Source organism: Clostridium sp. YIM B02506 (genome assembly GCF_022324845.1).
GTDB classification, from domain to species: Bacteria; Bacillota; Clostridia; order Clostridiales; family Clostridiaceae; genus Clostridium_T; species Clostridium_T intestinale.
On sequence record NZ_JAKGTG010000001.1, the window covers coordinates 346029 to 403699 of the forward strand.

The 57671-nt window shown below is 31.4% G+C and carries 55 protein-coding genes (1 of these 55 only partly in view); 5 read left to right on the top strand and 50 right to left on the bottom strand.

Features of this window, described 5'->3' with window-relative positions:
- The 3 genes from L1S49_RS01510 to L1S49_RS01515 form a co-directional block, all read right to left on the bottom strand.
- Positions 1-91 carry the 5' portion of a DUF3343 domain-containing protein gene (locus L1S49_RS01510; RefSeq protein ID WP_238902251.1) on the bottom strand. The gene continues 179 nt to the left of window position 1, outside the view, so 91 of the gene's 270 nt are visible here — the first part of the coding sequence; the start codon lies at positions 89-91; its stop codon lies beyond the left edge, outside the window.
- A gap of 31 nt (positions 92-122) precedes the next feature.
- The gene (locus tag L1S49_RS23355; RefSeq protein WP_343073965.1) at positions 123-338 is read right to left on the bottom strand and encodes a hypothetical protein; all 216 of its coding nucleotides are present in this window, start codon (positions 336-338) and stop codon (positions 123-125) included.
- Between the two features lie 80 nt (positions 339-418).
- Positions 419-1597, bottom strand: coding sequence for an AAA family ATPase (locus tag L1S49_RS01515; protein WP_343073966.1), 1179 nt, complete (start codon positions 1595-1597; stop codon positions 419-421).
- A 258-nt stretch (positions 1598-1855) separates the two neighbouring features.
- Between L1S49_RS01515 and L1S49_RS01520 the strand changes: the two genes are divergently transcribed.
- Entirely contained in the window at positions 1856-2992 is a 1137-nt protein-coding gene (locus L1S49_RS01520) for an aminotransferase class V-fold PLP-dependent enzyme (protein WP_238902252.1), read from the top strand.
- A gap of 68 nt (positions 2993-3060) precedes the next feature.
- Here the strand turns inward: L1S49_RS01520 and L1S49_RS01525 are convergent, their stop codons facing one another.
- The 12 genes from L1S49_RS01525 to L1S49_RS01580 form a co-directional block, all read right to left on the bottom strand.
- Positions 3061-4065 (bottom strand): ADP-ribosylglycohydrolase family protein, encoded by a 1005-nt coding sequence (locus tag L1S49_RS01525; RefSeq protein WP_238902253.1) that lies wholly within the window; start codon positions 4063-4065, stop codon positions 3061-3063.
- Between the two features lie 15 nt (positions 4066-4080).
- Positions 4081-5991, bottom strand: coding sequence for a beta-glucoside-specific PTS transporter subunit IIABC (locus L1S49_RS01530; protein ID WP_238902254.1), 1911 nt, complete (start codon positions 5989-5991; stop codon positions 4081-4083).
- A 115-nt stretch (positions 5992-6106) separates the two neighbouring features.
- Positions 6107-6943 (bottom strand): PRD domain-containing protein, encoded by an 837-nt coding sequence (locus L1S49_RS01535; RefSeq protein WP_238902255.1) that lies wholly within the window; start codon positions 6941-6943, stop codon positions 6107-6109.
- A 182-nt stretch (positions 6944-7125) separates the two neighbouring features.
- Complete coding sequence (locus L1S49_RS01540) at positions 7126-8211, bottom strand: ABC transporter permease (RefSeq protein WP_238902256.1); 1086 nt, start codon at positions 8209-8211, stop codon at positions 7126-7128.
- Position 8212: 1 nt separating this feature from the next.
- Complete coding sequence (locus tag L1S49_RS01545; protein ID WP_238902257.1) at positions 8213-8947, bottom strand: ABC transporter ATP-binding protein; 735 nt, start codon at positions 8945-8947, stop codon at positions 8213-8215.
- A 199-nt stretch (positions 8948-9146) separates the two neighbouring features.
- Positions 9147-9917, bottom strand: coding sequence for a YhfC family intramembrane metalloprotease (locus L1S49_RS01550; protein ID WP_238902258.1), 771 nt, complete (start codon positions 9915-9917; stop codon positions 9147-9149).
- 23 nt (positions 9918-9940) lie between these two features.
- Positions 9941-11071: a DUF5808 domain-containing protein gene (locus L1S49_RS01555; RefSeq protein WP_238902259.1), complete on the bottom strand. Its 1131-nt coding sequence runs from the start codon at positions 11069-11071 to the stop codon at positions 9941-9943.
- Between the two features lie 20 nt (positions 11072-11091).
- Positions 11092-11469: a GntR family transcriptional regulator gene (locus tag L1S49_RS01560; protein ID WP_238902260.1), complete on the bottom strand. Its 378-nt coding sequence runs from the start codon at positions 11467-11469 to the stop codon at positions 11092-11094.
- A 152-nt stretch (positions 11470-11621) separates the two neighbouring features.
- Positions 11622-12917, bottom strand: coding sequence for an acetyl-CoA hydrolase/transferase C-terminal domain-containing protein (locus L1S49_RS01565; protein ID WP_238902261.1), 1296 nt, complete (start codon positions 12915-12917; stop codon positions 11622-11624).
- Between the two features lie 297 nt (positions 12918-13214).
- Positions 13215-14105: a hypothetical protein gene (locus L1S49_RS01570; RefSeq protein ID WP_238902262.1), complete on the bottom strand. Its 891-nt coding sequence runs from the start codon at positions 14103-14105 to the stop codon at positions 13215-13217.
- Between the two features lie 12 nt (positions 14106-14117).
- Positions 14118-14336 carry a hypothetical protein gene (locus L1S49_RS01575; protein WP_238902263.1) on the bottom strand — a complete coding sequence of 73 codons (219 nt, stop codon included), beginning with the start codon at positions 14334-14336 and terminating at the stop codon, positions 14118-14120.
- A complete protein-coding gene (locus L1S49_RS01580; RefSeq protein WP_238902264.1) occupies positions 14333-14551 on the bottom strand; it encodes a hypothetical protein in 219 nt (72 codons plus the stop codon). Before L1S49_RS01580 ends, L1S49_RS01575 begins: the two co-directional genes overlap by 4 nt.
- Positions 14552-14787: 236 nt before the next feature.
- Here L1S49_RS01580 and L1S49_RS01585 point away from each other — a divergent pair, with 236 nt between their 5' ends.
- A complete protein-coding gene (locus L1S49_RS01585) occupies positions 14788-15426 on the top strand; it encodes an isochorismatase family protein (RefSeq protein ID WP_238902265.1) in 639 nt (212 codons plus the stop codon).
- Positions 15427-15524: 98 nt separating this feature from the next.
- Here L1S49_RS01585 and L1S49_RS01590 read toward each other — a convergent pair whose 3' ends face one another.
- The 33 genes from L1S49_RS01590 to L1S49_RS01750 all read right to left on the bottom strand — a co-directional run bounded on the left by L1S49_RS01590 (position 15525) and on the right by L1S49_RS01750 (position 51080).
- Positions 15525-15707, bottom strand: a complete 183-nt coding sequence (locus L1S49_RS01590; RefSeq protein ID WP_238902266.1) for a hypothetical protein — start codon at positions 15705-15707, stop codon at positions 15525-15527.
- Positions 15708-15849: 142 nt separating this feature from the next.
- Positions 15850-16230 carry a RidA family protein gene (locus L1S49_RS01595; RefSeq protein WP_238902267.1) on the bottom strand — a complete coding sequence of 127 codons (381 nt, stop codon included), beginning with the start codon at positions 16228-16230 and terminating at the stop codon, positions 15850-15852.
- A 19-nt stretch (positions 16231-16249) separates the two neighbouring features.
- A complete protein-coding gene (gene xdh / locus L1S49_RS01600) occupies positions 16250-18802 on the bottom strand; it encodes a selenium-dependent xanthine dehydrogenase (RefSeq protein ID WP_238902268.1) in 2553 nt (850 codons plus the stop codon).
- 12 nt (positions 18803-18814) lie between these two features.
- A complete protein-coding gene (gene hydA / locus L1S49_RS01605) occupies positions 18815-20203 on the bottom strand; it encodes a dihydropyrimidinase (protein ID WP_238902269.1) in 1389 nt (462 codons plus the stop codon).
- 23 nt (positions 20204-20226) lie between these two features.
- Positions 20227-21315 (bottom strand): 4Fe-4S binding protein, encoded by a 1089-nt coding sequence (locus tag L1S49_RS01610; RefSeq protein ID WP_238902270.1) that lies wholly within the window; start codon positions 21313-21315, stop codon positions 20227-20229.
- A 26-nt stretch (positions 21316-21341) separates the two neighbouring features.
- Positions 21342-22667, bottom strand: coding sequence for a putative aminohydrolase SsnA (ssnA, locus tag L1S49_RS01615; RefSeq protein ID WP_238902271.1), 1326 nt, complete (start codon positions 22665-22667; stop codon positions 21342-21344).
- Positions 22668-22688: 21 nt separating this feature from the next.
- Positions 22689-24278, bottom strand: a complete 1590-nt coding sequence (locus L1S49_RS01620; RefSeq protein ID WP_238902272.1) for a D-aminoacylase — start codon at positions 24276-24278, stop codon at positions 22689-22691.
- Positions 24279-24290: 12 nt separating this feature from the next.
- Positions 24291-25478 (bottom strand): YgeY family selenium metabolism-linked hydrolase, encoded by a 1188-nt coding sequence (locus L1S49_RS01625; RefSeq protein WP_238902273.1) that lies wholly within the window; start codon positions 25476-25478, stop codon positions 24291-24293.
- 18 nt (positions 25479-25496) lie between these two features.
- Positions 25497-26714, bottom strand: a complete 1218-nt coding sequence (gene dpaL / locus L1S49_RS01630; protein WP_238902274.1) for a diaminopropionate ammonia-lyase — start codon at positions 26712-26714, stop codon at positions 25497-25499.
- Between the two features lie 358 nt (positions 26715-27072).
- On the bottom strand, positions 27073-27501 hold the full coding sequence (locus L1S49_RS01635) for an MOSC domain-containing protein (RefSeq protein WP_238902275.1): 429 nt from the start codon (positions 27499-27501) through the stop codon (positions 27073-27075).
- 2 nt (positions 27502-27503) lie between these two features.
- Positions 27504-28472 carry a GTP 3',8-cyclase MoaA gene (gene moaA, locus L1S49_RS01640; protein WP_238902276.1) on the bottom strand — a complete coding sequence of 323 codons (969 nt, stop codon included), beginning with the start codon at positions 28470-28472 and terminating at the stop codon, positions 27504-27506.
- Positions 28473-28489: 17 nt separating this feature from the next.
- The gene (locus L1S49_RS01645) at positions 28490-29083 is read right to left on the bottom strand and encodes a nucleotidyltransferase family protein (protein ID WP_238902277.1); all 594 of its coding nucleotides are present in this window, start codon (positions 29081-29083) and stop codon (positions 28490-28492) included.
- An 18-nt stretch (positions 29084-29101) separates the two neighbouring features.
- Positions 29102-31657 (bottom strand): selenium-dependent xanthine dehydrogenase, encoded by a 2556-nt coding sequence (xdh, locus tag L1S49_RS01650; protein ID WP_238902278.1) that lies wholly within the window; start codon positions 31655-31657, stop codon positions 29102-29104.
- Between the two features lie 380 nt (positions 31658-32037).
- Entirely contained in the window at positions 32038-33783 is a 1746-nt protein-coding gene (locus tag L1S49_RS01655) for a sigma 54-interacting transcriptional regulator (protein WP_238902279.1), read from the bottom strand.
- 18 nt (positions 33784-33801) lie between these two features.
- On the bottom strand, positions 33802-34296 hold the full coding sequence (moaC, locus tag L1S49_RS01660; protein ID WP_238902280.1) for a cyclic pyranopterin monophosphate synthase MoaC: 495 nt from the start codon (positions 34294-34296) through the stop codon (positions 33802-33804).
- Positions 34297-34309: 13 nt separating this feature from the next.
- Positions 34310-35326: a molybdopterin-binding protein gene (locus tag L1S49_RS01665; RefSeq protein WP_238902281.1), complete on the bottom strand. Its 1017-nt coding sequence runs from the start codon at positions 35324-35326 to the stop codon at positions 34310-34312.
- Positions 35327-35338: 12 nt separating this feature from the next.
- Positions 35339-35827 (bottom strand): MogA/MoaB family molybdenum cofactor biosynthesis protein, encoded by a 489-nt coding sequence (locus L1S49_RS01670; protein ID WP_238902282.1) that lies wholly within the window; start codon positions 35825-35827, stop codon positions 35339-35341.
- A gap of 2 nt (positions 35828-35829) precedes the next feature.
- Positions 35830-36630 carry an XdhC/CoxI family protein gene (locus L1S49_RS01675; protein WP_238902283.1) on the bottom strand — a complete coding sequence of 267 codons (801 nt, stop codon included), beginning with the start codon at positions 36628-36630 and terminating at the stop codon, positions 35830-35832.
- Between the two features lie 127 nt (positions 36631-36757).
- On the bottom strand, positions 36758-37552 hold the full coding sequence (yqeB, locus tag L1S49_RS01680) for a selenium-dependent molybdenum cofactor biosynthesis protein YqeB (protein ID WP_238902284.1): 795 nt from the start codon (positions 37550-37552) through the stop codon (positions 36758-36760).
- Complete coding sequence (gene mocA, locus L1S49_RS01685; RefSeq protein ID WP_238902285.1) at positions 37552-38139, bottom strand: molybdenum cofactor cytidylyltransferase; 588 nt, start codon at positions 38137-38139, stop codon at positions 37552-37554. Before mocA ends, yqeB begins: the two co-directional genes overlap by 1 nt.
- Complete coding sequence (gene yqeC, locus L1S49_RS01690) at positions 38132-38851, bottom strand: selenium cofactor biosynthesis protein YqeC (RefSeq protein WP_238902286.1); 720 nt, start codon at positions 38849-38851, stop codon at positions 38132-38134. Before yqeC ends, mocA begins: the two co-directional genes overlap by 8 nt.
- Positions 38841-39107, bottom strand: a complete 267-nt coding sequence (locus L1S49_RS01695; protein ID WP_181602251.1) for a DUF3343 domain-containing protein — start codon at positions 39105-39107, stop codon at positions 38841-38843. The genes yqeC and L1S49_RS01695 overlap by 11 nt, the downstream gene beginning before the upstream one ends.
- A gap of 11 nt (positions 39108-39118) precedes the next feature.
- Positions 39119-39718, bottom strand: coding sequence for a sulfurtransferase-like selenium metabolism protein YedF (gene yedF, locus L1S49_RS01700; RefSeq protein ID WP_238902287.1), 600 nt, complete (start codon positions 39716-39718; stop codon positions 39119-39121).
- Positions 39719-39731: 13 nt separating this feature from the next.
- The gene (gene selD, locus L1S49_RS01705; protein ID WP_238902288.1) at positions 39732-40763 is read right to left on the bottom strand and encodes a selenide, water dikinase SelD; all 1032 of its coding nucleotides are present in this window, start codon (positions 40761-40763) and stop codon (positions 39732-39734) included.
- 6 nt (positions 40764-40769) lie between these two features.
- Positions 40770-41537, bottom strand: a complete 768-nt coding sequence (locus L1S49_RS01710) for an acyl-CoA dehydratase activase (RefSeq protein ID WP_238902289.1) — start codon at positions 41535-41537, stop codon at positions 40770-40772.
- 8 nt (positions 41538-41545) lie between these two features.
- Positions 41546-42697, bottom strand: coding sequence for a double-cubane-cluster-containing anaerobic reductase (locus L1S49_RS01715; RefSeq protein ID WP_238902290.1), 1152 nt, complete (start codon positions 42695-42697; stop codon positions 41546-41548).
- Positions 42698-42846: 149 nt separating this feature from the next.
- Positions 42847-43713 (bottom strand): FAD binding domain-containing protein, encoded by an 867-nt coding sequence (locus tag L1S49_RS01720; RefSeq protein WP_238902291.1) that lies wholly within the window; start codon positions 43711-43713, stop codon positions 42847-42849.
- Positions 43707-44180, bottom strand: coding sequence for a (2Fe-2S)-binding protein (locus L1S49_RS01725; protein WP_238902292.1), 474 nt, complete (start codon positions 44178-44180; stop codon positions 43707-43709). Before L1S49_RS01725 ends, L1S49_RS01720 begins: the two co-directional genes overlap by 7 nt.
- The gene (locus L1S49_RS01730; RefSeq protein ID WP_238902293.1) at positions 44167-46308 is read right to left on the bottom strand and encodes a xanthine dehydrogenase family protein molybdopterin-binding subunit; all 2142 of its coding nucleotides are present in this window, start codon (positions 46306-46308) and stop codon (positions 44167-44169) included. Before L1S49_RS01730 ends, L1S49_RS01725 begins: the two co-directional genes overlap by 14 nt.
- 110 nt (positions 46309-46418) lie before the next feature.
- Positions 46419-47348, bottom strand: coding sequence for an ABC transporter permease (locus tag L1S49_RS01735; protein WP_238902294.1), 930 nt, complete (start codon positions 47346-47348; stop codon positions 46419-46421).
- Positions 47349-48434, bottom strand: a complete 1086-nt coding sequence (locus tag L1S49_RS01740; protein ID WP_238902295.1) for an ABC transporter permease — start codon at positions 48432-48434, stop codon at positions 47349-47351.
- Positions 48415-49950: an ABC transporter ATP-binding protein gene (locus L1S49_RS01745; protein WP_238902296.1), complete on the bottom strand. Its 1536-nt coding sequence runs from the start codon at positions 49948-49950 to the stop codon at positions 48415-48417. Before L1S49_RS01745 ends, L1S49_RS01740 begins: the two co-directional genes overlap by 20 nt.
- A 20-nt stretch (positions 49951-49970) precedes the next feature.
- Positions 49971-51080 (bottom strand): BMP family ABC transporter substrate-binding protein, encoded by a 1110-nt coding sequence (locus L1S49_RS01750; RefSeq protein WP_238902297.1) that lies wholly within the window; start codon positions 51078-51080, stop codon positions 49971-49973.
- 727 nt (positions 51081-51807) lie between these two features.
- Between L1S49_RS01750 and L1S49_RS01755 the strand changes: the two genes are divergently transcribed.
- Genes L1S49_RS01755 through L1S49_RS01765 form a run of 3 tightly spaced genes read left to right on the top strand, consistent with a single transcriptional unit; the run spans position 51808 to position 55323 of the window.
- Positions 51808-52602, top strand: a complete 795-nt coding sequence (locus tag L1S49_RS01755) for an FAD binding domain-containing protein (RefSeq protein ID WP_238902298.1) — start codon at positions 51808-51810, stop codon at positions 52600-52602.
- The gene (locus L1S49_RS01760) at positions 52596-53045 is read left to right on the top strand and encodes a 2Fe-2S iron-sulfur cluster-binding protein (RefSeq protein WP_238902299.1); all 450 of its coding nucleotides are present in this window, start codon (positions 52596-52598) and stop codon (positions 53043-53045) included. The genes L1S49_RS01755 and L1S49_RS01760 overlap by 7 nt, the downstream gene beginning before the upstream one ends.
- A 1-nt stretch (position 53046) precedes the next feature.
- A complete protein-coding gene (locus tag L1S49_RS01765; RefSeq protein ID WP_238902300.1) occupies positions 53047-55323 on the top strand; it encodes a molybdopterin cofactor-binding domain-containing protein in 2277 nt (758 codons plus the stop codon).
- A gap of 129 nt (positions 55324-55452) precedes the next feature.
- Here the strand turns inward: L1S49_RS01765 and L1S49_RS01770 are convergent, their stop codons facing one another.
- Together L1S49_RS01770 and L1S49_RS01775 are read right to left on the bottom strand one after the other, a co-directional pair.
- Entirely contained in the window at positions 55453-56211 is a 759-nt protein-coding gene (locus L1S49_RS01770; protein ID WP_238902301.1) for a PBECR4 domain-containing protein, read from the bottom strand.
- A 215-nt stretch (positions 56212-56426) separates the two neighbouring features.
- Positions 56427-57464 carry a M42 family metallopeptidase gene (locus L1S49_RS01775; protein ID WP_238902302.1) on the bottom strand — a complete coding sequence of 346 codons (1038 nt, stop codon included), beginning with the start codon at positions 57462-57464 and terminating at the stop codon, positions 56427-56429.
- Positions 57465-57671 lie beyond the last annotated feature (207 nt).

Consider the following 57671-nt stretch of genomic DNA (forward strand, 5'->3'; position numbering starts at 1 on the left):
CCTCTATATCATTTAGTTTTAATTCCTTCTCTGCTCTTATAGCATTACTTGTTGAATTAAATGCAATTAAATTAAAAATTTCTTCATTCATCTTAATCACCTACTAGTAAATTATAAATATTTTAGACATAAACCTCAAAAATTTCCTTTTTATCTATAGTAAGAGTGCTTGTTTTATACTCTTTACTTTTATTGAAATTAAATATAAGAAGATATCCCTTATCTAATCCATGTATGTCTAAGTAATCACAAATTTGTTTTAACCCTTGTTTATGATACTCCGCTCCCCTCCATATTTTCATTTCAATTATATATTTGAAATTATTGTAGGTTATCACTAAATCTAATCTTTTTTCTTCTGATATTTGAACCTCTTTAAAATCGAATCCTGTTCCGTTGATTATAGGTTTTATGAACGCTAAGAATATAATCCTCCATCATTATTTGTGAAGCTTGATTTAATGTTGTACAAACTCATATTATTAGCTGAAGTTCGTACTTTTGATATCATATAGTTATAAATTATTTCTTCAAATATTTTATTACTTATTTCTACCCCATTTTCACCTTTTTTAAATATTCCATAGGTTAAACCTAATGCTATGGTTGGGTCCAACGGATTAAATATTATATGCTCTCCATCAACTAAAATTCTACTTACTAATTTATATAATTCTTTATTGTTTTCTAAGTTTTTGATTATGCTCTCAAACAAAGTATTTACTTCTTCATTAATCATTTTAATTGCTTTTCGAATTTCTTCTCTACTCCAAGGAAGCTTCTCTTCAAATAATATTTTTTCATCAATAATCTGACAAATCTTACTTACTAAATAAGGGTAGCCTCCTGTGAAGAAGTAAATTTCATCACTTAAAGCCTTAATATCCATATCATAGATATTATTAGCTTCCCTATACTCATTAAGCATAGTTGATATTTCTTCTGGGGAAAAACTCATATCTACATCAAAATCTACAGCTATATTCCAAGGTGAGTTATATTTAGCCTCTTCCTCTGCTCTTAACTTTAATTTCAAACTTTTAATATCATACATCCCAACTAATATAACAGATTTAAAAGTATAATCTTCTCCTACTTCTCTTGCTAAATATTTTTTTCTTAACATTCCTATAAAACTTAAGAACAACTGATTATTTGAACTTTGATCAACCTCATCAATTAATAAAATTACTTCTTTCTCTGATAGTTCTATAAATTTAGTTATAGAATCTGATAATTCATCTAGATCTTGAACCTTGGTATTAAATAATTCTATTAATTGATTATTTTTTTCTATTTCAACTTTTATAGATTGATATATCAATTTTAAAAATTTATTTGAAAAGGTCTCTTCATCCTCAAAGGCTTTATGGAGTCCCCCTTCAAAACTAATATTTATAACTAAATATTCTTCAGTCAATAATTTTTTTAATCTGCTTAATGTAGTAGTTTTTCCGTATTGTCTAGGTCTATTTATAGTAAAATAAAATTCATTATCTATAAGTTCTTTAATCTGAATAAGCTTTTTACTTATATCAACCATGTAGTGTTTTCTTGGAACACAAACTCCTGTACTATTAAATCTTTTTTTAATCAACTATAAATACACCTCACTTTTAGTTTTAAATTACTAGATTAATTATACCATAATTTTTAGTTTAGAAAGATTTAGCTTTGTTTAAATCCATAAGTCTATGTTGGAAAGAAAAGTTGGTGAATTAAGAGATACATTTGCTATAATATTATGTAGTTGATAATTGAGAGTTGATGGTTAATGGAACTATCTAGTCAAAAAAACGCAATAATTCTCAATTCTCCACTTTCAACTTTCAACTGAAAAAGAGGTGCAAATATAATGATTTATTTTGATAATGCAGCTACAAGCTTTCCAAAACCAGATACTGTAGCTCTAGCTGTTGCAAATGCTATAAATACTTTAGGAAATCCTTCTAGAGGCTCTTACTCTTTAGCTCTTGATGCTTCTAGACTTGTATATAAAACAAGAGAAAAAGTTTCAGAATTATTTAATGTAGGTAATCCTCTAAATGTTGCCTTCACTTCAAATTCTACAGAAGCTTTAAATATATCTTTAAATGGTTGTCTGAGCATAGGTGATCATGTAATAACTACGGAACTTGAACACAATTCTGTTTTAAGACCACTTTATGCCTTAAGAGAAAAAGGAATTGATTTATCTATAATTCCTTCTGATATAAATGGAATTTTAAATTACTCTCAAATAGAAAAAAAAATTAAATCAACCACTAAAGCCATAGTCTTCACCCATGGTTCAAATCTTACAGGAAATCTTATAGACATAAAACTTATAGGAGAAATCTGCAAAAGAAACAATCTATTATTTATATTAGATGCTTCTCAAACTGCTGGAGTTTTCCCTATAGATATGCACAAATTCAACATAGATATAGTTTGCTTTACAGGACATAAATCTTTAATGGGTCCCCAAGGTACAGGCGGAGTATGTATAAAAGATAATCTTTTAATACGTCCATTAAAAACAGGTGGCAGCGGAAGTCACTCTTATTCAAAGTCCCACCCCCTAGAAATGCCCGATGCTTTAGAAGCAGGAACAGTTAATAGCCACAGTATAGCTGGACTTTTAGCAGGGCTTGAATTTATAGAGGAAATAGGAATAAATAAAATAAGAGAAAAGGAACTCTCTCATATGTGGAAGTTTTATAATGGAATTAAAGATATACAAAATATACGTATCTATGGCGACTTCTCAAAGTTTTTAAGAGCTCCTATAGTTACTTTAAATCTTGGCGATTATGATTCAAACCTTGTATGCGATGAGCTTTGGAATAACTATGAAATAGCAACAAGAGCTGGTGCTCACTGTGCTCCACTTATGCATGAAGCTTTAGGCACTAAAGAACAAGGAGCAGTAAGATTTAGTTTTTCTTACTTTAATACTGATGAAGAAATTGAAATTGGGATTAAAGCTATAAAAGAATTATCAGATTTATAATTTTTAAGGTGAGGGGTTTATTTTATAAAATAAACCCACCTCACCTTAAAAATGCTAATTATATATTTCTATATCTGAAAAAACGGACTATATTCTAATATTTTTTTAGCTATCTCCTCGAAGTTATACTCATTAACCTTCTCTAATAATTCAATATCTCTGCTGTCAAAGTTTGGATTCATACCTCCACAAATTGCTGTACTTATAGCTCCGATTGTATCAGTATCTCCACCATAGTTTGCACTAATAATAGCTGCCTCTTTTGGATCTCCTTTTGATAATGTTATAATCGCTAGTACAATAGGTAAAAACTCAACACTTTCGAATCCTGGCCCTATTTCATTATATAATCTTTTCAATGCATGTTCTTTAGATGAATTCTCAATTATATCTTTAGCGTGACTAATTTTATATCCTAATGAAGAAGATGGCATATCGAATCCATAATTCTCACTTACTTTTAAAACTTGTATTGAAAGCTCCCAAATAAAGTCTAAGTTCTTTCCACCTTCACTTACATAGCTTATAATTGCTGCAATTGCACTTGCACATTGAATTGCTATTTTAGTATTATGTGTTGGTAAACAGATTTGATATACATTGTTTACTAGATCATTTAAATTATTATAATCCGAAATTATGCCTATTGGTGATATTTTCATTGAAGCCCCATTTGTTGTACCAAAGATTCCTGCTTTTTCTATAGGCGTTCCATTTTGGATACTGACTAAAGCTTTAGCTGTAGATGGTCCCATAACATTTTTCCAATTATCTGATGAATCCATCCATCTAAGTATTTTTTTCACAAAATCATCAGCATTTATCTTTCCTTTATTCTCAACCAAAGAATCTAAAACAAAAATAGTATTTATTGTATCATCTGTAACTGATCCAGCAGTCATTAACCTTCCTATAAAATTATTAGGTGGAGAATCTATAAATGTTTTTACCCCATCAGGATACATTTTTTTTACTTTTTCCTGTGTGAAAGCTTCTGTTGGCATGCCTAAAGCATCTCCAAAAGAACATCCTATAATTATTCCCTTAATTCTTTTTAGTAAATCTTCATTCATAATCTTCTCTCCCATCTATAAAACAACTTTATTATGCAATATCGTTAACAAAGTATCTAGAAAATCTACATTTTCTTTAGTAGACTCTAAAATATCTAAGTACATAGTGCTATTTGATATAATTATTGGCGTTTCAGTAATATATCCTGCTTTTTCTATTTCTTTTATATCAAATTCTAAAATTAAATCCCCTTCTTTAATACGACTGCCTTGCTCGATTTTTTTATAAAAATATTTGCCCTCTAGTTGAACGGTATCTCTTCCAATATGAATCAATATCTCTTCCCCACTATCACTTGTAATACCTATAGCGTGCCCAGTTGGAAATAAGGTTGTCACAATTCCATTACAAGGAGCTATAACTTTTCCCTCTTCAGGATAAATTAAAACACCTTTTCCTAAAGTGCCTTGTGAAAAAATAGGATCCTCAGCATTTTCAAGACTAGTAATTCTACCTTTCATAGGTGATTTAACAGCTATATTTTCTGTAACTTTGTTTGATACTTCTTTCTTTGAATAGCTATCTATCCCCTCTTCGCTAAAAGTAAAATAAGTTAAAAGGAATGCTATTATCATAGTTACCAATGTTCCAATGATTCCTATTACTAACCCAAAAGTATCTCCATTTGGGTTAAGAAATCCTACTATACCTAGAACCCCTACAGTCATTGCATACATTTTTATTGAGAATATAGAAATAATTATAGAACCAATTGCAGCACCAATCATTGAAAAAGCAAATCTCTTTTTCACAGGTAAAGTTATTCCATAAATTGCGGGTTCTATAATGCAGAAACAGCCTGAAATTATTGCTGGTACACAAATAGCTTTAGTTTTCTTGTTTTTCGTTCTTATATAAACAGCTAATACTACAGCCGTTTGCGCAAATGATGCAGTAAATAACATAGGTAATATATAATCACTAGAAGATGCCGCAAAATTTAATGCTGCTATAGTTATTAGTGGCCAATGTAGTCCTAGAATTACTAGTGGTTGATAAATTAGTGCAACTACTAAAGTTGTTATTATAGGTGAAAGTTCATATAACCACGTGATTGCAGCTGTAATTATTAAGCTTGCAAAGTTAGCAATTGGTCCAATAATTAATATTGCAGCTGGAGCGCTAATAAGTAAGGTCAGAAATGGAACTAAAGTAAATCCTACTATATCTGGAATCTTACCCTTGATAACTTTCTCTACTTTTGAAGCAAAATATACTGCAAAAATTATAGGAATTACTGTTGATCCGTAACCTGTAGCTGGAAACATTATCGGAATCCCAAAAAATGTTTTATACACTGCAGTTTCAAAAATAGTTCCTGTAAATAAATTGTATAACACATCTCCTGATGCAAGATTTGTTGTTATATTAGTAAATACCAATACACTACCTATTAACATACCTGTAAAAACATTAGACTTAAATGCTTTAGCACTTGTATATCCAAGAATAATAGGAAAAAATGCAAATATGGCATTTCCCATAGCATGTAAAATAATATATGCTCCATCAGTAGGTGATAAAACTCCTATAGTAGTTAGTATCGCTAATAAGCCTTGTATTAGACCAGAAGATGCTAGAGCCCCAAGCCCTGGAGTCATAACCTTAGTTATTGTGTCTATTAGTTTATCTAACGCTGTTTTATCATCATCTTCCATATCTTTGTCACTATTTTTAATTCCTAACTTACCAACTGCCACCTCATATACTTCTCCAACATGAGTTCCTATAACTACTTGATATTTTCCTCCTGCTTTTTGAGCGGTAACTATTCCTTGATTTTTTTTAAGTTCCTCCTCATTAATTAATGAAAAATCTTTAAGTGAAAAACGAAGCCTTGTCATGCAATGTGTTAACGACTCCACATTAGCTTTCCCCCCAATATTTTCAATAATAAAATCCACTAATTCATCATACTTTGCCATCATAATTCCTCCTATTTAATATGTTTTTTAGAAAATTAATAGAAGGTTTAGCCAACTTAATGTCACTATCCATTGATTTAAAATCTATGTATAAAATCCTCCTTTCTATATTAATTTATCTATTCGCAATTCGTTCTATATGAATTGTTAGATACATTTTCTCATCAATATTTACGGAGTAATTGTATTGGTTTTCAATAAAGTAAGTAATTTTCTCAACGCATTCATAAGATTTCGAATATTTATTCTTTACAATATTGAATAAATCAAGGTCTTCACTATCAGAAGAATACTCCTTTTTTTGCAGTAACCTTTGTGCAAAAAATTTTAGATGCATAATAAATCTATAAAAGAATACAGAATCTTCATCAAACTTTTTCCCAAAATAATAAGATACTATGTTTGTTATTTCATGAATAATTACTGTGATTTTTTGAATATCTGCCACCTCATCGCCTAATTCAGCATCTGCAATATGAAGTGCAATAAATCCTGCTTCATCATCTGGCAACTCTATATCAAGTCTTTTTTTAATTAAATTAATACCATGTAAACCTATTTCAAAATGTATTTTATAAAATCTTTTTATCTCCCACAATAACCCGTTATTTATACTTATTCCAACTTTATATCTTTTGATTGATTCATTAATATGATCTGCAATAAAAATATACGTACTTTCCTTAAGTTTTTTGCCAAGAATCTTATTTGCATATGATACTATATTGTCTGCTACTTCTATTATTTCTATAGGAACATTTAAAAATAAATCCTGAATATCTTTATAATTATCAGTGCTTGCAAGCTTATAGATTTTATCAACGTTTTCTTTTAAAATATAATCTCCATTAACTTTTTTAAAAGTTATACCCCTCCCCATTACTATCATTTCTTCATTTGTTTCATTAACAACAACTGCGACGTTATTGTTTAATATTTTTTTAATTAGCAACTACATCCCTCCTTCCAATAAAAAAAAGCAAACCCAACCAAATGTAATAAACATGTGGTTTAGCTTGCTTTTAGCAATCACTATCCGCCTAATAATATATTTTATAAGTACATTATATTATTAATCATAACTAATATCAAGATATTTGTTTATTAAAATATCTAAAATAAATACTTACTTAACTAAATCCTTCTATATTTCTTTAAAGCTAATATATTGAGCATTATAAATAATATTGCATATCCTGTAAGCATAAAAACATCAAAAGAAACTTCTCCTAAAGTGTATCCTTTTATAGCAACGTTTTTTAAAGCTTCAGCTCCATAGGTAAGTGGGAATACTTTAGATAAAACATGTACCCATGTTGGAGCTTCTGTTAAATTAAATATGCCGCTAAATAAAATCTGAGGAATTATTATCACTGGTATAAATTGAAACAACTGAAGTTCATTTCTTGCAAATGAAGATAAAAATGTACCTAAGGACAGAGATCCCGCTGCAAGTATTATATTTATTAATAATACACTTAAAAAATTTCCTTTTAAATTTATATCTAATCCATAAAACATAAACAGTTGTATAATTACAGTCTGAATAACTACAAATGTACCAAAACCTATAAAATATCCAAGTACTATCTCACTTCTTTTTAAGGGAGTAGCTAATATTCTATCCAAGGTTCCACTTATTCTCTCTCTTAAAAAGGATACCCCTGCTATTAAAAATACAAAAAAGAATATAAAAAATCCCATCATGGTTGGTGCTAAAACATCAAATAAATCCATATCTTCTGAGCCATAAAGATAATTGATCTCTGGTTTATTAGGCATATCTACTTTCACTGTATTTCCCTTTAAGATTTTACTGATATCTTTTATAAATACAGATAATTTATCTTCTGAATAAGATGACACTGCCTTACTTGCAGAATTTATTGTAAGTTTTGCTGTATTAGGATCTGAACCATCAATAGTTATTTCTGCTTTGTCTCCACTAAAATCTATAAATCCATCTGATTTCTTTTCTTTAAGATTATCTATAGCTTCATTTTCATTAGATACATTTGTGACCTCTGCCTCGTCTTCAAGGAAAACTATAAACTCTTCTGGTGCTGATATTACATCAACCTTTGCCTTCTCTGGAGCAGAAGTCAATATTATACTAAAAAGATAAATAACAAATATAGGTGCTAATAACATCATTCCTATGGTTCGCTTATCTCCTATTATCTGTTTCATAACTCTTTTAGCAACAGTAATACTTCTCATATTATTTTTCCCCCTTTAAGCTTCCAAAATATAAAAAAGCACCTTCTATAGTTGTTGAGTTAGCTTGTTTTTTTAAGTCCTCTGGAGAAGATAATGCTGTTATCTTTCCATCTCTTATAAGGGCTAATCTATCGCATTTCTCAGCTTCATCCATAACATGAGTGGTAATTATTATAGTACAACCACTATCTTTAAGTTCATTAAACTTGCCCCAGAACTCCTGTCTAAGCACTGGATCTATTCCAACTGTTGGTTCATCTAATATTAGAATCTCAGGGGTGTGTATTAAAGCTATTGCAAGAGATAGTCTTCTTTTCATTCCGCCAGAGAAGTTTCTCACAGCCTTTTTTTCATCTTCTAAAAGATGTGTAAGTTTTAAAACCTCTCTAGCCCTCTCTTTTGCTATCTTTCCTTTTAATCCATAAAGTTCAGCAAAAAACAAAAGATTATCCATTGCATTTAAGTCCTCATATAAGGCATCAGATTGAGCCATATAACCAACCTTAGATGTTACATTTAATGATGGAATTTTAGTATTCAACACTTCAATACTTCCTAAGTTCGGTGTCTGCATTCCAACTATAGATTTCACTAAAGTTGTTTTTCCAGAACCAGAAGGTCCTAAGATACCTAATACCTCACCTTTTTTAACCTCAATACTTACATCATCAAGTACTGTATTGGAACCAAACTTCTGTGTAATATTTTGTACAGAAATAACAGAGTTACTGTGCATGGTAAGTTGCCTCCTATATTTATAATTATTTTCTTATTCCATCAAGTAATATACGGGTCATTTTCTCTACCTCTTCTTCATCATTTTCAACTGGAAACATATTAGGGAAATTAACTGTAAATACAATATATTCCTAAAACATTTTATTGTAAATAGAAAAAACTCTGAGTATAAAAATTTATTCTCAGGGTTTTATTTCTTATTCAATATTCTCAAATACTTTTCTACTTCTTATAGTAAAAACTACCGCTATAATTGCAAATATACCTACAACTGCCTCTACTATAAAAACATTACTTATTATCTTGGTTTGATATAAAGCAGGAATAAAATCTACTAATGCATGGAGCAATATTGCATATAAAAGATAAATATTTTTTCTCTTTTTAATTCCATAAAACACTACAAAAGTAAGTCCAACTTGAACCATAAATGCAAATATTCTCTCAATACCACCAACCCCAATCATTAAAGGAGTTGCATTCATTACTGAAGATTTAATACCTTCAACCATAGATTCACTTTGTCCCTTTAGCATCGTATCTAAAGTGCCTGAGTTTAATGCAAAAGTTATTATTAAAGAGTTCAGAAAACTCAATCCTCCAACTAGTATAGCTTCTATTCCTCCATGACCTATAGCATATCCTAGTCCGTCTTTCCATTCTCTTTTATTCTTTAAAAAAGTTTTGAAAACCAAAAATCTTCCTGTTTCTTCAAATACTCCAGCAGCCAGAGCCCCATATATTCCAAAAGCTAAAGTGTTTACTGGAATTATATTAGATGATGTTACAACTTTATGAAGTATTTGCTCTAATATTAGTGCAAATAATACAAATCCTATTATTCCCCCTAAGGTTGTCTTTATAGATATACCTTCTTTAATTTTGAAATATATAAATATACCTATAGGAAATAATACACAAACTAGCATTACTATAATCATTGAAATTATTACATTATTACTTACCATATTAACACCCCCCTCTACTATACCTATGAAAATATGACTGGCATTAGTATCATTATAGCTACAAATATTATGAATATTATCGATATAATAATAGATATTTTATTGCCAAAGTTCATTGTCCATCCACTTCCAAAACGCTTTTCCACAAATATTGATGGATCATTAGGATTATAGTAAAAAGATCCAAGTTTCCAAAACTCATCATCATCAACATTTATAACATCAGAATTTATATCTGATTCATCTTTATCTTTTAAGTTACTTCCACCTTGACCTAGTTTAATGCTTATAGCGATAGGCCCTATAACTACTGCTAAGAAAAAGATAAACAAAACTGGTGAAAATTTAGCTAAATCAAAAGAAATAATATTATAAGATTTTAGATTAAACATTGTTAATAAAAGAGTTAATCCAATAGTTAAACAATATATCATTATTGAATTAATTTTCTTAAACTTAAATAATTTTTGTGAAGATTTAACAGGATTACTTGCATCAATTTTATTTTTACTTATGGCAATAGAATAATTTGTGAAAGCTAAAATTCCAACTAATATTAAAGGCATTAATCCAGTACTTATAACTGAACCTACAGATTTAGATACAAAATTATCTGCAACGCCTTGAATATTCCAATGTACAGCTATCTTCTCTGGAAGATTATCGTAATTCATAATCGGCAAAATTAAATTAGTTAAAGCTATAATCCCCGGTATAATAAACCAAACAGGATGTATTACAGCATCTTTTCTTAAGGTTTTAGACATATTGGTATCAACATAAACCACCTGTTTTTTATTACTCATAAAATTATTTTTACTTTTATATATCTTCATCTTTTTATTAGCTCTTAAAAATACTACAAAATATACTCCAATAATTACAAAACTAGCTAATACTAAAGTTAAAGGGTGATTCAAAACATTGTTTAATATTATAAAATATATTATGGCAATAATTAAAGTTATCCCTGTTACTTCAATATAATAACTTTTAGATATTTTTTTAATTTCTTCATCTTTAGTCCTGTCCAAGGGTATTGAAACACCAAATATTAAATCTTTTCTAGTTATCTTAGGGGTAACTAAAAAGGTCAAATATAACAAAGCAAAAATGAAAATTGACATCACATTACTAATTAATTCGTTATTCATAAAACACCCCTCCTTGAGGTTTATTTATTATATTCGTCATACATGATTAAACACTCATTTATAAACTCTTCTTTAGACATTCCAAAACAATGCGCTTGAGCAATTATATTTTTCAATTCATCTTTTAAAGTTTCCTTAACCTTTTCGCTTGGCTTAATAGGTATTTCATTTACTATTGCACCTTTACGTCTATCAATAGTAACAAACCCTTCATCCTTTAATAGGTTATATCCCTTATTTACAGTATGAAGATTTATACCAATGTCTTCAGCCATTTGTCTAACAGAAGGTAAACTCTCTTCCGGCTGAAGTTCTGAATTAGCTATTCCATGGACTATTTGATTTTTAAGCTGAAGATATATAGGAACATCACTTTGAAAATCAATTCTTATGAGCATTCTATTTCCTCCTTATTATTATATTTGTTATATATAATATATAACAAATATAATAATAATTCAAGCATTTTTAATATCATTCTCAAAAATTTAATATCCTATAATAAAATATAGACATCCCATATTTCTATAGGATGTCTATAATCATATTTCTAAAACTTCATTTTAAATCTTCTTTCCCATTCACTTATCAATTCTTCTCTAAAATTAGGATGGGCAATATTTATTAAATTTCTTGCTCTATCCCTCAATGTTTTTCCTTTTAATTCTGCTATCCCGAATTCAGTAACAACGTAATGTATATCATTTCTAGATGTGGTTACCGCTGCTCCTTCATCTAGCATAGGAACTATCCTTGAAAATTTTCCATGTCCAGCTGTTGAAGGCATTGCTATTATAGATTTACCGCCTTTGCTCATTGCAGCTCCTCTTATAAAATCAACTTGTCCACCAACTCCGCTAAACTGAGTTAATCCTATTGTATCTGCAGCTACTTGTCCCATAAGATCCACTTGAATACAAGAATTAATAGAAACCATCTTATCATTTTGAGCTATAACACGTGGATCATTAACATAGTCAACTGGATATACTATGATATTAGGATTATTATCTACATAGTCATAAAGCTTTTTCGTTCCCATAAGAAATGTAATTACAGATCTACCTCTATGCAAGGTTTTAGCTTCATTTGTAATAACACCTGATTCTATTAGCTCAACAACTCCATCAGAAATCATTTCTGAATGAAGCCCTAAATTCTTTTTATCTTTAAGGAATAATAAAACAGCATCTGGTATAGCCCCTATTCCTAATTGAAGAGTTGATTCATCTTCTACTAACTTTGCGCAGTTTTCACCAATAGCTCTTTCTAGCTCCCCAATCTTCGGAGGCTTAAGTTCAACTATATCGTTTGAGGTTTTTACTATATAATCTATCTTTGAAACATGTATAAAAGAATCTCCAATAGTTCTTGGCATCTTATCGTTTACTTCTGCTATAACAATTTTTGCCTCTTCTGCTGCTGCCTTAATATAGTCAACAGATACTCCAAAACTACAATATCCATGTTCATCAGGTACACCAACATTAATTATAGCTACATCTACCCTTATACTTCTAAATAATTTTGGCATTTCAGAAAAAAAACATGGCGTATAATCTGCCCTTCCAGACATAACAGCCTCTCTAACTCCACCTCCAATAAACAAAGAATTGTGACGGAAATATGGCTCCATTTCAGGTTTTACATATTCACATTCTTCTAGCAAAAGCATATTCATGATTTCAACATTTCTATAATTTTCCCTGTTTAAAACCATGGCCTTAACAACATCTTTGGGAGCTGCACAAGCATTGCCTAAAACAACCCTATCCCCTGATTTTATTTTTCTAGAAGCTTCATCTGCAGTAACTATCTTACTTTCGAAATTTTTTTTCCATTCCATAAAAGAACCTCCTTGTCCTATATAAAATTCTTCTATATTATTACTATTTAATTATATCACTTTTTCTAAAAATAATGTTAATTTTTTAACATTAAATTGCTAATATTTTTCTAAATATTCAAATTTCTATTTATGTAAATCTATGAATTCAAGAGTATTATGGAGATATTAAGACTTTTTCTTTTATAATCATAACTTTAAAACTTACAACGTTATATTTGCAGTTATTTTTTTAACATTTATTTTGAAATATATCTAAAATAAATGAGCTACCGCATATTTGCGATAGCTCATTTACTAATCTTTTATTGAATACCTATTTAATACTTCTTGACTCTCATAAGTTGATAAACTTGATGCTATAGCCCCAAAAGAAATAATAATCCATAGTTCATATTTTAAACTTAAATCTATTAAATTACCTTCATAAATGAATCCTTTTATAATATATACTAAAGTTATACCTACAAAAAGAAGGATACTATTTCTTATATTTTTTTGATTTAACTTAATATTATCTCTATAGAAATATCTAAACTTTTCCCGTGATAAATATAAATATATAAAAAATGATATTAAAAGTATTACCCCAATAATAATTTTACCTCTAATTTGAAAACTGTCTAAAAAGATTATAGGCGTATATAATAACCAAAATGTAATTTTATTTGCTATTTTCTCCATCTTTTCAAGCTTAAACATTTTATCAACTTCATATCTATTATCTATATCACATTTATCTAAATCCATATTTTTATAATAATAATATCTCTTTATTAAATTATCTAGCTTTTCATTTTCATATAAATTAACTTCTTTTATACCTCTATAGTAATTATTATTTTGAATCTCTTTCTTTATATCAAGTTCTACTAATATATTTGTAATAAGCATTATTAAATTAGTTACACTAAAAAAAATTATTTGGCTTTCCTTACTATAGAAAACAGCAATACAAGCTAAAAACCTTATAATAAAATCTATAATAGCTTGATTTTTTATACTTAATTTATTTTTATAGGAATATTCCATAAAATCAAAAGTTAATACAACCAATATAACAGGTGATATTATCCAGAAATCATACAAAATACCTTTTTTTACTTCTGAACTAAATATTAAATAAAGAAAATTATTTAAATAAAACAAAATATTGACTATAAATAATCTTGAAAACTTCTTTTTCATATTTTCCTCCTTTTACCATAGAAATATCTTTAAAAGCGATGCAATTGAAGTTATAGTAATTCCGACTCCACCGATTATAAGATACTTATTTAGTTTCACTCTACTAGTCCTACTTACATATCTCTTATTCCCAATAATATTAAATCCTATCTTGAATCTAAGTAGATTAAATACTGCATAAATATCCATAGAAAGTCCTATTACTGATAAGATTACTATTAAAATTTTCATAATTTTCCCTTTACTATTTTGCTATTACTAGTAATTGTAACTATATATACTACTGCCACAATTATTAAAGCAGATATCACCTTATCCATAGTTCCTTCTATATTTATATTTAACTTGTATTTCATCACCAATTTACTTAAAGAATACAATATTTCTAATATTATAGTTCCAGTACATACGTAAACTAATTGCTTCTTTAGACCTCTTTCCGCCATAAAACCCTCCCTTTCTGGTAAAGAAATATATATATACCTTTCTTTATTATATATTACCATAAAAAACCTTTTCTAAGTTATTCTATACAATAAACGCTTAATTTTTAGTAATTATCGTTAAAGCTTTATAAGTTCAAGCTTTAATGTCATTAATTATAGAACATATGAAAATCAGCTAAGGGAATATTAATTAATGTAGTTTAATTTAAAAATATATTTTTAGGAGGAATCTAATTATGCAAGATAATACTAGATTTTATGAAACTTTAACTCCAGAAAATTCTGCTTTAATTTTAATTGACCATCAGGTTGGGTTACTTTCAACTGTGAAAACTTTACCTACAAATATTTTTAAAAATAATATTATCGCTTTAGCTGAAACTGCAAAACTATTTAATATTCCAGTTATATTAACTTCAAGTAAAAGCAGTGGCCCAAATGGTGAATTCTTAAAAGAAATTACTGAAATGTTTCCTGATGTTCAGGTAATAGATAGAACAATAATAAATGCTTGGGAAGATCAAAACTTTTTACGAAAAGTTAAAGCTACTGGAAGAAGTAAATTAATAATGGCTGGAATAGTTACAGACGTATGTTTAACATTCCCTGCTATCTCTGCTGTAAGAGATGGTTATGATGTTTATGCTACTATTGATGCCTCAGGAACCTGGTGTCCTTTAGTGGAGCAGTCAGCTATAAGTAGACTGGCTCAAGCAGGAGTAAAAACTACAAACTGGTTTGCTATTTCATCAGAACTTCAAAAAGATTGGAACCTTCCTACAGGTCAAAAGCTTGGACAATTATATTATAGCCATATAGCAGCCTACGAATACATGGTTGATTCAAGCAAAACTAAAGAAATGATTTTCTCGTAAATTTATTTAGCTATTGATTAAATTTATTTTCTCTTTATTTTATAAATATAAAAAAGTGTAAAAATCATTTAAGTTTGATTTTTACACCTCTTTTTTATCTACACACTAACAGGCTCATCTATGTTTTCCATTAAAGCTCGTTCTCTTATAAAATAATCTAACGCCCTGTTTCTTGAATTTTGAATATTTGCATACTTCTCTGCTATTTCCTTATCCCTAAAAACCTTATCTACAGAAATTACATCATTTGTATCCATGCTTAGTACTATATAGACTTTCATAAAAAACCCCCTGTTTTAATTAGAATGTTTTACCAGTCTATACTAATCTATTCTAAAAATTTACTCATTATGAATATAATTCTCACAATGATCTAATAAATTTCTATTTTAATAAAATTACTATGATAAAATATTACTTTCTTTATACAGATGCAACAGCCTCTATTTCTACCTTTGCATCCATTGGAAGTTTTGCTACTTGAAAACATGATCTCGCTGGGTAGTCTCCTATAAAATAAGTTGCATAAATCTCATTTACAGCTGCAAAGTCTTCTAAATCCTTTAAGTAAACTACTACTTTAACTACTTTATCTAAAGAAGATCCCGCCTTTTCTAAGATAGCTTTTACATTTTCTAAAGATTGGGCTGTTGCTTTTTTCACATCATCAGCTATTAATTGTCCATTATCTGGATTTATAGGTAATTGACCTGATGTGAATATAAAATCGCCTATCTTTACTCCTTGTGAATATGGTCCTATAGCTTTAGGTGCTTTTTCTGTTGAAATTATTTCTTTACTCATTTTTTCCTCCTAATATTTTTTATTTTTTTCTATATGGGGTTTCACTAAGTGGAAGCTTTGTTCTAAACTTTCCATCTAATTTATAGTATGCTCCTTGGACTGCTGGTGCTGTAGGAATAACCACTATCTCCCCTATTCCCTTTGCTCCATAGGCAACCTCATCAGTATTTTTTTCAATTATTATAGATTCTATATCTGGAACTTGATTAGCTCTAAAAAGTCCTAATGTTCCATATTTTGCGCTTGGGATGGAATCCTTTAAGGGATAATCCTCAGTTAAAGCATAACCAAGTCCCATAACTACTCCACCTTCTATCTGTCCTTCTACATTTTTAGGATTTACTGCTCTTCCTACATCATGAGCCGCCACTACTTTTTTAAGAATTCCTTTTTCATCTATTATGGCAACTTGTGTTGCATATCCATAAGCTACATGGCTTACTGGATTTACTTTATCTGAACCTATAGGATCAGTAACTCCTTTGTATTCTCCATAGTAATCATTACCTTCAAGTTCTTCTAATGTTTTACTTTCCAAGTCTTTTTTAAGCTTAATAGCTGCCTGCTTTGTAGCTTCTCCTGCAAATACAGTCTGTCTTGATGCCGTAGTGGTTCCTGAGTTTGGAGTAACATGAGTGTCTGGATCTTCTACAACTATTTTGTCATAGGTTATTCCAGTGGTTTCACATACTATTTGAGCATTAACTGTTCCAATTCCCTGACCTATACAAGCCGCACCACATCTTACATGAACTTTTCCAGCTATAATAGTCAACCTGCTTCTTCCGACGTCTGGCACTCCAACTCCTACCCCACTATTTTTAAGGGCACAAGCTATTCCTGCATATGGACTACTTTCATAAGCTTGCTTTACTGCTTCTAGAGTTTCTTTCAAGGCAGTTCCTTCGTCAGCTATTTGTCCATTTGGTAGAACTTGACCTGGCTCTATAGCATTTTTATACCTTATCTCCCAAGGTGATATACCAACCATTTCTGCTAGTTGGTTTAAATTACATTCTGTTGCAAAAGCTGTCTGAGTAACTCCAAAGCCTCTAAAAGCTCCTCCTGGTGGGTTGTTAGTATACACAGCTGTTCCAACTATATCAACATTTTGATAATTATATGGGCCAGCTGCATGAGTGCAAGCTCTTTGAAGCACTGGTCCTCCAAGTGACGCATAAGCACCTGTATCAGATATAACAACCGCTTTCATAGCAGTTAATATGCCATTTTCATCACAAGCTGTTGTGAACTCCATCTCCATAGCATGCCTTTTAGGATGAATCATTATGCTTTCTTTTCTGCTTAATATTACCTTTACTGGCTTTTTAGTTATATAGGCTAAGAGTGCTGCATGGTGTTGAACACTCATATCTTCTTTTCCACCAAAACCGCCCCCAACATATTTACTAACTATTCTTACCTCTTCTTCTGGAAGTCCTAAAAGAGACATTATTTCATGTTGATCATCAAATACATTTTGCCCTCCAGTATAAACCTTGACACCAAAACTATGCGGCATACCTATGGCACATTCTGGTTCCATAAAAGCATGTTCAGTAAAGGGAACAGAATATTTATTTGTGACAACATACTTAGAATTTTTTATGGCTTCTTCAGCATTTCCCCTATTTAAAACCTGTTTAAAAAGTACATTTCCTTTTTCGTGAATTTTGGGTGCATTTATTTCTAAAGCCATTTCTGGTGAACTTAAAGGAATTCTTTCTTCATATTCTACTACTATTGCTTCTAAACCTTCTTTAAGAGCTCTCTTATTTTCAGCAGCAACTAATGCTATAGAATCACCTATATACCTGGTTTCCTCTCCTTCAGCTATAAGGGCTGGCCAATCCTTAACTAAATGACCTAAATATCTATTTCCCGGGATATCCTTATATGTTAATACAGCTATTACACCTGGGATTTTTTTAGCTTCTTCTATATTTATGCTCTTAACTAACGCTCTAGGATATTTTGTTCTTAAAGCTGATCCATAAAGCATTCCATTAATTTTCATATCATCTACATATTTACCTGTCCCTAATGTTTTAGCCAAGGCATCAACCCTATGAACGTTTTCTCCCATAACACCCTTAAATTGTGTTTCTGGAACTTCTGTTCCTTCTCTTATAATTTTTGCAGCCATGTTAACTGCCTGCTCTATTTTGATATATCCTGTACATCTACATATATTCCCTCTTAGCGCCTTCTTAATGTCATCACTAGTGGGATTATTGTTTATATCTATTAAAGCTTTTGCACTTATAACCATTCCAGGAATACAAAATCCGCATTGAACTGCCCCCGCTTCCCCAAAGCAATACGCGAAAACTTCTTTTTCTCTCTCTGATAAACCTTCAACTGTAATTACGTGTTTCCCTTGAATTTTTGAAGTTTTTAGTATACATGCTCTCATGGCTTTTCCATCTAAAAGAACCATGCATGCACCACAAGCACCTTCTGAGCAGCCATTTTTTACTGAGGTTAAATCCTCCTGTTCTCTTAAAAATTCTAAGAGATTTATATCTTCTTTAGCTTCAACTTCCCTATTATTAAGAATAAATGTATACATCTCTTAACCCCCTTAATTAAATTGCCTTATATTTCTCCTCTGATATAAGCCTATTGGTGAATTATCTATAAAGTTTTCGTCTTTTACAACTTCATGTCCTCTTAATAATACATACTCAATTGAACCTTTTCTTTTAAAGCCCTCATAAGGAGTATAATCGACATTTTGGGTTTGTTTATCTTTTGTTATTATAGTTTCTGTGTTAGGATTAAGAACAACTAAATCTGCATCACTTCCAACTTGTATTATTCCCTTTTTAGGATATAACCCAAAGTTTTTCGCAGCATTAGTTGATACTAATCTACTCATATCATTTATAGATATCTTTCCTTCACAAACACCATAGGTATACATTAGATAAACTCTATGTTCTACTCCTGGTCCTCCATTAGGAATTTTACTAAAATCATCTATTCCTAGATCTTTTTGTCCTTTATAGTTAAAGGAGCAATGATCTGTTCCTAGAAAATCTATATCCCCATTTCTAATTCCTTCCCAAAGAGCTTCATTATCATTTTTTTCTCTAAGAGGTGGAGACATAACATATTTTGCAGCTTCAAAGCTTTCATCTGTTTCTTTTCCATAATAGCTGTTATCTAAAAGGAGGTATTGAGGACAACTTTCAAGTACTACCTCTACTCCTTTTGCTCTTGCCTTCTTGACCTCTTTAAGTCCCATTTCAGTACTTAAATGAACAACCCAAACTGGAGCTTTTGCTACTTCTCCTATTGAAGCAAGTCTATTAATAGCCTCACTTTCTAAGCACGCTGGTCTAGTTTTAAAATGGTAATAAGGTTTAGTTTTATGATTTTTTTTAGCATTATCAACTAAAGCATCTATAATATCTCCATTTTCACAATGAAATCCTATAAGTCCTCCTATTTCTTTACTTCTAACTAAGGCCTCATATATTTCTCTATCTTTAACCATTAAATTTTTATAAGCCATATACATCTTAAATGAGGTTACACCTTCATCTATCATAAGTTGCATATCTTTAGAAACTTTTTCGTTCCAATCAGTTATTGCCATATGAAAACCATAGTCGCAGTATGCCTTATTCTGAGCTTTTTTATGCCAATTATTCAAAGCCTCTTCTAGAGATTCCCCTTTATTTTGTGTTGCAAAATCTAGTATGGTTGTGGTTCCCCCAACTATAGCAGCTTTAGTTCCCGTTTCAAAATTATCAGCTGTAAAGGTAGTTCCTGTATCCAAATCAAAATGTGTGTGAGTATCAATTGCTCCAGGAAGAATATAAGCACCTTTTACATCTATAACCTTGTCGTTTTCCTTTATTAAATTCTTACCCATGCTTTCAATTACTTCATTCTCTATTCTTATATCACATTCAATGGTTTCCTCTGGAGTAACAACTCTACCATTAATTAATACTGTCCCCATAACCATACCCCTTTCTCAACTAATTAAACGTAGGAAATTGATAATGCTTCTTTAGGACATCTAGTTACACAAAGTCCACAACCAAAGCATTTTTCATCATCTATAGTAAGCTTTCCATCAATTTCTATAGCATCATATACACAGCTTCTCTTACATATTCCACAGGTTATACACTTATCATGATTTACTACTGGAGGAACTGTGTGAGTTCTAAAGTTTCTTTCATTTATCTTCTTGGAAGCTAGTCCAACTATTTCATTTACATCTTTATAGCCCTTTGCATCTAAGAAATCATTAAGTTCTTTAGCAATTTTTCCATAAATGCTTGGACCTTTTAATATAGCTTCTGTACATACCTGAACAGCTGAAGCTCCAGCCATTAACATTTCAGCTGCATCTTTTCCATTTGATACTCCGCCAACTCCTATTATAGGAATTTTTACAACCTGAGAAGCTTCAAATATACATCTAATAGCAAGTGGTCTTATAGCTGTTCCAGATAACCATCCGTATCCTGTTTTGCTTCCCATTATAGGTAACCCTGTATTTATATCTATAGACATACATGGACCAAAAGAATTAATCATAACAAGTCCATCTGCCCCTGCATCTTCCACTGCTTTTGCTATTACCTTAATGTCAGTATGTGGACTCATTTTCATAAATACTGGAACATCTAATGCTGCTTTTGCTGCCTTTAATGCATTTACTATAGGTGTTACATCTGTTCCAACATAGTGAGTTGAAAGCTCAACTGCATCTGCATAAGGTTTAACCAATGGAGCAACTATCTCAATCTGCTCCTTTGTGTATCCCATACTTACTATCATAGGAACTCCAGCTTCTTTAGCTTTCAAGTACTCTTTTTCTATCCATTGTTCTTTAGGTAACTCTGACCAAAGCTCAGTATTTAAAAATCCGCTATTAGTTGCTCCCATACAAGGTCTTGGCACATCTGCCGCATCTACTGATATAGTTTTAGTAACTAATCCACCAGCTCCTCCTTTTACTGCTGCTACACACATATGTCCATCTTTAGCACCTGGGCCAGCTGCTGTAAAAACTGGATTATTAAACTTCATACCTAAAATATCTATATTTAAATTTGCCATAATTAACTCCCCTTAATTAATTTATTTTAGATTCTTTCCCATAACTTTTGAGCTAGCTCTCTAGATTTTGAGAATATCTTTTCTTCATCTACTTTATTTATCACTCTGTTTCTCATTACTACTTTTCCATTTATTATTGTGTCTGTAACGCATCTTCCTGACATTCCAAATATAATATGTCCATTTATATTGTTTTCATTTAAAGGAGTAAGCGGATTGTAATCCACAATAATTACGTCTCCATACGCTCCTTCTTTTAAAGTCCCAACCTCTTTGTTGAAATACTTAGCGCTTATTTTTCTGTTATTATCAAATGCCATAGAGGATACTTCATTAAAGCCAACATTAGGATCACATAGATTATGTTTATGAATTATATTTCCTACCTTTATGGATTCCATCATGTCGCTAGTATATCCATCAGTTCCAAGACCCACACTGATCCCTCTTTTTATAAATTCTAAAACTGGTGAACATCCTACTGCATTCCCCATATTTGATTCTGGATTGTGAACTACATTTGTATTTGTTTGCTTTAAAATCTCCATTTCTCTACTATTAACATGAACACAATGAACAGCTATGGTTTTATCTGAAAGAATATCAAAATCCATAAGTCTTTCTACAACTCTTTTTCCATGATTTCTTAAGGAATCGTATAAATCATCTATTCCTTCTGAGGTATGTATGTGATAACCTGCATCTAATCCTTCCATAGCTTCTCTACACCTATCTAAACTTTTGTCTGAAAGAGTAAATGCGGCATGCATTCCAAACATTCCTTTTAACATGTCCTCATTGACATTATTGTATTTTTTTATAAAGTTTATATTCTCCTTTATTCCAGCTTTAAGAATCTCTTCCCCATCTCTATCTGAAGTTTCATAACAAAGACAAGTTCTAACTCCAAGTTCTTTTGCTGCATCTCCTATTGTAAATAAACTTCCTTCAACACTATAAGGGCTTGCATGATGATCAAAAACAGTAGTTACTCCATTTTTTATACAATCTAAATAAGTAGTATAAGCACTATATTTTGTATCTTCTAGAGTTAAGCCTTTATCAAGTCTCCACCATAAATTCTCTAAAATATCAGTGAAGTTTTTAGGTGCTGGTCCTTTTCCTGCCATTCCTCTAGCAAAAGCACTATAAATATGCATATGTGTATTAACAAGACCTGGCATAATCACCTTACCTTTTGCATCTATAAACTCTTCCTCTTTATACTTTTCTTTAAGTATTGAGTAAGCACCTACCTCTATTATGATGTTATCTTTTATAACCACTGCACCATTTTCTATATATGGATTTTTCTCATCCCTAGTTATTACTCTTCCATTTCCTATAATCAAAGGATTAGCCCCCTTACTCTCTTAGTCTCTTCTTATTACCTTCCCTGCAATACTCTTGTTATATTTTCCTTCTTCCACGACCACATTACCATTTATGATTACATAATCGATTCCCTCTGGATATTGTGTAGGATCTACAAATGTTCCTTTATCCTTGACTGTATCCATATTTACTATTACTATATCCGCATATTTTCCCACTTCTAAGCTTCCTCTATTTTTAATATTAAAAGCTTCTGCAGCTTTGTAAGTCATTTTATATACAGCTTCTTCTATAGAAAGAATATTTAATTCCTTAACATATCTATTTATAACCTTTGGGAAAGAACCATAAGCTCTAGGATGTGGTTTTCCTGAAAGAAGCCCATCTGTACAAACATTTTGCTCTTTCCTCTTCATGAATTTAATTACATGTTCCTCTAATCCATAGAAATCTACCATTCCTACTGCATTCTCTTCTTCGTACAATAAATCAAAAGTTGCATTATAAGGATCTTTTCCTTTAAGCTCACCTATCTCTAGTAGATTTTTACCTATTAGATGTTCATTTTCTTTAGTTCTAACGCTGGTTACAAATATCTGATCAAGACCTGCAAAGTCTATGAAATTATCCCATCCATCTATGCCATGCTCTATATCATAGATCATTTTCTTTCTTAATTCCTTATCTTTTAACCTCTCTAAAAGTTTATCTGTACCTCCTGAATGTGCCCAAGGAGGTAAAACTACTCCAAGCATTGTACTTCCAGCTGCATATGGATACTGGTCGAAAGAAACTTTTATCCCTTCCTTTTGTGCCTTCTCTAAAAGCTCAATAACTCCATCAATATACTGCCAGTTATCTTTTCCGCATACTTTAAAATGTGAGAAGTGAACTTTAACACCAGATTCTCTTCCTATGTTTATAACTTCCTCCATGGATTTAAGAATAGTATCAGCTTCGCTTCTTTGGTGAACTACAAATACTCCATCATATTCTGCTACTACCTTACACATTTCTATAATTTCTTTTGTCTCGGAATATGCACAAGGAATATAGATTAACCCTGTTGATAATCCATACGCCCCTGCCTCCATTTCTCTTCTTACTATTTCACACATTTTCTCTATTTCTTCTGTTGTTGAATATCTGTCCTCTAAACCCATGGCTTCCATTCTTACATTTCCATGAGGCACTAGATAAAGTTCATTTAATCCTACTCCGTTTTTCTCCATAAGCTTAAGATAATTATCTGTAGTTTCATATTCCCAATCTATATTGTCGCTTTCTCCATCAAGTCCAGCTAAGTTCTTTCTCCAAGTGCTTATATATTCTTTAGGAAGTGGAGCCATAGATATTCCATCCTGCCCTAATACTTCTGTAGTTATTCCTTGTCTTATCTTAATTTCATTAAAGGGATTATCTAATATTTTTAAATCTGAGTGACTATGAGTGTCTATAAATCCAGGACAAACTACTCTTCCAGCTGCATCAATTATCTTATCTACTTCTGCTTTTATTTCTTCTTTGCTTATCTCTAATATTTTGTCATTCTCTATAAGTAAGTTTCCTAAATATCCTTTTTGCAAGGTTCCATCAACGATAGTTCCCCCTTTAATTAACACTCTCATTTTTAACACCCCTTATTTTTTGTATAGAGAATTCAATATTCCGTAGTATCCTTCAGCTCCAATAAATAATTGTTCTAATTCTATATATTCATCTATAGTATGAGCCAAGTTTTCTTTCGATGGACCAAATCCTATAGTTCTTATTCCTTTTTCTCCTGCATAATGACTTCCATTGGTACAGAAAGAGTATTGAGTTATTTCTGGATCTAACCCTGCACTTTTTAATCCTTCATAAGCTATTTGAACAAACTCATCCTTTTCTTCATAAAGCCATCCTGGGAAAAATCTTTCCCCTGAAATAGTACTTCCTGTATAACAATTTTCAGTAGCTTTAGCATAAGAAACCTCAGCTTTAAGTTCTGAATCTTCCTTCATTAATTCTTCTACAAAAGCCTTTATGGGTGCTAATACACTTTCCTTTGTTTCTCCAACTAAAAGTCTTCTATCAAAGGTTGCCTTGCAATAATCAGGAACTACTGATGCACCTGGATAAGGTGAAGATTTTATATCTGTTAATACCAATATCCCTTTACCTAGAACTGGATGCATTGGCGTTTCAAGTTCTTGAATTTTCTCTATAATTTTACTCATTTTATATACTGCATTTATACCTTTTTCAGGATTAGCTGAATGAGCTGGTTTTCCAAAGGTTTCTATAACTATCTCCGCACGTCCTCTTTGTCCTATTTTAAGATTTAACTCTGAAGATTCACCTATTACCACATAATCAGGATTTACAGCTTCACTTATTTTTCTTGAAGCTATTCCTTCAAATATCTCCTCATGTACAACCCCAGCTACATATATATCTCCCTTAAAGTCTTTTTTAATATCTTCAGCAAAGCAGGCCGCTGCAACTATCATGGCACTTAGTTGTCCCTTCATATCAGAAGTTCCACGACCATATATCTTTCCATCTACAATTTCTCCACCATAAGGATTGTGAGTCCACTTAGATTCATCTGGTACTGGAACTGTATCTATGTGACCGTCAAATAAAATTTTCTTTCCTTCTTCGCTTCCCTTTATATGTCCAATTATATTTCCATATTCATCTATAAAATAATCATCGTAACCTAGCTCTTCAAAAACCGTCTTAATAGCTTCGGCTACATTTTTTTCTTCTCCTGAATAGCTTTTATTTCTTATTAATTCCTGACATACTTCTGTTAATTTATTTTTCCTTGCTTCTGATAACATACTTTCACCTCATTTATTTTATAATTCTTCTTTACTATTTAGACCTTTCCATACTATCTTTCTGTACATAGCTGGATCTGTATCTCCTTCAGTACTAAAAAGCAAAACCTTAGACTTGTCATCTAGTTTTAAATCTTCTTTTAGTTCCTTATAATCTGGATTAGTCATTATTTCATATAGTAAACCTGTAGTAACTGCTCCAGACTCTCCTGAAATTACTTTTCTATCATCTTTTAGTGGATTTCCTAATATTCTCATTCCATTTGCTGATACCCAGTCTGGGCAAGATACAAATGCTGAGCTATAACTTTTAAGAACTTCCCATCCAATAGTATTAGCTTCTCCGCAAGCAAGTCCTGCCATTATAGTCTGCATATCTCCTCCCACAGCATAAGCTTTTCCATCTCCAGCTACTGCCGACTTATAAAAACAATCCGCTAAATTTGATTCAACTATAACAGTTGTTGGGCAATCTTCTCCAAACTCAGAGGCAAAAAAACCTTGAACTGCTCCTGCTAATGAGCCTACTCCTGCTTGAACAAAAACATGTGTTGGTTTTTCTATCTTAATCTCTTTTAGCTGCTCTGAAGCTTCTAGTGCCATAGTTCCATAACCTTGCATTATCCATGTTGGAATTTCTTCATAACCTTCCCAAGCTGTATCTTGTACCATAAGACCATTGTTCTCTTCAGCATACTTTGCTGCAAATCTTACTGCATCATCATAATTCATATCAGTAATGGAGGCTTCTGCACCTTCAGCTTGTATATGAGCTAATCTTGTTAAGGATGATCCTATAGGCATATAAATTACAGATTTTTGTTTAAGCTTATTTGCTGTCCAAGCTACACCTCTTCCATGATTTCCATCTGTAGCTGTTACAAAAGTTATTTCACCAAGCTTATCTCTAACTTCATCAGATATAATTTTTTCATAATCAAGTTCTGATATATCTGTTTCTAATTTTTTAGCTATGTATTTAGCCATAGCAAAAGAACCACCTAATACTTTAAACGCATTTAATCCAAATCTATAAGATTCATCTTTTAGATATATTCCTCCAAGACCAATTTCTTTAGCTAAATTATCTAAAGATGCTACAGGAGTCCTCTCATATTGAGGAAAACTACCATGAAAGTTTTTAGCTTTAGAAACTTCTTTTTTAGATAAAAAGTCTGTGGAAGCCTTACCACAATTTTTAAGTTCATTAAATTTCCATTTTATAATGTTGTCCATTTGTTTCCGCTCCTTAATAGTACTAAATTAAAAAAAGCCCAATGTGATCCCTAATTAAAAATATATTCCAAAGAAATATATTTAGAAATTAAAAGCTCCTCATTGAACTTGTTTTTGATCTTTAATTTAAATTTTATTTGCAAATACTTATATGACTTTAAATAAGCAAATTTTATGCCAATTATTTTTCTAATTCTTATTTAAAGATTCATATTCCTATTTAGCCTAGTAAACAGCTGAAAACAAACAAATTATTAAATCTTTATTGTCAATCTTAAATCTATTAAAACTTATAATTTATAGAACTCCCACTCTCAAAATGATATTTCATTATCATTTTGATAATAGTTTCTATATTCTAATATAACTCAACGTTTTCTCCTATAGAAATTTTTCCACCTTTTAATACTTTTCCAAAAATCCCTTTAGTGGGCATTATACATTCTCCTACTGAATAAAAAATCTGACATTTATCATGACACTTTTTTCCTAATTGAGTTATTTCTATTACAGCTTCTCCAACAGTTATTTTATCTCCTACTGATAAACTAGCTAAATCTATTCCTTCAGTAACTAAATTTTCACCAAAGTCTCCATAAACTACTTTACCACCTTTTTTATTAAAGGAATCAATTTCTTCCTTAGCCAATAAACTTACTTGTCTATGCCACTTGCCGCCATGAGCGTCTCCTTTTAATCCAAAGTCTTCAACTAATTCTATTTCTTTAACTTCTTCTTTTTTTGTACCTTTTTTCACACTTGTACATATTGCAACTACTCTACCCATGGTTATCCCCCTATCTGGTTCATAAATCTATTGTCCTTATCCTTTTCATCTTTTCCAAAACTATGTTTAATAGGCTTATTGTATATTTTATCTTCTATTATTTGTAACAGCTCTTCATCATCCATTCCATTTCTAATGAAACTCTTTAAATTTATACCATAATTCCAATGCAAACATTGCTTTAGAAATCCTTCTGAAGTCACTCTTATCCTATTGCACGCTTCACAAAAATTATCGCTTATAGCACTTATAAATCCAATTTTCCCCAAAGCATTCTTAATCTGTGAATACTTTGCTGGACCACTTATTCCTAATTGCGTTTCATCTATAATACCGTATCCATAATTTATAATCTCTCTAATCTTATTATTGGCTATCGGTTTTAGTTCTTTAGCTGCCCCTATCGGCATAAGTTCTATAAATCTTACATCCATCTTTTTATTTATTGTAAGAGCTGCTAAATTCAATATTTCATCTTCATTAACGCCTTCAATTATTACTGAATTGACCTTTACCTTTACTCCTAAATCTAATAGATTATCAATTACTCTTAATACAACCTTTAAATCTCCACCTCTAGTAATATTTCTATAGGTATCCTCTTTTAGTGTATCTAAACTAATATTAACGCCCTTTAATCCAGCTTCTTTAAATGCTTGTTCTTTTCCTTCTAATAAAAGTGCATTGGTTGTTATATATATTTCCTCTATCCCAGAAATTTTGTTTATATCTTGTATTATTTTAAGTATGTTCTTTCGTGTAAGTGGTTCTCCACCTGTTAATCTAACCTTTTTTATGCCACATTTAGCCATAAGTTCTACTAGCTTTATAACTTCATCATCTTTTAAGATTTTTTCCTTATCCATAAAAGTAATATTATCTTTTGGCATACAGTAAACACATCTTAAATTACATACATCAGTTAATGAAAGTCTTAAATATTCTATCTTTCTTCCTTGTTTATCTATCAATTTTATCAATGCCACCTTTATAGATTATTCTTTCTTAATAAGGTTTCATATTCTTCTATGGTATCTATGTCATAAATAATATTTTCATCTTCTACCTGTAAATAATAAACCTCATCATTGTGATTTTTAATTACATCCTTTAAATTATAGTTTTCTCCTACCTTTTCTAAATCTTTAAATATATCTTTAGAAAACAATACCGGATGTCCTTTTCTACCATTAACCATTGGTATTATAATCTTATACTTGTTTTTATCATAAACTGATTCCATAAGTTGTAATGTTTCAGTCTTAATTGCAGGAGTATCTCCTAAAGCAAGATATAAAACTTCTGTATCATTATCTATTTTTTCAAAGCCTTTTTTGAAAGAACTTGCCATATCTCCAGCAAAATCTTCATTATATGCCCAGGTTATCTTATCCTTTGAAAAAATTTTCTTTATTAAATCTGCTTTATATCCAACCACTATAATAAGTTTATCAATATTAATATAATTATAGCAAGTAATAGATTGCCCTAATACAGTTGTATATCCCCAAGGAAGTAATTGTTTTGCCCTTCCCATCCTTTTACCTTGACCAGCAGCTAAAATAATAACAGAAGTTTTCATTTTTTACCCCTTTCATTTTTACTTCTTTTTATATGGAGTATTATCTAGTGGAAGAGTATATCTTCTTTCTCCATCAAAGGTTCTATAGGCTTCTGAAGTTGCCGCTAAAGTTGGTATTAAAACCAATTCCCCAACCCCTTTAGCACCATATGCTAAGTTTCCTAGTTTCTTTTCTATAAGTTTATATTCTATCTTAGGAACATCTGTAGATCTCCATAAACCTATTGTTCCAAACTTTGATTTCACATATCCATCTTCTGTCTCAAATTTCTCTGTAAGAGCAAATCCAAGTCCCATAACAACTCCACCTTCTATCTGTCCTTCCACATTTGTAGGATTTATTGCTCTTCCAACATCTTGAGCTACAAATACTTTTTCAACCTTCCCCTTTTCATCTAAAATTACCATTTGAGTTGCATATCCATAAGCTATATGTTGTTTTGGATTTTCCTTATCTGAAGCTAACTTATCTGTAATTGCAGTAAAATCTGACTTAAATACTTCTCCTTCAAGCTCTTCTAATGTTTTTGTTTTTAGAGCTTCCTTTAATTTTAAAGAAACTCTTCTAGTTGCTTCTCCTGTAATTAAGGTCTGTCTTGATGCTGTAGTAGGACCTGAATCTGGAGTAACCATAGTATCTGGTGAATGATATTCAATTAATCCTAAAGATATTCCTGTAGTTTCTCCACAAATTTGTGTCATAACTGTTGCCAGTCCTTGTCCTATACATTGAGCTGAAGTTTTTATAATTATCTTTCCATTTTTAACTTCTATATTACATCTCCCTGTATCTATTACTCCAACTCCGCAACCAGTGTTTTTCATAGCACAAGCAATACCTATGTATTTATGTTTTCCACTGTAATATTCATCCTTTATTGCTTCTAAAGTTTCTATTATCGCTGTACTTTCATCGCACAGTTGTCCAGTTGGAAGAGTATCCCCTGGTTTTACAGCATTTTTATATCTAAACTCCCATTTGTCTAGACCTACTTGCTCTGCAAGAATATTTATATTGGTTTCGCTTCCAAATGTTGTTTGAGGAACCCCAAATCCTCTAAAGGCACCTCCTGGAGGATTATTTGTATATATTGCATATCCATTAAGTTCAATATTAGGTATTCTATATGGTCCACACAAATGAGTGCAGGCTCTCTCTAATACCACGGAACCAAGAGATGCGTAAGCTCCTGTATCAGCTAAAACCTTAGCCTTTAAAGCTGTCAAATTGCCTTCCTCATCACAAGCTGTAGTTACTTCAACTTCCATTCCATGTCTCTTTGGATGTACAAGTAAACTTTCCTCTCTACTAAAGGTTATTTTAACTGGCTTTTTAGTATAGTAAGTAAGAAGAGCTGCATGGTGCTGCACTGTCAAATCTTCTTTTCCTCCAAAACCGCCTCCAACATATGCTGATATAACATGCACCTTATTTTCTGGAAGTCCTAATACATGACATATACCTTCATGATCTGAATGAATATGTTGAGAAGAAACATATAAAGTCAATACATCTCCCTCATAAAAAGCTATGGTTGCTTCTGGTTCTAAAAAAGCATGATCTATAGGCATAGTCTTATATTTTTTTGTTACAACATATTTTGATTCCTCAATTGCCTTATCTGGATTTCCTCTTTTTACATAAGTGTTGCTTAAAATATTCCCTTTTTCGTGTATCTTGTAAGCATCATCTTTTAAGGCATCATGAACATTAGTTATTGCTGGTAATTCTTCATATTCAACCTTTATTAATGAAAGCGCTTTTTCTAATATGTCCTTTGTTTCAGCTGCTACTATTGCTATAGCATCCCCTAAATATCTAGTCTCTTCTCCTATAGCTACCATTGTAGGCCAATCTTTAAATATATAACCTTGATAATTATTAGCTGGAATATCTTCGGCAGTAAGAACTGCATGTACACCTTGAAGCTTTTTAGCTTCATCTGTATCTATACTTAAAACCTTTGCTCTTGGATATCTTGAACGAAGAGCTTTTCCATATAACATTCCTTCTATGTAATAATCGTCGGGATATTTTGCTGTACCTAAAATCTTTTCTTTGGCATCAATTCTAGCCATTCGTCTTCCTACTTTAGCCTCTTGCTCTAAATGAATTTTATTATGTTTTCTAAAAGCTTCAGCTGCCATTAAAATTGCTTTTTCTATTTTTACATACCCAGTACATCTGCATAAATTGCTCTTTATTGCCTTTTTCACATCTTCTTCCGTAGGATTTGGATTGCTGTCTATTAATGCTTTAGCACTCATTATCATTCCTGGAATACAAAATCCACACTGAACAGCACCAGCATTTGAAAATGAGTTTGTATAAACTTCTTTCTCAATCTCTGTTAAACCTTCAACTGTAACTACTTCTTTTCCTTCTATATCCTTAATCTTTTTGATGCAAGCTCTTATATTTTTCCCTTCAATAACTACAGTACATGCTCCACAAGTCCCCTTCGCACACCCATTTTTCACTGAAGTTAATCTTGCTTCATCTCTTAAATAATCAATTAACTTCAACTCTCCATCTGCAGAAACTTCTCTTCCGTTTAATATAAATCTGATCATAATTAGCCCCCTATATTTTTACTTTAGACTTAAAAGGAAAATAAAAAAACAAGTTCAGAACTCTCATATCAAATAAAAGAAAAATAAATCTATTTTTCTTAAAATATTGAAAGTTCGTCATTGAACTTGTTTCTATTTCTCTATTAAGTTTTTCTTTATAAACATTTCTTACTTTACCTTTCTAGCAAATTCTTTGCCAAATGTGTCAAAATTACTGATATATTAAAAATATAGGTGTATTTTTACGACTTAGATTGTTTATTTTATTAAAGATATTTTTATGAAACTAAAAACCGCTTAAATTCCTTTTAACTTTTTAGATTTAGAAATTTTACTATAGTAACTAATTATCAAAATGATAAAAACTCTCATATTGATAACTATTCTTTAAAAGAGCCTATTTTTCTATATATAGTAGCTATTCCTATTCCCAATTTTTCTGCAACCATCTTTTTCCCATTGGTATCATATCCATATTTATCTAAAGCCTTAAGTATATATTCTCTTTCTATATCCTTAAGAAATCGTATTTCTTCCTCTTCATGAAAAGTCTCAACTTTGCTATTACCTAATATAGTATGTGGAAGCATTTCTTTCTCTATTATTCCTCTACTATCAGATAAATTAATCAAAAGTTCTACTACATTTTCAAGCTCACGAATATTTCCTGGCCAACTGTAATTTAATAAACTTTCATAAGCATCTTTATTAACAGTATGAACATACTTATCAAAAATTTTATTATATTTATCAATTAGAGTATTTAATATAAGTTTAAAATCTTCTCTTCTTTCCCTTAGTGCAGGTATTTCTATAGGTATAACATTTAATCTATAATATAAATCTTCTCTAAATTTATTCTCCTTAATCATTTGTCTTAGATCTTTATTAGTTGCTGCAACTACTCTAATATCCAAGTTTACTAATTCATTAGAACCTATTCTTACTAAAGTTCTCTCTTGAAGAACCCTTAATAATTTAGCCTGAAGATATAGAGGCATGTCTCCAACCTCATCTAAAAATATTACCCCCTTATTTGCAAGCTCAAACTTACCTATTCTTCCATTAGGATTTGCGCCACTAAACGCCCCTTTAACATATCCAAATAGTTCACTCTCTAGTAAGGTATCTGGTATAGCTGCACAGTTTATCCCAATAAAAGGGTTATTTCTTCTATCACTTTCAGCATGAATTGCCCTAGCTATAAGTTCCTTTCCAGTTCCACTTTCTCCAGTAACAAATACAGTTGATTTAGTGTTAGCTATTTTTCTTATTTTATCTTTTATGCCTTGCATGGATTTACCTTCTCCAATTATAGCCTCTAAGCCTACAATTTTATTATCACTGGTTATTTTATAGGCTTTTGTATTTACATCCTTTAGCATATTAAAAATAAGTATTTTATTATAGCCCTCTAAGGTATCTTCTAGCGGTATTAGGCTTCCTACAAGATTATATTTTTTGCCGTTTATCCTTACTTTATAGAATTCTTCTTCTAATATATTTCCTTCTAAAAGTTTAAGCTGTATATTTCCATTAATATCACTCGGAGTTAATTCTAACTTTTTCATAGCTTTACTATTCATCTCAACTATTTTACTTTCAGAATTTATAATTATAACTCCGTTATCTACACTATTCACAACTTGCTTAAGTAAATTTATATAAGATACATTTCTTTCATTCCCCTTAAATTCATATATCTTTGCACTTATAAGTTCACTTATTTTATACAAAAACTCTAAATGGGAATCTAAATTATCAGACAGATAATTTTTTTGTTCAATAGTAGTACAAACCAGACCTATTACCCCTATTATTTCTTTTTGAAATATTATAGGCGTTGATATCTCCATCATTTCTAAACATTCATTTTTCTGATTGCAAAGTCTACATATTTCAGCTTCTCTAGGATTCTCTATAATTTGATGTTTCCCTGTAGCTAAAACATGTTTATAAACCACACCTTTGTTATCTCCATTTATATTGCTAGTAAATATTCCAGTCCCTGCTATAGTATTTAAGTTGCTATCTACAATTTCCACATCTACTTTTATTACGTTTGCTATAACTTCTGCATATTTTAAGACAGTACTCTGAATAGGCTTTAATAATGATTCTTTCATAACCCTAGCCCCCCAAACTTATTTAATCTTAGTATTATTGTCGTAAAGAAAGTGCCCGCTCTTTCCACCTATTTTTTCTATAAGGTGAATATCCTTAATAATCATTCCTTTATCTACGGCTTTACACATGTCATATATAGTAAGAGCAGTTATGGATACTGCTGTTAAAGCTTCCATTTCTACTCCTGTTTTCCCACTTACTTTTACTTCTGAATATATTTCAATTTCATTATTTTCTCTATTTATATTAAATTCAATCTTACAACCATTTATTAGTAGAGGATGACACATAGGAATTAGGTCCGATGTTTTTTTACTCCCCATAATACCTGCTATTCTAGCTACTCCTAGTACATCTCCCTTGCCTATTTTACCTTCTTCTATTATCTTTAAAGTTTCAGGACTTACTTGTATTTTTCCAAAGGCTCTAGCTATTCTTTCGGTTATATCTTTTTCTGTTACATCAACCATTTTAGCTTTACCATGCTCATCAAAGTGAGTTAATTTTTCCATTTTGCACCTCCTTTTAGTACTTTCCGAAACTACAATGAGGGAAGGTACATACTTCACAGTTTAAACATAATCCACCTTGGCCATACATAGCAATGTCTCTTTTAGTTATTCTTTCACCTGCTAAAACTCTAGGCAAAACTAGATCTAAAACCGTTCTTTTAGAGTGCATAACACATCCTGGAAGCCCCATTATAGGAATATCTCCATTATAAGCAAGTAAAAACATTGCTCCTGGTAAAACTGGAGAACCATAGGTTACAATCTCTGCACCTGTTGCCTTTATAGCTGAAGGGGTTAAATCGTCAGGATCTACGGACATACCTCCTGTACACATTATGAGCTCGGCTCCTTCATTTATAAATTCCAAAATAGCTGACTTAATTTTATCTAAATCATCTGGTAGTATTTTTTGCCCCAATACTTCACAGCCATATTCAGCTGCTTTTCCTCTTATAACAGGTCCAAATGCATCTTTTATTCTTCCATAAAAAACTTCATTGCCTGTAGTTACTATACCTACTTTTTTGGGATTAACTTTAACTACTTTTACTATTTTATTTTTTATGGTATCCTCAGCTTCTATTATTTTCTTTTCATCTATAACTAAAGGAATTACTCTTGTTCCCCCAAGCTTTTCTCCCTTTTTCACATACGTATTGTCATGAAGCGTAGCCATCATTATTTCATCTATCATATTTAAATTTAGTAGTTCCTCTGAATCTATTTTAAGAAGTCCATCATGTTCTGCTATAAAATCTATCTTTCCTTCTTTTATCTCCCCAAACACGATACCTTCTCCGCAAGCTAAATTCTTAAGCCTTATAGCAGCATCATTTTCATGTAAAAATCCTTCGATATCTTCCCACACATAAATATGGTCTTTTCCTAATGAAAGTAGTTCCTGTACATCCTCTTCTTTTATTAAATGTCCCTTTTTAAAAGCTCTACCTTTAAATCCTCCTGGAACTATTTTAGTAATATCATGAAATAAAATCATTCCCACTGCATCTTCAGTTTTTATCTTTTTCATCATTTCACCCCTTTATCTTGCACACTCAGAGTCTTCACCAATTAATATCTTTATTCCATGCTCTAACTCAGTTATTATATATTCTAGAGATTCTCTTACAGCCTTAGGACTTCCGGGTAGATTAACTATTAAGGTGTTTCCTCTTATGCCGGATACTCCTCTAGATAACATAGCTCTCTTAGTTATAGTTAAGCTGTAAGCTCTTATTGCCTCTGATATTCCTGGCACTTCTCTCTCAATTATTTCTTTAGTAGCTTCTGGTGTTACATCCCTTTTACTAAAACCAGTACCACCAGTTGTAACTATTAAGTTTAACCTCAGTTCATCACTCATATATATAAGCTCTTTTTTTAAAACTTCTCTTTCATCTGGAACTACTACATATCTATTGACTTCATATCCATTTGCTTCAACTATTTCTCTAATTACATCCCCACTTTTATCTACTCGTTCACCTTTAGAACCTTTATCACTAGCTGTTATTATTCCTACTGAATACAAACCTATTCCTCCCGTTCACTTAAATGTTTCAAGGTACCTTTGTTTTTAATCACCAGTATCTCGCTTATAATAGATATGGCTATTTCTTCCGGAGTACCATTACATATATCAAGTCCTATAGGAGCATAAAGTTTTTTTATCTTCTCTTTATCTATATTTTCATTGTTTAACTTCTCTTTTATTTCTTTAACTTTCTTTTTACTTCCCATCATGCCTATATATGCAACATCTCTATTTATAACTTCTTTAAGAGCTTCATAATCAGTAACATGTCCTCTAGTAACCAATATTACATAGCTTCTATTATTTAAATTAATTTCACTTAAGGCTTCACTAGGGGTACAGCATAAAAATTTCTTTACATCCTTAAAAGTCTCAACATTTTTAAACTCTTCTCTATCATCTACTATATAAACATCAAAACTTAAACTACTAGCTATAGAAGCTATCTTTTGAGATACATGCCCTGCTCCAAAAATAACTAACTTTTCATTAGGTTTTACTATCCTTACAAAACCTTCTGATACCCCACCACAAGTCATTTTCAACTCACCAGTTTCATTTAATGTATACTTAAATGTAAAACTCTCTCCTGTTTCTAATGCTTTAAGACTTCTTTTTATTAAGTCAAACTCTATCTTCCCACCACCCACAGTGCCAATAGTTTTTCCATCTTTATATATAGCCATCATAGACTCTTCTGCACCTGGTACTGAACCTATGCTGTTTGTAAGCATAACTAAAGCTACTTCTTCATCTTTATTTAAGGCTTCAAGAACTTTTTCAAAAATAATCTTGCTCATAGTCCCCTCCTTATCAATTTTAATACTTTAGAAAGTTTATAGCAGTTTATATGATATTTTATTAATTAAATGTTATATTTTTATATAATTTATTATAACAACTGGGTATATATTTGTAAATCAACAATTATTGTCTGATTAAGTATATCAGAGCTTCTAATACCCCTCCACCTATAGTTCTAGCCTTATCAGAAATAGTGAAGCAGTTTTTTCTCTCTTCAAGCCTTGGGTCAATATCTGCAATTTTAAGTCCTTCATATACCTTGCTACTATTTCTTATTATCCCTCTTAAAACTCCATCTATAGTAGCCCTAACTATATAATCTCCTACATATGCTAAAGGTTCTTCTTTTTTTACTATATCCCCAATCTCTCTCACATTATTTATAACCCCATCACAAGGACTATATATAACTCTTTCTTTAGTATATCCTCCTATATTACCTGGTGCACCAGTATCTGCTTGAGCTTCTCCATTAAATATAAGCCTTCCTAAATTATGTCCTCTATTTGTTTCTATTACTACATCAACATCTTTTCCTGCTTCAAAACCTGGGCCTAAAGCTATGGTTATAGGTGCCATATTAATGTAGGTTCCTAAATTCTTTTTCGCTAATATTCCATCTACTACTGCCTTAGGTTTTAATAAGTTTATATAACTTCCTTTCGGATCTACAATCACAGGTACCTTATTATTTTTCCAAGTATCTTCTATTTCTTCTAAATTTCTTACCCTAACAGATTTTATTCCCTCAACTTCTATTTCATCTTCAAATAAAGCCTCGCTAAAACTTACTGCTCTTCTAATGCAGGTAGGGTTTTCTATTTCCAATACTAAAACCTTAAATCCACATCTATATAACTTTTGAATTACACCAGAGGCTATGTCTCCTCCCCCTCTAACTATAACTATTTCTTTCATTATAGATTATCCTTCCTTTGTAACTGTAATTTTTCATAATCCTCCCAGGTATCTATATCCATCAGCTCATACTCATTTTCAACCTCAACAAATACTAAACTATCCTTGTTTCTTTTAATGACTTCTCTTCCGCCTTTATCTCCCTTTAAAGCCTTAAGTTCATCTATAAATATTGAAGAGAATATAACGGGACTGCCCTTTCTCTCTTTATATCTAGGAATTATTATATTCTGAGGATTATTTTTAAAAGCATCTATCATCTTCTTTATAGTTAACTTACTTAATAAAGGTTGATCTCCTGTAAAAAACATATATCCTTCTGCAACTGGAGAATTCTCTATTCCTAGTTTTATGGATTCACTTTGCCCCAAAATAGAATTTTTATTTTCCACTACTTTAAAGCCTCTTTTACCTGCAATATCTAAAACTTCCTTATCCTTTGCTACTACAAGCCTTGAATAAAAATTAATCTGTAAAATCTTATCCATAATATGTTCAATAAGCTTTTTATCTCTATACTCTAAAAGAAGTTTATTTGTGCCTATTCTACTTCCGTATCCAGATGCCATAACTATACAATTAATCATAAACTTCCCCTCTTAAGCTTCCACAAATAATTTTATTTATATATCCATTATTTATTTTCTTTATCTTTTCTTTTAGACATTCTGCCAGCATCTTGTCTTTATGACTTTCAACCTTATTTATAAAAAGTATTTTTTCACCTTTTGCATCTTTAAATAGTCCTTTTTCATGGAAAACTAGAGAAGTAATTATTTCTAAATCTATAACATCATCCAATTTCGAATTAGTTATATCTAAAAATCTGTCTACTCTATGAATATTTTTCTCATTAATTTCTTTTCCAACAACCTCTATGCTTAAAACACCTACAGTTTTAGTAGTATTACTACTTACAACTGGCTCATCTTCTCTCCACCCTTTAATAGGTTTCTTTTTGGAGCCATCCCCTTCTACTAATACATAGTCAAATTTGTGAAGCTGCTTTTCTAAAAGATTTAAATTTAAACCCTTTATCTTGTTTTCAGAATCTACACTTTCTCCGTAGATATAAATACCCTTATCAATAATATGTTCATTGAACTTATGGAAATCAATCTCTAGAAAATCAAACTGCTTAGTTTCAGGCATATATATTTTTGTTGTTGTGGTTATTAAAACTTTACCCTCTCCTCTTAACTCTTCTCCTAAGGTAAACATTAAGGTAGTTTTCCCACCTGCCCCTACAATAGTTACAACATCCCCTAACTTTATATCTAAAACTTCCTTAAGTTTCATAGCGAGTTACTTCCTTACTTAATCCTATTTTCTTAATCAAATAATAACCAGAGGTTTTTATGTTTTTACTAATAAGAATCTCTCTAGCCCTATCTATATTATTGTTATCCAGCTTAAGCGAAAGACCACAACCTGAAGTTATCTCTCTTGGAACAGGTATTATTCTTACATTTATATTATTCATAAGCTCTTTTTCAGCTCTAATAGCACTGTGAGTAGAATCAAAGGTTATTAAACTAAATATCTCCACATCCATTCTAATTCCTCTTATGGTTTAATGATTTTATCTGAAGAATTCATTTTGTCTACAATACTGTACATGTTAGTTACAGATCCAACAGCTAATTCTTCAGTTAATCCATAATAATTTAAACATGTTCCACAGGTTAATATTTCTACCCCTTGTTTTTCAAGCTTTTTCAGATCTTCTAATACAACTGAAGTCTTAGTTGTAAGTTTAGCTCCTCCATTATAAAATAAAATGCAGGTTGGAAGAGTCTCTGTTTCTGTTAAGGTATAAATAAAAGCTTTCATTAAAATAGTCCCGAGTTCTTCATTTCCTTCTCCCATCTTATCAGAAGAAATAACTACAGCTGTTGAACTTATATTTCCCTTAGTTATAAGAACTTCTTTAATTTCTTCCTCTCCTTCTCCCTTTATTATCTTAACCTCATAGTGATCTTCACCTAATTTTTCACCATCATACTTGTATCCCATCTCTTTAGCCATTTTTTCTAAATTTTCTTTAGCTATTTCGTTATCTACAACTACTTGAATAACTCCATCTTTCTCAATTTCTTTTAAAGCTTTTTTAGCCTTTATTACTGGTATAGGGCAAAGTTCCCCTCTAGCATCAACTTTTATCATATTTCTCTCTCCTTTAATATTTCTCAATTATTATATTAAACTCTTGTTTTTCAATAACTTCTCCTACAATTTCTGATTTTAAATCAAGTTCTTGTAATTCCTTTAATAAATCATCTGCTTCATCTGAAGATAAACTTATCAAAAGTCCTCCAGAAGTTTGTGGATCAAATAAAATTTCCTCTAATGCAAATTCAATATCTTTAAATAATACTTTATCCTTTAAATGTCTTCTATTTCTTTGTCCACCTGCTGTTATTAAAAACTCTTTAGCATAATCATAGGCTTCTTTTATATAAGGAAGGGTGTTTCCATTTACCTTTATTGAATATTCATCTTTAATCATCTCATTTAGATGTCCTAAAAATCCAAAACCAGTTACATCAGTACATGCGTTAACTTTATATTTTTTCATCTTATCAGCCGCATATTTATTTAAAGTTTCCATAGATTTTATAGCCTTATTATACGCTTCTTCACTAGCTTCTCCTACCCTATGAGCTGTTGTTATTATTCCTACCCCTAGCGGTTTTGTAAGTATAAGTTTATCTCCTATCTTGCAATTATTATTAGGAAGAATCTTTAAAGGATGAACCACACCAGTTACAGATAAGCCATATTTAGGTTCTGGATCATTTATAGAATGTCCTCCCGATACAACGCCTCCTGCTTCATGAACCTTTTCAGCTCCTCCTCTAAGTATTTCTCCCAAGATATCTGCCTCCATCTTTTCGGGAAATCCCACAATATTAAGAGCAACCTTTACCTCTCCCCCCATGGCATATACATCACTTAAAGCATTAGCAGCAGCTATTTTGCCAAAGGTATATGGATCTTCAACTATAGGAGTAAAAAAGTCCAAGGTTTGAATAATAGCTATATCTTCTGTCAATTTATATACAGCTCCATCGTCTGAGCTATCAAAGCCTATTAATAAATTCTCATCAAACTTATTAGGAATCTTATCTAATACACTTTTAAGCATACCTGGCCCCAATTTAGCCGTACATCCACCTCCACAGGTAAATTTCACGTTATTTTGGCTCATACAAATTCACTTCCTCAATTTAAATTGCTTCTCGTACCCAATTATCGCTGCTCCTATTGCACCAGCATATTGTGATAAAGGAGATACCTTTATTTCTTTATTTATAAATCCTTCTAATCTTCTCTTAAATTCCTCACTTCTACTAACTCCCCCAGAGAAAAACACCCCTTCTTCAATATTTAATTTAGATGCGAAGGTGGCTGTTCTTTTTGCTATAGAAGATAAAATTCCAGATAATATTTCTTCTCTTGGAACCTCTTTAGCGATTAGGCTTATAACTTCTGACTCTGCAAATACGGTACACATACTAGATATTGGATATGGCTTAACCCCTTTTGTAAGAGAGTCTATTGATGACAATTCTTCATCTAAAGTCTTTACCATAACCTCTAAAAATCTTCCAGTCCCAGCTGCACATTTATCATTCATCAAAAAATCTGTAAGATTACCATCTCGATCTAGTTTTATGACCTTGCTATCTTGACCACCAATGTCTATTACAGTTCTTGTATTTTCACAAAGGTATTTAGCTCCTTTTCCATGACAGGTAATTTCGGTAACCTTCTTATCCCCAAAATCCGCTAGTTCTCTCCCATAACCAGTAAGCACTACATAGGGTTTATCTTCAAGTCCATAAGATAAATCTGAATATATCTTCATCATACTTTCTCTAGGCCTTGAAGTTGTTTTAGTTATTATCTTTTTAACTATATTCCCATTATATAATATTCCTTTAGTTGAGGTAGAACCTGAATCTATTCCTATTGAATACATATTTTCACCTATAACATTTCTATAAATGCTGCCATTCTTGTATTTAACTGTCCTATATCTGACTGTGAATAATCTGTCTCTACTGCCATATATGGAACTTTATAATTGTTATTTGTAAATCTTTTTATTGAAAGAGTTTCTACGGCATAAGTATGGCAAGCTTGAAGTATTACATCTACTACTCCATCCACATTATACTCTTCAATCATCTTTCCTAATAAAGTTTTTCTATTTTCATTAGGACTCATGCAAGAGCAGCCTATAGCAAGATATTTTTCTGTTAAGGCATCGAATACGTCTTTATCCTCATCTACTAAAAGTTCATTTGCTTTAGCAACTGTACAATTTTCAAAAGCAACTACATAACCACCATTATCTTCAATAGCTTTTACTACCTTTTCAGCAGCTCCCCCTATAGGACATCCTGTTATTAATATTCTTGGTCTACTATCTAGTCTTTTCCCTTGTGAGTATTCTCTTTTTACTCTCTCAGTTAAACTAGAAAGTTCTTCTATAGATTGTTCTTTATCAAACTTAAAAGTCGCTCCATATATAACCTTTAATATATCCGTTCCAGAAATAGCTGGTGGATTTAACTTACCAATTTCATAAAAATTCTTTAAGGCTACTCTTTCTCTATTTTTTAAATTTATAGCTTCTTTAATCTTATCTTCAGTAATTTTAAGTTCTAATTTATCTTCTAACAAATCCTTTAGTTTTATTATCTCACTTTTCCATAATTCATAACTTTTTTCCCCAACTTGTGTATTAGGTAACTGCATGACATGAACAGCTTTAAATTCTCCTAAATATTCATACATCTTTTTCTTTCCATCACAGGTTGTCTCTCCTACAATTAAATCAGAGAAGTAAAAATAAGGACACTTATCTGTTTTTCCAAAACCATAGCTACTTTTTATTAGTGGGCAAAGATTTCTAGGAAGATCCATTTCCGCATCTCCTATAGTTTCATCTGAGGTTGAACAAAGAGAAACTACTGCTGCTCCAGCTGCCATAGCTATTTCCTGAGGCATATATGTACAAAATGTTCCTATTAAAGGAATGTTCTGCTCCTTAAGTTCTTTTGCTATTATGAACCCATTTTTTCTTGCTTCAGAAAAATCTTCAAAAATCTCTGGCAAATCCTTTTTAATATCCATACATCAACACTCCTTAATCATTATTGCACAAAAACGTCACTGTAATTTAATTATACAATGACGTCTTTATATTATAAATTTAAAATTTAAAAGGGCTTTATTATATTTATATAATTTATTACTCATTATCCACTCTATATAGGAAGAATCTATTTTAATTTTAGAAAATCCTTTAATAAATTTACAGCTACCTGCTTTCTATAGTTTTTATTTGATCTTTGATCGTCTATAGGATTTATTAAATCTGAATAGTCTTCAATTAATTCTTCGCTTATTTCATCCAAATTGTTTATATTTTTTCCTATTAATTCATTCTCCATCTTTTTAGATTTAACTATTGTAGGTGCTACTGCTCCAAAAGCTATTCTCACGTCTTTAATTACATCTTCCTCAACATTTATAAATCCTACAAAAGATAGCTTAGATATTGCTGTAGCTTTTCTAGTTCCAACCTTCTTATAATAATATTCATTAAAGTTAACTATAGGAATCCTTATTTCTTTTAAAATCTCATCACTGCCTAATATATTTCTTCCTGGAGCAACAATAAAATCTTCTATAAATATTATCCTATCACCCTTTAGGCTTCCTACCACTAATTCAGCTTCTAAAGCATATAGTAATGGAAGTATATCAGCAGCTGGTGAAGCATTACAGATATTACCTCCGATAGTTGCTACATTCCTTATAGCTGGTGAAGCTATATCCTTAATTACAATTTTAAAATAATCTGGTACTATATCATGCTCACTAATTTCAGAAAATGTACATGCGGCTCCTATATGAAGATAATCTCTTAGTGTGTATATTTTTTTTAATTCTGCTAGGTTTGCAACAAAGATAGTATTTTTATCAAACCTAGGTATAAGTCCTGAGGGTCTTTTCCTTCTTACCATAAGATCTGTTCCGCCAGATAATATTATAGTCTCTTCTCTACCTATTACCTCCAAAGCCTCTTTTAAACTTTCTGGTAAATACAATATTATATTAGAGTTCTCCTCTTTACTTATTACCATACAGTATCACCTCTTTTTGAAGCTAACTTAATAGCTTCGATTATTTTATCGTATCCTGTACATCTACAAAGATTCCCTGATATTCCTTCTCTGATTTCATCCTCATTTGGTCTACTGTTTTTAGTTAGTAGTGCATAGGATGCCATTATCATTCCTGGAGTACAAAAACCACATTGAACAGCTCCTGCATCCTCATATGCTTCCTTGAGTATATTAAATTCTTTAGTATCTACGAGCCCTTCTATTGTAATCACCTTAGCTCCATTTACATTACCTAAAGGTACACAGCAAGAATTAATAAGATTCCCATCTATAATTACAGAACAGGCTCCACATTCTCCTTGTCCACAACCTTCTTTTGGAGCTATCAATTTAAAATCCTCTCTTAGAACATCTAAAAGTCGTCTTAATGGATTGCTTTCAATACTAACTTCTTCATTATTTAGATTGAATTTAATTATTGTCATTTTTTATTACCTCCATTATTAACTCAGGGGTTACTGGAATCTGACTCACTGTTTTTCCTATTGCATTTTGTACTGCAATTGCATAAGCAGATGCTGCTCCTATTAAAGTAAGTTCCCCTGCACTTTTAGCTCCAAAAGGACCGTAATCATAAAGTGTGTTAACTAACTTATTATGAATCTTAGGTAGATCCTTCGCTGTAGGTATTACGTAATCAGTGTTGGTTCTCTGAATTAATCTTCCTTCTTTAGAGTTCATAACCTCCATGCCTGCATAACCTAAACCTTGAGCAACTCCACCTTCTATCTGACCTTCTATTATCTTTGCATCAATAGCCTTACCTATATCAAAAACAGCCCAAACACCCTTTATATCTACTTCATAAGTTATAGGATTAACCTCAACCTCTACTACGTTGGCTCCCCATGAATAAGTATTATATGCATCTCCAACTAAAGCTTCTGCATCCCAGTTAAACCCTTCTGGGTGTTTATATTTTTCTAGAATCTCTATCTCTTCTCCAGATTTCCACTCCTCCTTCATCTTTATAGCCGCATTTTGAAGAAGCTTTCCTATAATCATTGTGGTTCTTGAAGCAACTGTAGGTCCTGAGTTTGGAACCCTATCAGTATCTGGATTTGCATATATTATATCTTCTAATGGTATCTCTAAAGCATGGGCAACTATCTTTCTAAGTCCAGTAGTTACTCCCTGTCCCATTTCAACGTTAGATATAAGAATTTCTACCTTATCATCTTTATATTTTTTAAGCTTAACCTTTGCCTTTATAATATCTCTTTCACCATTTCCAGTGAATCCGCCTCCGTGGAAAAATAGAGACATTCCTACTCCCTTATATTTATCACTCTTTTTATATTGTTCATATTTCTCACTATATGAAGACATTTCTTCTATAGTTTCAATTATTTTTGGTAATACAATATCCTCTCTAAATACCCCACCAGTTGAAGATAGATCTCCTTTTTTCAATAAATTCTTTTTCTTAAAGTCCAAAGAATTTACTCCTAATTCCTTTGCCATAAATTCCATATGCATTTCTGTAGCAAAAAAAGATTGAGGTGCTCCAAAACCTCTGTAGGCTCCTGTCACAATATTATTAGTAGCAAAAGCTCTTCCCCTAACCTTTATATTTTCAACATCATATACACCTATGGCTGCAAATATACTTCTTTGTAAAACTATATTAGATATCCCCATGTAAGCGCCACCATCTAATTTAACATCTGCATCTACACCTATTATCTTATGATTTTTATCTAAAAAAGTTTTTAAAATAATTTGTGAAGGATGTCTTTTAGTTGTGCATTGAATATCTTCATCCCTATCAAATATAAGCTTAACTGGCTTTTTAATCTTTAATGCAGCAATAGCAACTTGCCCACCTATTAAGGAAGGATATTCTTCCTTTCCCCCAAAACCTCCACCAGTATTACTTTGAACTATCTGAACATCATCATAATCAAAACCTAAAGCATCTACTACTGCATCTTTAACATAATAAGGACACTGCATAGAGCCTATAACCTTAACTCTTCCATTTTCATAAGTTCCAACCATACCTTGAGTTTCTAAATATATGTGCTCTTGATATCCAGTTGTATATTCTTTTTCAAATACATAGGCTGCTTCTTTTTCAGCTTTTTCTAGGTCACCTTTTCCATAATTATATTCTATAAAACAGTTATCTTTTCCATATATAAGTTCGGTTAGGGCTTCAGCTTCATCTATGGAGAAAACTCCTTTTAACTCTTTATAATTAACTTTTATCTCTGTTATTAATTCCTCAACCGTCTCTTTATCAGGCCCTACCAAAAGTAAAAGCGGTTCCCCAATGTAGTTTACTGTATCCTCTGCAAAAAATGGCATTTCATAATTTATTATTTTAACCCCATTTCTAGCAGGCACATCATTTTTATCTACTATATAATACCCTTCTGGAAGCCTCGGAATATCTATTGATAATATTTCTGCTCTTGCCTTTGTGGATCTTAATGTTTTTGCATACAGAGCATCTTCAAAGTTCATATCTGCCAAATATTCCGTTTTCCCTTTAATCTTATCCTCAACATCTATTCTCTTAACAGGTTTACTTATTTCATCAATAAGCATATAATCACCCCCTATTTTTCATAATCAACTCTAACTTACTGATTTAAAAATAAGGTTACTGCAAGCTTATTTGCAGCAACCTCTAAACTAATTTATTTTTCTAAGATCTTTTATCTCTCTTCTCTAAAATATGATTGTCCTAAAGATTTAGGTGGAGAATTTTTTCTTGAATTTCTCATAGAAACCACTACAAGAACTACGAAGGTTGCTATATATGGAATAGCCGCAATCAAATATTGATTAATAAATGGACTGCTTATTCTAAATCCTAATATATCTAACCCTCCAAAGAAATAAGCTCCTATTAAAGCCTTAAATGGATTCCATCCTACAAATATAACTAAAGCCACAGCTATCCACCCACGACCAGCTGTAACATTTTCTTGCCAAGCAGGTACATATACAAGTGAAAGATAAGCTCCTCCAAGTCCACACAAAGCTCCACCTAAAAGAATATGCACATATTTATATAAATTAATATTTATACTTGCAGCATCTGCAGCTGCTGGATTTTCACCTACAGCTATAACATTTAACCCTTTTGAGGTTTTATATAAATATAATCCTAGAACTACTGCACATATATATCCTAAATAAATAAAGGGATCTTGGTTAAATAAAGCTGTACCTAAAACTGGTATCTTTGATAATAAAGGAATGGCAACAGGTTTAAAAAATGCCTTTATACTATCTGGAGTTACTTGCCCTACAAGTTTAGTTCCAAGTAAACTTGATAACCCTGTTCCAAATATGGTTAAAGCTAAACCTGAAACAGTTTGATTAGCTCTAAGAGTAACAGTTAAAAAGGCATATATTAAGGCTCCTAATGCGCCTGCAATCATAGCCGCAATTAAAGCAATAAATGGATTTCCAGTACTTAAGCCTACCATAAAGCCCATAACTGAACCCAAAAGCATTAACCCCTCAACTCCAAGGTTAAGATTTCCTACTTTTTCTATTATTATTTCTCCTAAAGTCCCAAAAAGAAGCGGTGTTCCTGCGATAACTGCTGCTGCTAAAAAATTTGTAATCCAATCCATTTATGCCACCTCCTGAACTTTTTCTCTTTTTTTAGATACTCCATTAAATATAAGCTTAAATCTTATAAAAAACTCACTTCCTAGTACACAGAAAAGTATAATTGCTTGTAATAAAGAAGCTGCAGATTCAGGAATTCCATATGCAGTTTGTATAAGTCTTGCCCCAGACACTAGAGCTGCAAATAATACCGCTACTATACTTATTCCTATAGAGCTTAAATTTCCAAGCCAAGCTATTATAACTGCTGTATTACCTACTCCACCTGATACTTCTACAGATAAAGTCTGACTTACCGCTGAAGCTTGTATAACTCCAGCAATTCCACATATTGCCCCACTTAAGAAAAGAGCGCCTAGAATTGTTTTCTTTATATCCATCCCTGCATATTTTGCTGTATTTTCGCTTTCCCCAATTACTGAAATTTCATATCCTTTTTTAGTGTAATTCATATAAATATATACTAGAACAGCTAAAACTATAGCAATAATCCATCCTATATGAACTCCAAAAAGTTTAGGCATAATAGCATTATCAGAGAAATTTGGAATTTTAGGAAAACCTAAAGAATTTTTATCTCTCCATGGTCCATACTGTAAGTAGGTTATGAATTTTATAACTATATAGTTCATCATCAAGGTTGTAATAGTTTCATTAGTTCTATATTTTACTCTAAAATATGTTGGAATTAACACACATATTCCACCTAAAACCGCTCCTACTACAAGCATTAGTAACAATAATAATGGTTTAGGTAAGCTTTGAAAATTTAGAGCTACTAATGCAGCTCCAAAAGCTCCCATCATTATCTGACCTTCTCCTCCTATATTCCAAAACTTCATTTTAAATGCTATAGATACACCTAAACCAGCAATCAAAAGAGGTATTGCCTGAATTATAGTTTGTCTTATTCCGTAAGCAGAACCAAAAGCGCCTTTTAGCATTGTGCCATATACACTTAATGGATTTAATTTAAGAAAAAGAAGTAATAAGCTTACTATAACTAAAGCTAAAATAACTGCTAAAACTCTTATCTGCATACCCTTTTTATTATCTACTTCTGTTCTCTTAACTAGCCTCACTAGCATATTTATCACCATCCTTATTTCCGCTTGATACCATCATAAGACCAATTTCTTCTTTAGTAGCTTTTTCTGCTTCAATTACTCCTGTTACATCTCCACTATTTAAAACCATGATTCTATCGCAAAGCTTAATAAGCACATCTAAATCTTCTCCAACAAATAAAATTGAGGTACCTTTCTTCTTTTCCTCATTAATTATGTTGTAAATAGTGTAACAAGTATTAATATCTAATCCTCTCACTGGATAAGCCATTACTATAAGCTTAGGATCTAAACTCAATTCTCTACCAAGTAAAACCTTCTGTATATTTCCACCTGATAAATATCTTATAGGATGGTGTATCCCTGGAGTTTTAACCTCCAACTTTTCCACTATATCCTTCGCCTTATCTACTAAGCTTTTTCTATTAACAAACATACCCTTTTGTTTTCTATAATCCTTTAATAATAGATTATCCACTATTCCCATAGCTCCAACTAGACCCATTCCTAATCTATCCTCTGGAACAAAACTCATAGCTATTCCTCTTTCCATAAATTCTTTGGAAGTTTTCCCAGCTAAGTTTTCTCCATTAAAGTTTATTTCACCTTCATCTATTTTACATATTCCCGTTATAGCTTCACAAAGCTCCTTTTGACCACAACCAGCTATACCTGCTATACCTAGTACCTCTCCAGCTTTTATATTAAAGCTTACATTCTTTAGTAGTTTTATTTTGTCACTACCTGAAACACTCAAATTTGAAACATCTAAAACTACTTCTCCAGCTTCACATTCTACCCTATCTATAAATAAATCCATTTCTTTTCCTACCATAAGTTCAGTAAGATTTTTAGGATTTGTATTTTCTTTATCAACAGTACAGATTGTCTCACCCTTTCTTAATATAGTGATTCTATCTGAAACCTCCATAACTTCATCCAATTTATGTGTTATAAATATTACAGCGCAACCCTCTTGCTTCATTTTATTCATAATATTGAATAACTTTTTAGTTTCTTGAGGTGTAAAAACCGATGTTGGTTCGTCTAATATAAGAATATCTGCACCTCTATATAATACTTTTAATATCTCAAGATTTTGTCTTTCCCCAACAGACATATCCTGAACATATTTATTAACATCTATATCTAACTCAAATCTCTTACATATATCATTAATTTTATTTACAAGCTTCTTTTGATTAACAAATAATTTATTCTCTTGTCCTAACAATACATTTTGTATAGCAGTCATTGATTCTACTAACTTAAAATGTTGATATATCATTCCAACTCCTGCTTTTATAGCATCTTTAGGTGAAGTAAAAGTAACTTCTTTTCCATGTATGAATATTGAACCACTATCTGGAGTATAAACTCCAGATAGCATATTCATAAGTGTACTTTTACCTGCCCCATTTTCACCTAAAAGTGCATGTATTTCACCGGCATTCACGCTGAAATCAACATTGTTATTTGCTACAACTTTTCCAAATGTCTTGGTTATTTTTTTTACAGCAATTAACTCTGAATTCATAAAGTATCACTCCATATTAATTATTTTTGAATAGTTCCATCTATCCCTTGTACAAACCAGTTCATAGAGAAGATTTCATCATCAGTCATAGTGCTTCCTGCTGCAACTTTTTCTGCTCCAGTTTGATCTTTTAATGGTCCAACAAATATTTTGTTTTCACCTGAAACTACTGCTTCTTTTGCTTTTTCTACTTTTTCTTTAGTTCCTTCTGCTATATTGCTTGTAAGTGGTGCTAAATCAACTAAACCATCTTTAATTCCACCCCAGTAGCTTCCAGATTTCCATGTACCATCTTGAATTGCTTTAATTTGAGCAGTGTAATAAACTCCCCAGTTAAATATGTCTGAAGTTAAGTTAGCTTTTGGTGCTGATTCACTCATATCTACGTTATATCCTACTGAGAATACTCCAGCTTCTTCTGCTGCTTGCTGCGCACCTGCTGTATTTTGATGTTGTCCTATAACATCAGCACCATTTGCAATAAGAGCTTTTGCTGCTTCTTTTTCTTTAGCTGGATCATACCAAGTGTTTGTCCAAACAACTTGTACAGTAATACTTGGATCAACTGATTGAGCACCTAAAGCAAATGCATTAATACCTCTTATAACTTCTGGTATTGGGAATGCTCCTACAAAACCAAGTTTTTTAGTTTTAGATTTCATACCAGCAGCTATACCTGATAAGTATCTAGCCTCATACTCTCTACCGAAGTAGTTAGATAAATTATCTGCTGTTTGGTGTCCACCACCATGTAAGAATGTTACTTCTGGATGAGATTTAGCTGATGCAACCATACCATCCATAAATCCAAAACTAGCTCCAACTATTACATTAGCACCTTGGCTAATCATATCTTCTACAACTTTTTGAACCTCTGCTGAATCTTCTTTAACTGATTCTTTATAAATTGTTTCAACCCCAGTTTGTTCTTCAAGATAAAGTCTACCTTTATTGTGATTGTAGTTATAACCACCATCTGTAATTGGACCTGATAATATGAACCCTACCTTTAAATCCTTTTTTGTTTCATCAGTTTTTGTTGCTGTATCACCTTTTGATGTGCTACAGCCCGTTAGTGCCAAAGATACTGCTACTAAGCTTGTTGCAAAGATTTTAAGAAATTTTTTCATGTTTTTTCCCCCTTAATTAAATACTTAAAAATTTGATTAACAATTGATGTCTTTACCTCCCTATCTTTCTAAATGACAATATTATTATTAAAAATAAAAAAGCAAGTCCAAAAAGTACTTTGAGTTTTAGAAATATAATAAAAAATCAATTTCTAAGCTCTAAAGTTCCTCGTTGAACTTGCTTATAATAATATTCATTACTAATTTTTAATGGCATAAATAAATAGTCATTTATCAAATAAAGATTTTAATTATTCTTGCACAAATATATAAAGCAATTCCCGTGCCAACTTTTACGATTTGAAATTTCAGGAATATATGAATTAATATGGCTCATTACAGGCTACTTATTACTTATATTTATGCATTTTTGCCATTAAAAGTATTTCATTTCACTAATTATCTATTATTGTAATGATTTTTTTATTAATATTTTATATCAAAATGATAAATGATTATCATTTTGATATATATAATTGTACTTATTGATAAATATAATCCTAACTCTTTTTCTTGCCTTATTTGATTTAAATCTATTTTTAACTTTAAAATACTGAAATATCTTTATCAAAGTGATAACAAGACCTTTATTATTATACAACAAGTTAATAAATCTGAACATACTTTTCTTTTAATTAATATATGTACGCCACTATTGAATGTGATATAATTAAATAGTTTGATAATATTCGTATTTATATAGAGTATTTAGGAGGAGTATAAATATATGTTTACTTTATTAGAATTCTTTCAACCTGAAACCTTAGATGAAGCCTACAATAAATTAGTTGCTAGAAAGACTAATACCATTCTAGGTGGATGTGCATTTTTAAAAATGGGTTCCAAAAGAATAGGAACAGGAATAGACCTTTCAAAACTTAATTTGAATTATATAAGTGAATCTGATGATTATATAGAAATAGGAGCTTCAACTACATTTAGAGATATAGAAACAAGCGAAGTATTAAATGCCCACTTCAATGGAGTATTAAAAGAAGCCGTTAAAGATATTATAGGTGTTCAATTTAGAAATATGGTAACGGTAGGGGCTTCAGTATATTCAAAATATGGTTTTTCTGATTTTATAACTGCCTTATTAGCCCTCGATACAGAAGTTGAGCTATATAAAGGTGGAAGACTAACACTTGAAGATTTCCTATCTGAACCATATAAAAAAGATATCTTAACTAAAATTTACATAAAGAAAACTCAAAGAAAAGCTATTTATAAATCCTTGAGAAATTCAAAAAGTGATTATCCTATATTAAATGTAACTGTATCTAAACTTAACGATGATTTTAAAATAGTTGTAGGGGCTAGACCTGCCACTGCTAAAATCTCTTTAGAGGCATCAAAAATATTATCTACTGGTGTTTTTAGTGAAGAACTTCTTACTCAAGCTTTAGACACACTGACTTCTGAATTAATCTTTGGAACCAATATGAGAGCTACCGGTGAATACAGGCAAGCTATAAGCAAAGTACTAGTAAAAAGAGCTATTATGGAGGTAATAAAATGTTAGTAATCTTAAATATAAATGGAAAAAATCACAAATTACAAGTTGAACCAGATGACATGCTAATAGATACTCTTAGAGCAAATGGATATCTTGGCGTTAAAAAAGGTTGTGATACAAGCTGCTGTGGTTTATGTACAGTCTGGATTGATGGCTCTCCTTTATTATCTTGTACCTTACTTACATTAAAAGCTTGTGATAAAAAAATCGTCACTATAGAAGGAGCTCAAGAGGAAGCTAAAAAGTTTGGACAAATTCTATCAAATGAAGGTGCTGAACAATGTGGATTCTGTAGTCCTGGTTTTATAATGACAGTAATCGCTATGAAAAATGAGCTAAAAAATCCTACTGAAGATGAGATAATTCATTATCTAACTGGAAACCTATGTAGATGTACAGGCTACATGGGACAACTTAGAGCAGTAAAAAAATACTTGGAGGTAATGTAATATGAAGTCAGTAGGAAAAAGCTTTAATAAAATAGATAGTTTAGCTTTAGTTACAGGAAAACCAGTATATACTGAGGATTTAGCACTCCAAAATGCCCTAGTTATTAAAATATTAAGAAGCCCTCATGCTTTTGCTAGGATAAAATCCATAGACGTTTCAAGAGCTGAAAAACTTGAAGGAGTAGAATGTATATTTACTCATAAGGATGTACCTAAAACACGTTTTACTTTAGCAGGTCAATCATTCCCTGAACCTTCACCTTATGACAACCTAATCTTAGATGAATTAGTGCGTTATGTTGGAGATGAAGTAGCTATTATCGCTGCTGTAGATGGAAAAACTGCTATAAAAGCCATGAATATGATTAAGGTTGAATATGAAATATTTGAACCTGTTTTGGATTTTGAAAGAGCTATAGACCACCCTTCAATAATTCACCCAGAAGAAGATATTCATCTAAACTTTCCAACTGGAATGGAAAAGGATAGAAATATAGTATGTACCATAAACAATTCCTTTGGAGAAAATGTAGATGAGGCTATAAGCAATTCTCCTGTTGTAGTTGAAAGTACATATTATCCTCAAGCACAAGCTCATGCAATGATGGAAACCTTCAGAAGTTTTAGTTATCTTGACCATATGGGAAGATTAGTAGTAACTTCATCAACTCAGGTTCCTTTCCACATAAAAAGGCAATTGGCTAGAGCTTTAGAGATATCCCCTAGTAAAATTAGAATAATAAAACCTAGAGTTGGTGGAGGCTTTGGGGGTAAACAAACCTCTGTAGTTGAAATATATACAGCCCTAGTTACCCTAAAAACAGGAAAACCATCTAAAATAGTATATGAAAGAAAAGAAAATTTTGAAGCAACTAATACTAGACATGCCATGAGAATCAAAGTTACTATAGGTGCCGAAAAAGATGGAACCATAAATGCAATAGATATAAATGCTTTATCTGACCAAGGAGCTTACGGAGAACATGGTTTTACAACCTTAGGTTTAGTAGCTGAAAAAACTCTTCCTTTATATAACAAGGTAAAAGCATCAAGATTCTTTGCTCAAGCAGTCTATACTAATAAAGTTAAGGGTGCTGCCTTTAGAGGTTACGGTGCTACTCAAGGAACCTTTGCAGTTGAATCTGCTATGAATGAGCTATCAACAAAATTAAATATAGATCCTATAGAACTAAGATTAAAGAACCTAGTAAAGTATGGCGAAACTACAAAAGCCTATGGAAAACCAATTCAAAGTATATCCTTAGAAGATTGTATTAAAAAGGGTAAAACTCTTATTAATTGGGATGAAAAGTATCCATCTAGAGAGGTTTCTCCAAATAAGATAAGATCAGTTGGTATGGCTATAACTATGCAAGGTTCAGGAATAGCTCATATAGACACTTCTTCTGTTGAAGTTAAATTAAATGAGGAAGGCGACTTTACTCTTTTAATAAGTGCTACAGATGTAGGAATGGGCTGCGATACAATACTAACACAAATGGCTGCTGAGGTACTTGATACATCAATGGAAAACATAACAGTTATTGCAGCAGATACAGATATAACTCCTTATGATCCAGGTTCTTATGCATCAAGTGGAACCTATGTTACAGGTATGGCAGTGGTTAAAGCATCTGAGGATTTAAAAGCTAAGATTTTAGAAGAAGCTTCAAAAGCATTAGCTATTCCTAAAGATGAATTACTATTAGCAGAAGATGTGATTAAATCTGAAAATCATGACAAATCCATATCCCTAAAAGACTTATCAGAAAAGCTAACTGTTGGTCCTAAAGGTAAACATCTAATTGGTTTTGGAAATCACGGAAGTGACGTTACTCCACCACCATTTATGGCTGGCTTTGCAGAAATAGAAGTTGATAAAGAAACTGGAAAAGTTGATTTATTAAACTACGTAGGAGTAGTTGACTGCGGAACTATAATAAATCCAAAGCTTGCAAAAATCCAAGCTGAAGGTGGGATAGTTCAAGGAATAGGCCTAGCCTTATATGAAGATGTTAAATATGATCCTCATGGAAGACTTCAAAGCAACAGCTTTATGCAATACAAAATCCCAACGAGAAAAGATATTGGAAATATAATAGTTGATTTTGAAGAAAGCTATGAACCAACTGGACCTTTTGGTGCAAAATCCATAGGAGAAATAGTAATAAACACTCCTTCACCAGCTATTGCAGCAGCAGTTTATAATGCTGTTGGAGTAAATGTAAGGCACCTTCCTATAACACCAGAAAAAGTTTTTATAGGAATGAATAAATAAATCTTCCAATTAAAAAAGTAGCAGACTGTTTAATCAGTCTGCTACTTTTTTAATTAATTTTCAAAATTTAATTATTAGAAATTAATTAAAATGAATATGTTAATCTTAATTTTAATTACAATTTTTATATTAGTATGTAATTCCATTAATCTTACAGTGAATAGAATCTCTTACTGCAATCTCCTTATAATATCTTTCATTTTTATTATCTAACATTAAATTGCTTCCATTACGTTCAATCGATAATAAAATCTCTCTTTTTTGATCACTACTGTATGAGTAAGTTTTCTGATTAACTAATTTTGAATTTTTGTCAAATGCCAATACATTTTTAATGATTTCTATACTCTGAGAAGGCATGTACTTTTCTTTTTGAGATTGAGAGCCCCCAGTCTCATCAATCCATGTACAAAAGCAGTACTTTTTTAGTTTGCTTTCGGAATTTAATAATATATCTGTATTTTCAATCCACCCAGTCATGTAGCCTGAGCTTATATCTACTAATAAAAGAGAAACATTATTTAATTTAGTCGTACTTAAAGTTTCATTATAATTAACAGCTAGTGGTCCTGTATTATGCCAAAATATATCTGTAGATTTATTAAAATTTAAAGCTTTCTTATACATTTTTGATGTAGTTGAAATAGTATTACTTATTATCCTATTTGACACCCTCACTCCACTTATTATATCATCATATAGTTTACTTGGATTCTTGTAACCATTTGATTTGTATACCTGATTTTTAATTCCCATCAAATGAGGAAAATTTCTTTTTTCAGCTACTAATACAAAACCATTCCCACAAAAAGTTGTTATTATATAAAACTTCTCCATATATTCTGTTTTATAAAAATCAGCACATTTTTGTATATCAGTTATATCCATCTTTTCTCCTTAGACGCAATAAAAACTCCCGTTAAGGAGTTTTTATTAATGGCTACCGTTCACGATTATTTTTTTAACAGGGGAGTGCCCGAATCGGCCATTACGATTTCCTCAGCTAGTGAGCCTGCATTTATATTATTCATTTATATTTCAATTAATATACATTGAATATTACTTCTTACTAATATTATACTACAATATATTAAAAATGCAACTTATTTAGTTAAATATAGATATAAAAGTTTAATAGTATTTTCTAAAGCTTCGCTATGAGTTCTCTCCATTCCATGAGATGCATGAACTCCAGGCCCAATTAAAGCCCCTCTTATATTGTTTCCTCCATGAAGCGCTGCTCCAACATCTGATCCATACATAGGATAAATATCAACTACATATTTTAACTGATTACCTTTAGCCAAATTCACTAAGTCAGTTACCATATTATAATCATAAGGGCCACCTGAATCTTTTGCACAAATAGAAACATCATATTCTGTACAACTAAGGTCATCACCTATACATCCCATATCTACAGCTATCATTTCAGTTATATCACTTGGAATATATGATGAACCATGCCCAACCTCTTCATAAGTAGAAATGAATATTTTAGTAGTGTATGTAGGAACAATTTTTTCCCTGCTCATCATTTCAAGTAAGGTCATAAGACAAGCTACACTTCCCTTATCATCTATAAATCTAGACTTAATAAAACCACTTTCTGTTATTGTTGTTTTAGGATCAATAAACACAAAATCCCCTGGACATATACCAAGCTTTTGAGTTTCTTCTTTATTAGTTACTCTTTCATCTATTCTTATATGCATATGTTCAGGATCTCTAGGTTTAGTTTTACTATCTACAAAAACATGAGCTGCTGGACTATCACTTAAAAAAGTTCCAGTATATATCTTGCCATCTCTAGTTCTTATACTACAATATTCACTATCTAAAGTTGGAACTGTAGGAGAACCCACCAAAGTAAACTTTAAAGTTCCACTGCTAGTTATTGATCTTACCATAGCTCCTAAAGTATCAACGTGAGCCGATAATCCAACTACCTTACCTTCTTCCTTACCTGGTACAGTAATAATTCCACAACCTTTATTAGTTGTCTCAAAATCATATCCAAATTCCACTGCCCATTTTTCTATTACCTTCATAATATCAAAACAAAATCCACTAGGACTGTTAAACTCCAACAAAGTTTTTGCAGTCTTTAGCATATACTCTCTATCAATCGTTTTATCCATTGTTACCTCCAATTGTGTTACTATATTTACTTTTTATTATACCACTTCTATTTCCCAACTATTAAACCCTCACAATAAAATTTTCTCCCCCTCTATTCAGAGTCAGTCTAATTATTTTCTTTTCTACAGATCAGTGTTAGAAGTTTATTCGGTTATTTTACAAATGAAAAAGCACTGACTCGTGTAAATCAATGCTTTTGAAGGTAT

Bases quoted from the DNA above. Each gene is read 5' to 3' on its own strand.
- xdh (WP_238902278.1), bottom strand. From the start codon at position 31,657: ATGATCAGATTTATATTAAACGGAAGAGAAGTTTCTGCAGATGGAGAG.
- L1S49_RS01550 (WP_238902258.1), bottom strand. From the start codon at position 9,917: ATGGTAAGTAATAATGTAATAATTTCAATGATTATAGTAATGCTAGTT.
- L1S49_RS01765 (WP_238902300.1), top strand. From the start codon at position 53,047: ATGAAGTCAGTAGGAAAAAGCTTTAATAAAATAGATAGTTTAGCTTTA.
- L1S49_RS01730 (WP_238902293.1), bottom strand. From the start codon at position 46,308: ATGCTTATTGATGAAATAAGTAAACCTGTTAAGAGAATAGATGTTGAG.
- L1S49_RS01585 (WP_238902265.1), top strand. From the start codon at position 14,788: ATGCAAGATAATACTAGATTTTATGAAACTTTAACTCCAGAAAATTCT.
- hydA (WP_238902269.1), bottom strand. From the start codon at position 20,203: ATGGGGACAGTATTAATTAATGGTAGAGTTGTTACTCCAGAGGAAACC.
- xdh (WP_238902268.1), bottom strand. From the start codon at position 18,802: ATGTATACATTTATTCTTAATAATAGGGAAGTTGAAGCTAAAGAAGAT.
- L1S49_RS01555 (WP_238902259.1), bottom strand. From the start codon at position 11,071: ATGAATAACGAATTAATTAGTAATGTGATGTCAATTTTCATTTTTGCT.
- L1S49_RS01575 (WP_238902263.1), bottom strand. From the start codon at position 14,336: ATGAAAATTTTAATAGTAATCTTATCAGTAATAGGACTTTCTATGGAT.
- L1S49_RS01625 (WP_238902273.1), bottom strand. From the start codon at position 25,478: ATGTTATCAGAAGCAAGGAAAAATAAATTAACAGAAGTATGTCAGGAA.
- L1S49_RS01655 (WP_238902279.1), bottom strand. From the start codon at position 33,783: ATGAAAGAATCATTATTAAAGCCTATTCAGAGTACTGTCTTAAAATAT.
- L1S49_RS01720 (WP_238902291.1), bottom strand. From the start codon at position 43,713: ATGGTAATAAGTAAAGAGGAGAACTCTAATATAATATTGTATTTACCA.
- L1S49_RS01565 (WP_238902261.1), bottom strand. From the start codon at position 12,917: ATGGAATGGAAAAAAAATTTCGAAAGTAAGATAGTTACTGCAGATGAA.
- yqeB (WP_238902284.1), bottom strand. From the start codon at position 37,552: ATGAAAGAAATAGTTATAGTTAGAGGGGGAGGAGACATAGCCTCTGGT.
- L1S49_RS01715 (WP_238902290.1), bottom strand. From the start codon at position 42,697: ATGGATATTAAAAAGGATTTGCCAGAGATTTTTGAAGATTTTTCTGAA.
- L1S49_RS01750 (WP_238902297.1), bottom strand. From the start codon at position 51,080: ATGAAAAAATTTCTTAAAATCTTTGCAACAAGCTTAGTAGCAGTATCT.
- L1S49_RS01755 (WP_238902298.1), top strand. From the start codon at position 51,808: ATGTTTACTTTATTAGAATTCTTTCAACCTGAAACCTTAGATGAAGCC.
- L1S49_RS01590 (WP_238902266.1), bottom strand. From the start codon at position 15,707: ATGAAAGTCTATATAGTACTAAGCATGGATACAAATGATGTAATTTCT.
- L1S49_RS01595 (WP_238902267.1), bottom strand. From the start codon at position 16,230: ATGAGTAAAGAAATAATTTCAACAGAAAAAGCACCTAAAGCTATAGGA.
- L1S49_RS01770 (WP_238902301.1), bottom strand. From the start codon at position 56,211: ATGGATATAACTGATATACAAAAATGTGCTGATTTTTATAAAACAGAA.
- L1S49_RS01745 (WP_238902296.1), bottom strand. From the start codon at position 49,950: ATGAATTCAGAGTTAATTGCTGTAAAAAAAATAACCAAGACATTTGGA.
- L1S49_RS01760 (WP_238902299.1), top strand. From the start codon at position 52,596: ATGTTAGTAATCTTAAATATAAATGGAAAAAATCACAAATTACAAGTT.
- L1S49_RS01710 (WP_238902289.1), bottom strand. From the start codon at position 41,537: ATGTATTCAATAGGAATAGATTCAGGTTCTACCTCAACTAAAGGAATA.
- L1S49_RS01675 (WP_238902283.1), bottom strand. From the start codon at position 36,630: ATGAGCAAGATTATTTTTGAAAAAGTTCTTGAAGCCTTAAATAAAGAT.
- L1S49_RS01610 (WP_238902270.1), bottom strand. From the start codon at position 21,315: ATGGCAAATTTAAATATAGATATTTTAGGTATGAAGTTTAATAATCCA.
- L1S49_RS01580 (WP_238902264.1), bottom strand. From the start codon at position 14,551: ATGGCGGAAAGAGGTCTAAAGAAGCAATTAGTTTACGTATGTACTGGA.
- L1S49_RS01645 (WP_238902277.1), bottom strand. From the start codon at position 29,083: ATGAAAACTTCTGTTATTATTTTAGCTGCTGGTCAAGGTAAAAGGATG.
- dpaL (WP_238902274.1), bottom strand. From the start codon at position 26,714: ATGGACAACATTATAAAATGGAAATTTAATGAACTTAAAAATTGTGGT.
- L1S49_RS01695 (WP_181602251.1), bottom strand. From the start codon at position 39,107: ATGGATGTGGAGATATTTAGTTTAATAACCTTTGATTCTACTCACAGT.
- L1S49_RS01665 (WP_238902281.1), bottom strand. From the start codon at position 35,326: ATGAAAAAGATAAAAACTGAAGATGCAGTGGGAATGATTTTATTTCAT.
- L1S49_RS01530 (WP_238902254.1), bottom strand. From the start codon at position 5,991: ATGGCAAAGTATGATGAATTAGTGGATTTTATTATTGAAAATATTGGG.
- L1S49_RS01520 (WP_238902252.1), top strand. From the start codon at position 1,856: ATGATTTATTTTGATAATGCAGCTACAAGCTTTCCAAAACCAGATACT.
- yqeC (WP_238902286.1), bottom strand. From the start codon at position 38,851: ATGAAACTTAAGGAAGTTTTAGATATAAAGTTAGGGGATGTTGTAACT.
- L1S49_RS01635 (WP_238902275.1), bottom strand. From the start codon at position 27,501: ATGGGTAGAGTAGTTGCAATATGTACAAGTGTGAAAAAAGGTACAAAA.
- L1S49_RS01620 (WP_238902272.1), bottom strand. From the start codon at position 24,278: ATGAGAGTGTTAATTAAAGGGGGAACTATCGTTGATGGAACCTTGCAA.
- mocA (WP_238902285.1), bottom strand. From the start codon at position 38,139: ATGATTAATTGTATAGTTATGGCATCTGGATACGGAAGTAGAATAGGC.
- L1S49_RS01525 (WP_238902253.1), bottom strand. From the start codon at position 4,065: ATGAATGAAGATTTACTAAAAAGAATTAAGGGAATAATTATAGGATGT.
- L1S49_RS01735 (WP_238902294.1), bottom strand. From the start codon at position 47,348: ATGGATTGGATTACAAATTTTTTAGCAGCAGCAGTTATCGCAGGAACA.
- L1S49_RS01545 (WP_238902257.1), bottom strand. From the start codon at position 8,947: ATGCACAGTAACTCTGTTATTTCTGTACAAAATATTACACAGAAGTTT.
- selD (WP_238902288.1), bottom strand. From the start codon at position 40,763: ATGAGCCAAAATAACGTGAAATTTACCTGTGGAGGTGGATGTACGGCT.
- L1S49_RS01560 (WP_238902260.1), bottom strand. From the start codon at position 11,469: ATGCTCATAAGAATTGATTTTCAAAGTGATGTTCCTATATATCTTCAG.
- L1S49_RS01725 (WP_238902292.1), bottom strand. From the start codon at position 44,180: ATGACAATAATTAAATTCAATCTAAATAATGAAGAAGTTAGTATTGAA.
- moaC (WP_238902280.1), bottom strand. From the start codon at position 34,296: ATGGAAAAATTAACTCACTTTGATGAGCATGGTAAAGCTAAAATGGTT.
- L1S49_RS01775 (WP_238902302.1), bottom strand. From the start codon at position 57,464: ATGGATAAAACGATTGATAGAGAGTATATGCTAAAGACTGCAAAAACT.
- yedF (WP_238902287.1), bottom strand. From the start codon at position 39,718: ATGATAAAAGTTGATGCTAGAGGGGAACTTTGCCCTATACCAGTAATA.
- L1S49_RS01740 (WP_238902295.1), bottom strand. From the start codon at position 48,434: ATGCTAGTGAGGCTAGTTAAGAGAACAGAAGTAGATAATAAAAAGGGT.
- L1S49_RS01540 (WP_238902256.1), bottom strand. From the start codon at position 8,211: ATGAGAAGTATTACTGTTGCTAAAAGAGTTATGAAACAGATAATAGGA.
- L1S49_RS01570 (WP_238902262.1), bottom strand. From the start codon at position 14,105: ATGAAAAAGAAGTTTTCAAGATTATTTATAGTCAATATTTTGTTTTAT.